This is a genomic window from Streptomyces sp. NPDC000345 (genome assembly GCF_042898825.1).
Taxonomy (GTDB): domain Bacteria; phylum Actinomycetota; class Actinomycetes; order Streptomycetales; family Streptomycetaceae; genus Streptomyces.
This window is the reverse complement of record NZ_JBIAZE010000003.1, coordinates 562,986-619,530: the sequence shown is the minus strand read 5'-3', so window position 1 is coordinate 619,530 and position 56,545 is coordinate 562,986. Positions and strand designations below refer to the sequence as shown.

Sequence of the window (56,545 nt, the reverse complement as noted above, 5' to 3'; positions counted from 1 at the left end):
GGCTGGAATGGTCATCCTGCGACATGGGGGGCGGGGCGGCCGGGATGCCGCGTGGGGTCGGACGGCCGGTCGCGGCGGGGTCTACGCTTCGGTGGTGATGGACAGCCCCGTACCGCCCCGTGCCGCAGGCCCCGGGCCCCGCCGCCGCGACCGCCACGGCCGGGGCATGCGGGGACCGATCGCGCCTCCGCAGGTGCCGTTGGCCGCGAGCCGCGCCGAGGTGTTCGCCGATCTGGTGCAGGACTCCGTGGAACGGCTGGAGCGGCGCTGGCCGCAGCTCGCCGAGATCGACTTCATGGTGCTCGAGGTGCCGCGCCCGGCCGCGGCCGGTGAGCCGTGGAACGACGAGGCGGTGCCCCTCGGCGGGACGGTTCCCGCGCGCGAGGGACGGCGGGCGCGGGTGGTCGTCTACCGGCGGCCGGTGGAGATCCGCACCAAGGGGCGCGACGAACGGGCCGCGCTGGTGCACGAGGTCGTCGTGGAACAGGTGGCGGAGCTGCTGGGTCTGACCCCGGAGACGGTGGATCCGCGCTACGGCGAGGACTGACACCGTCTCCCCGGGGTGACCCTCGCGGGGCTACTTCTGCAGGACCGCCACGTCCTCGTCCGCCTCCGGGACCTCGACCGTGCCCCGGTCGTCCGGCAGGGTCTGGACGGTGAAGCCCGGGACGTCCTCCTTGCTCGCCGTCAGGGTGCGGGCGGCGTACACCGGGGTGTCCGTGAGGGGTTCCACCGTCAGGGCGAAGGTGCCCTTCAGGCCTGCCGGGACGGGGAGTTCGACCTCCTGCGTCGTACCGGATTTGATCGTGTACGTCCTGGACGCGGGCGTTCCTCCCTCGCTGCCCGCGGACGCGGTGACCTTCACCTTGGCGGTGCCCTTCGGCGCGGTCAGGGAGAGGGTGGAGCCCTTGGCGGTGTTGTCGGCGGCGGACGCGCGCGTGCCGACCGGCGCGGACGCCGGGATGAACGCCGACTCCTGGTCGTCGCCCTTGCCGCGCAGGACCCGTACGGCCGCGACGACCGGCACCGACTGGTCCGTCGGCGTCAGGACCAGCGAGCCCGCCTCGCCGCGGGTGACGTCGCCGAGGTCGACGGCGGTCGTCATGCCGCCCTTGACGTGCAGCGTCTCGTGTCCGGCCGGGGTGATCAGGCCGGTCGGGGAGGCGAGTTGGACCTTCAGGTCGGCGTCGGCGTCGCCGGGGGCGTAGGCGATCAGGCGGACGGCCGTGGCGTCCTTGGGGATGCCGGGGACGACCAGGCTGGGCGCCGGGTCGGTGGAGGCGGGCAGCCAGTCACCGCCGAGCTTGTCGTCCAGGGCCTGTACCGAGGCGCCGGCCCGGCCGCTGCGGATGTTGACGTGGACGGTGAGGTCCTCCTGCTTCTCGTCGGTGAGCGTGGACAGCAGGATCGGCTCGCTGGAGTGCGGCGCGACCGTGATGCCCTCCCCCACCGTGGTCCGCAGGGCGCCGTCCTTGCCGTAGAGCTCGATGTCGGCGACGGCGGCGGAGTCGTCCGGGTTGGTGAGATGGACGTAGTCGGTGCGGTCGGCGGCGGTGCTGACGCCCGGGAACCAGAACTCCGTGTCCGCCGGGGTGCAGGTGACGCCCTGCAGGCCGCGGCCGCTGCCCGCGGCGACCTTGGTGGTCTCCTGGACCGTCCAGCCGGGCGCGAACTTCCCCTCGGCGGTGCCCACGAGCGCGGGCGACTCGCCGCCGGAGGCGTCCCCGGTGACGGGGGTGCCGGGCGTCTTCGGGCTCACGACGGGCTTCTCCGTCTTCCCGGTCTTCCCGGTCTTCTTCTTGTCCCCGGCGCTCGCGTCGGCGTCCGCCGACTCCTCGGTCGCGGCGACGAGTTCGGCCGTGCCGTCGCTGCCCGTGCCCTTGGTGACGGGCGTGAAGGACGTGTACGTCGTCTCGGCGATGTCGGAGGTGCTGGGCGGCGGGCAGAGCAGGCTCGCGCGCTCCACGGGCAGCACGGCGGCCGCCTTGGCCGGGTCGTCGGAGCCGGAGGCCGCGGGCTCGGTGAGCGTGGCGAACCCGGTGACGGCGGCGAGCGCGGCCGTGCCGGCGATCAGGGACAGGGTGGTGCGGTTCACTGCTGGCTCCCGTCGGGACGCTCGCTGCCGGTGCCGTGGGGGTTCTGCCGCGCCGGGTCGTAGGCGGGGTCGTAGCCCTGGTCGCCGTAGCCCTGGTCGCCGTAGCCCTGGTCATAGCCGTACGTCTGCTCGTACGGCGTCTGCCCGCCCTGGCCGTCGTAGGTGTAGGGGTCGTACTGGCCGGCCTGGTAGGGGTCGTAGGACTGCTGGTCGTAGCTGCCGGCGGGGTACTGCTGGGCGCCCTGGTACTGCTCGCCGGGGTAACCGCCGTACTCGGCGCCCTGGTAGCCGGACTGGTCCCATTCGCCGTAGGGCTGCTGCTGCGGGACCGCGACCGGGGTCTGCGCCGCGGTCTCCTCCTGCGGAGGAGAGGGGAGGGCGTCGTCCTGGGGCGCGGATTCCTCCGCCTCCTCGGCCTGGGCGCGCAGACGGCGGGCGCGGCGGCCCTCGCCGTCGACGGCCTGGGCGGGGACGGGCTGCTCCTCGGGGAGGTCGTCGTCGACGTCCCGGCGGCGGCCGGGCAGGGCGAGGACGACGAGGACGAGAGCGAGGAAGCCCTGCGTCCACAGCCAGACGGTGTGGGTGAAGGGGTCGTCGTAGGTGACGTCCAGCTTCCCGCCGGAGGCGGGCAGTTCGAAGCCCTGGGCCCAGCCGTCGACGGTGGTGCGGGTGAGCGGCCTGCCGTCCAGGGTGGCGGTCCAGCCGTCGGCGGCGCTGTCGGCCAGGCGCAGGACGCGGCCGCCGGAGCCGGCCGGGATCGTGGTGTGGATGTCGACCGGACCCGCGGCGACCGGGGTGGTGGTGCCCTTGCCGGACTCGGTGACGATCGCCGCGCGGGAGACCTCCTGGTCGACCCGCCACAGGGCGCCGCCGTTCTGCTGGCTGAGCCGCTTCAGGCCGGGTGTGGCGTCCAGGACGCGGGTGACCTCGCGGGGCGCGCCCTTGTGGACGAGGACGTAGCCCACGGCGAACTTGCCGAGCTGGTCGGCCTGGTCGGCGCCGGAGCCGGCGACGAGGTTGGCGACGACCTTGCCGAGCTGCTTGTCCTCGCCGTCGGCCGTGGCGAGTTCGGCGTCGCCGAGGCGGGCGCCGGAGCCGCGGACCAGCATGTAGCCGACGTGGGCGGCGGAGTCGCTGTCGAGGACGAGGGTGCGGGCCTGGTCGCGGTTGCCGGCCTCCTCGGCGACGAACGCGGGCACCTGGACGGGGTCGCGGCGCTCCAGGGGGCCGTCGGCGCCGCCGATCATCCAGCCGGCGGCGAGCAGCAGGGGGCCCGCGGCGGAGGCGAAGGCGATGAGGGCGGCGACCGGCTGGCGCCAGCCGAAGTTCTGCTCGGCGACACGCGTGCGTGCGCCGTCGGCGCCCATGACGGCGGCGGCCAGGAGCGCGAGGCCGTAGACGAGGGTGGCGGGTCCGGCCCAGGTGGAGCTGTTGGACAGGACCGCGAGGACGAGGGCCACCAGGGCGACCGCCCAGGCCGTCCAGATGCCGAACTGACGCTCGCCGCGCAGCAGGGCGGCGAGCGCGGCCAGGACGATGCCGATGAGCATCAGCCCGTCGACGGTGCCGGGGCCGCCGGGGCTGGCGGCGAGCAGGTCGAGGGCGGAGGCGGTGGACGGGCCGAAGTCCAGTCCGGCCTGGGTGAAGAAGCCGAACGGGAGCAGGGACAGCGACCAGGGCGCGAGGACCAGCAGGGGTGTGCCGAGCTGGGCCAGGAAGCGCAGGCCGTAGGCGGTGATGTCGGCGCGGCGCACGGCCAGGACGGCGAGGCCGAGGACGAGCGCGAGGGGCCAGACGATCGGCGTGAACGCCGTGGTGATCGTCAGCAGCAGGGCGTACGCCCAGGTGGCACGCCAGCTGCCGCGGGCGCCCGAGGTGTGGGTCAGGCCGCTCGCGGCGGCGCCCGCGCGGGCCATGAGCGGCAGCAGGACGGCCAGGACGGCGGTGCCGACGCGGCCGCCGGCGAGGGCGCCGGTGGCGGCGGGCAGGAAGGCGTAGACGACGGCGGCCCACGCGCGCAGGAGGCGGGACTCGACGAGGGGGCGGGAGGCGAAGTAGGCGGTGAGCCCGGCCAGGGGCACCGAGCAGACGAGCAGCACGGTCAGGGCGAGGCCGGTCGAGCCGAACAGCAGGGTGGCGAAGGCCGCGATGATCGCGAGGTAGGGCGGGGCGGACGGGGTGCCGCCCGCGCCGACCGGATGCCAGGCGTCGAGGTAGCGCGACCACAGCTCGGAGGCGTCGGCCGGGGCGGGCAGCAGGGCGCCGCCCGCGAGCGCGCCGCCGCCGAGGAGGTTGCGGCAGGCGACGAGGGAGACGAGCAGCAGGATGAGGAAGAGCACCGGGCCGGGCTTGCGGGCGACGCGCTTGAGCCGGGCGAACTGCTCGATCTCCAGGAAGTCGGCGTCGTCGCCGCCGGGCCCGGACTCCAGACCGCCGCCGTGCCGTCCGGCGCCGCCGGGGGTCTCGGTGTCGGAGGCGCCGAAGAGGTTGCCGGCGACCTGTTCGACGGTGGCCCGTACGGTCGCGCCGGGCGGCGGGAACAGCGGCCTGAGCTCGCCCCTGTCGACCTGCGGCTTGCCGCGCCTGCGCCGTCCGGCGACGATCCGCTCGGGCCGCAGCAGGGTGCCCAGCAGGCCGCGGATCTCGTCGACGGCCTGGCCGGGTACCTTGCCGACGAGGTAGGCGAGCGTGCGCAGCAGGGTGCCGAGGACCAGGCGCAGCAGGACCCAGGGCAGCAGGGCCGTAGGGCTGTTGACGAGGAGGGTGTAGACGGCACCGGCCTTGTCGACCTTGTGCGGGGAGGCCGTGGTGCGGCCCGCGCAGTCGACGGTGCGGCGCTCGCGGGAGGCGGCCTCGGCGTGCCGTACGACGGCGTCGGGGGCGATGAGGACGCGGTGGCCGGCGGCGGTGGCGCGCCAGCACAGGTCGACGTCGTCGCGCATGAGGGGGAGCCGGCGGTCGAAGCCGCCGAGTTCCTCGAAGACGTCGCGGCGGACGAGCATGCCGGCGCTGGACACGGACAGCACGGGCCGGACGTGGTCGTGCTGTCCCTGGTCCTGCTCGCGGCGGTCCAGGCCGGTCCAGCGGCGGCCGGAGGGGGCGATGGTGACGCCGACCTCGAGGAGCTGGCGGCGGTCGTACCAGCCGCGCAGCTTGGGACCGACGACGGCGACGTCGTCGCGGCCCAGTTCGAGTTCGTTGTCCACGACGCGCAGCAGTTCGGCCAGGGCGTCGGGTTCGGGGGCGCAGTCGTCGTGCAGCAGCCACAGCCACTGGACGGGCTCTCCGTGCGGCAGCTCCGGCATGTCGTAGGTGTCGTCGCGCCACGTGCGCGTGACGGGGTCCCAGCCGCTCGGCCGCTTCAGGTAGGGCAGTTCCTCGGGGGTGAGGACGGGGGCGGTGCGGTTGGCCTCCTCGACGGCCTGGCCGAAACCGGTGCGCCGGGCGAGGTGCAGCACGCGGTCGTCGCCGAGGGCCTCGGTGACCAGGTGCGCGGAGTCGTCCGAGCTGCCGGTGTCGGCGGCCATGACGAACTGGACGGGGCGCTCCTGGCCGAGCAGCCCGGCGAGCGCGTCGGGCAGCCAGCGGGCACCGTCGTGGGAGACGAGGACCGCGGTGACGACATGACGCGGGAACTCGGGCGGGCGGGACGGGTCAAACCCGGCAGTGGCAGCGTCGTGGTGGGCTGCCGTGTGGCTGTGCACGGACATCGAGGTACGGGCCCCGGTTCGATGGACTGTGGTGGACGCCTGCGCCGCGTGGGGGCGGCGGGGTGTCTCGGACGAGCGACCACACTATCGGCTGGGCACGACGGCGGCCCGCCGCCTGTGGACAACCCACCTGCGACGGGCCGTTGGGAGCCTCGTCCGCCCGTGACGGGCGATCTTCAGACGGCGGCCTTCTTCAGCCTGCGGCGCTCCCGCTCGGACAGGCCGCCCCAGATGCCGAAGCGCTCGTCGTTGGCGAGGGCGTACTCGAGGCATTCGGAGCGGACCTCGCAGGCGAGACAGACCTTCTTGGCCTCGCGGGTCGAGCCGCCCTTCTCGGGGAAGAAGGACTCGGGGTCGGTCTGGGCGCACAGTGCGCGCTCCTGCCAGCCGAGTTCCTCGCCCGCGTCGTCGACCAGCAGTTGCTGCACCAGCTCGGTCATGTGCGCCCCTCGCTCTGTCTTTTCGCGTCCCCGTGTACGTGGCCGTAAACCGATGTCGGCGGCATGGCCCCTTACCGATGTCGGCTGAACGACACGAGTGAAATTACAAGTGTGCTGCTCCGGGCGAGTCAAGCCGAGATCTGCTATTGGGCCCCTTATTCACTCTGCGGAACCAAGGCCGTGCGGTAAGTGTTCAAATCGCCATAAACCTTGACAGGCAGATGAAGCCCCGGAGGGCTTCGGGCCCCGCACAGCGCTTGTACGGAGAAGGACGCCCAGACGTTCGATCCCGTTGCGACACGTGCGCGGAAGCGAACTGGATCACAGTCGGATCACGGGATCACAACGGCTTACGCGCCCGGCTTGTGCGCCTTGTGTCCCGGAGTCGGCCTGCACAAACCTTTCACCTCGCAGATGCACCGGTTGAGGTGAACCACGTCCCACATATCGGGCGTCGAGTTGACACTGACAGGTGTGGACCGGTGTCCTAGTGGGCATGCTCGCGAACTCGGCACTCACCTCGACCCGCTCGGCCGGGTCCCACGGTGCTGCCCGCGCTCGCTGTAGCTGTTGTCGCTGTTCCAGCTGTTGAGCCCAACGCGCTCCGGCTGCCCCTCCTGAGTCCACCGCGACTCGGCTGCCGTTTCCCTCCGCCCGTACCAGGGCGCCCCTGTCCCGTCCGTGATCCGGGCGGACGGTCCGTGACACCCAGCCACCCCCACCCCTTCCGCGAGGAACACCCCATCCCATGAACAGCGACAGCGACCTGCAGATCGCGGGCGACATCCTCGAAGTCCCCCACCTCCTCCAGGCCCCCCGGGAGCACCCGGCCACCGTGGCCGAGTTCGTCGGCCTGGCCCGCTCCGTCGCCGCCGACCGCGCCCAGTGGGAGCACCTGGTCCGCTACGACGCGACGACCCGCTGGTACCACCGGCTGCGCACCGGCCCGGGCTACGAGGTGTGGCTGCTGTCCTGGGTGCCCGGACAGGGCAGCGGACTCCACGACCACGGCCCCTCCAGCGGTGTGCTGACCGTTCTGGACGGCGAGCTGACCGAGCGCACGGAGCGGGGCAACCGAGTGCTGGGGGCGGGCGCGCAGCGGGTGTTCGCCCCGGGGTACGTGCACGAGGTGGTCAACGACGCGCTGGAACCGGCGGTGAGCCTGCACGTCTACTTCCCCGGCCTGACCGAGATGCCGATGCGCTCCCCGTCCCGGCTCCTCCCGGCCGGGGAACCCGTCCTCGCCTGCACGGCCCGCGACACGTACGACGAGGTGGACGCCGTCACCGCCTAGAGGGTGCGGGGCCTGCCTCGTACCGGGTGGCCGGGTTGTCCACGGGCGGGCGGTTGTCCACAACCGCCCGGCGGGTTGTCAGGGCAGCCTGCGAGACTGGCTCCCATGCGCATTGTGGTTCTGGCAGGCGGCATCGGCGGTGCCCGGTTCCTGCGTGGTCTGAAGCGGGCCGTGCCGGACGCGGACATCACGGTCATCGGCAACACCGGCGACGACATCCATCTCTTCGGGCTGAAGGTCTGCCCGGACCTCGACACCGTGATGTACACGCTGGGCGGCGGCATCAACGAGGAGCAGGGCTGGGGGCGGGCCGACGAGACCTTCCACCTGAAGGAGGAGCTCGCCGCGTACGGCGTGGGGCCCGAGTGGTTCGGGCTGGGTGACCGTGACTTCGCCACACACATCGTGCGGACGCAGATGATCGCCGCCGGGTATCCGCTGAGCGCGGTCACCGAGGCGCTGTGCGACCGGTGGAAGCCCGGCGTGCGGCTGATCCCGATGACGGACGACCGGGTCGAGACCCATGTGGCCGTCACACTGCCCGACAGCGGCTCGGCCGCCGGCTCCGGGGAGCGCAAGGTGATCCACTTCCAGGAGTACTGGGTGCGGCTGCGGGCATCGGTACCGGCGGAGGCCGTCGTGCCGGTCGGGGCCGAGCAGGCGAAGCCGGCGCCCGGCGTGCTCGAGGCGATCGCCGCGGCGGACGTGGTGCTGTTCCCGCCTTCGAACCCGGTCGTCTCCATCGGCACGATCCTCGCGGTGCCCGGCATCCGCGAGGCGATCGCCGAGGCCGGGGTGCCGGTGGTGGGCCTGTCCCCCATCGTCGGGGACGCGCCCGTGCGGGGCATGGCCGACAAGGTGCTCGCGGCGGTCGGCGTGGAGTCGACGGCCGCGGCGGTCGCCGAGCACTACGGCTCCGGGCTGCTCGACGGCTGGCTCGTGGACAGCGTGGACGCGGCGTCCGTGGAGCGGATCGAGGCGGCCGGCATCCGCTGCCGGGCCGTCCCCCTGATCATGAGCGATCCCGACGCGACCGCGCGGATGGCCCGGGAGGCGCTGACCCTGGCGGAGGAGGTGCGGACGGCGTGAGCGGGTCGGCCGGGAGGGGGTACCGGGTCTGGGCCGTGGCCGGGCTGCCCGAGGTGCAGGCCGGGGACGACCTCGCCAAGCTGATAGCCGCCGCCGAGCCGGGGCTGGCCGACGGGGACGTGCTGCTGGTGACGTCGAAGATCGTGTCCAAGGCCGAGGGGCGCGTCGTACGGGCGGACGACCGGGAGGCCGCGATCGACGCCGAGACCGTACGGGTCGTGGCGCGGCGCGGGGCGCTGCGGATCGTCGAGAACCGGCAGGGGCTGATCATGGCCGCGGCGGGCGTCGACGCCTCCAACACCCCCGCGGGGACGGTGCTGTTGCTGCCCGAGGATCCGGACGCGTCCGCGCGGGCGATCCGGGACGGGCTGCGGGACGCGCTCGGTGTCGACGTCGGTGTCGTGGTCACCGACACCTTCGGGCGGCCCTGGCGCGCGGGCCTCACGGACGTGGCGATCGGCGCCGCCGGGGTGCGGGTGCTGGACGATCTGCGCGGGGGCACGGACGCGCACGGCAATCCGCTGAGCGCGACGGTCGTCGCGACGGCGGACGAGCTGGCGGCGGCCGGCGATCTGGTCAAGGGCAAGGCGGCCGGGCTGCCCGTGGCCGTGGTGCGGGGGCTGCCCCATGTCGTGGCCGACGAGGCCGGCGACGGGGCGCGGGCGCTGGTGCGGGGGGCGCGGGACGACATGTTCCGGCTCGGGACGTCGGAGGCGGTGCGGCTGGCGGTGACACAGCGGCGGACCGTGCGGTCCTTCACCGACGAGCCGGTGGACCCCGGGGCGGTACGGCGGGCGGTAGCCGCGGCGGTGACGGCGCCGGCGCCGCATCACACGACGCCGTGGCGGTTCGTGCTGCTGGAGTCGGCGCGGGCGCGCACGCGGTTGCTGGACGCGATGCGGGACGCGTGGGTCGCGGATCTGCGGCGGGACGGGAAGTCCGAGGAGTCGATCGCCAAGCGGACACGGCGGGGCGACGTGCTGCGGCACGCGCCGTACCTGGTGGTTCCGTGCCTGGTGATGGACGGGTCGCACACGTACGGGGACCCGCGGCGGGACGGGGCCGAGCGGGAGATGTTCGTCGTCGCGGCCGGGGCCGGGGTGCAGAACTTCCTGGTCGCGCTGGCCGGGGAGCGGCTGGGGTCGGCGTGGGTGTCGTCGACGATGTTCTGCCGGGACGTGGTGCGGGAGGTGCTGGGGCTGCCGAGGGAGTGGGATCCCATGGGGGCGGTGGCGGTCGGGCATGCGGCGGAAGAGCCCCGGGCCCGGGCGGCGCGGGAGGTGGAGGCGTTCATCGAGGTGCGGTGAACGGCACCGCGCCCGGTACGCCCGCTCGCGTGGGGACCCTCGTACTCTCGTAGGGTCCCTCTCGATTCCCCAGGACCTCAGCCGTGTCGGCGACAGCCGTGTCAGGACGACAGCCGTGTCAGGACGATTCGCTCCCCGGCCCCCGCGCACGACCGTGCGCGGGGGGCATGTCGGTGTGCCCGGCGGGACGCATGGCGGTGTTTCCGGCGGGGCGCGTGGCGGTGTCGCGGGCGGGGTTGCCGGCGGAGTGCCTCGGCCTGCGCAAGGGGGTGCGGCTGCGGCTGTGCGCAGGCTCGTGCGGGAGTGGGTGCCGACGGGGCCGGTCGATCTGGGGCTGGTGCTGGGGCCCCTGCGGCGGGGGGCCGGGGATCCGACGTTCCGGGCGATGCCCGACGGGTCGGTGTGGCGGGCCTGTCTGACGCCCGTCGGGCCCGGGACCCTGCGGGTTTCGGTGCTGCCCGGTGAGGGTGCCGTGCGCGGGGAGGCATGGGGGCCCGGGGCGGAGTGGCTGCTGGCGCAGTTGCCCGAGTTGCTCGGGGCGGCCGACGAGCCGGAGGCGTTCGTGCCGCGGCACCGGGTGGTGGCGGTGGCGCGGCACCGGCGGCCGGGGTTGCGGCTGACGCGGACCGGGCTGGTGCTGGAGTCGCTGATTCCGTCGATCCTGGAGCAGAAGGTCACGACCGACGAGGCCTACCGGGCGTGGCGGTCGCTGGTGCGGAAGTTCGGGGAGCCGGCGCCGGGGCCTGCGGCGGGTGGGCGGCTGTGGGTGATGCCCGCGGCCCGGACGTGGGCGTTGATTCCGTCGTGGGAGTGGCATCGGGCGGGCGTCGACAACAAGCGGGCGTCGACGATTCTGCGGGCTGTGCGGGTGGCGGGGCGGATGGAGGAGGCGGTGGGGATGCCGGCGGAGGAGGCGCGGGCCCGGTTGGAGGTCGTGCCGGGGATCGGACCGTGGACGTCGGCGGAGACGGTGCAGCGCAGTCATGGGGCGGCGGATGCGGTGACCGTGGGGGATCTTCATCTGCCGGGGATCGTGGGGTGGGCGTTGGCCGGGGACCGGGACGCGGATGACGCGGTGATGTTGGAGTTGCTGGAGCCGTATGCGGGGCAGCGGCATCGGGCCGCTCGGTTGATCCTGTTGAGCGGCCGGGTGCCGGAGCGGAGGGCTCCGCGGATGCGGCGTGGGGACATCGGGGCGTTGTGAAGGGTGGGGCGGGCCTTGGGGTTTCGCCCCCGCCCTTGCCCTGGCCCTTGCCCTCCCCGGGGCCCGCCCCGTGCCCCGCTGAGGGCTGCGCCTCCGGGCCCGCTTCGGCCCTGGACGGGACTCGTCCTCAAACGCCGGACGGGCTCTGGGGCACCGGACGAGCCAGGACTACTGGTCCGAGGAGAAGCGGACTGCTCCTGCTGGGATCTGGGCGTCGCACCAGATTCTCGCGCCCTCGCGGAGTTCGTTGTCGGGGCCGACCACGGCGCCGTCGCCGATGACCGTGCCGGTGAGGACGGAGCGTTCGCCCACGCGGGCGCGGGTGCCGATGAGGGAGTCGGTGATGACGGCGCCCGGTTCGATGACGGCGCCGGGGAGGATCGTGGAGCCGAAGACCCTCGCGCCCTCCGCCACGAACGCGCCCTCGCCGACCACCGTGCCGCCCGTCAGCTTGGCGTCCGCCGCGACCCTCGCGGTCGGGAGGATCAGACGGTCGCCGCAGCGGCCGGGGACCGCCGGCGACGGGGCGCGGCCGAGGACGAGGTCCGCCGAGCCGCGTACGAAGGCCGCGGGGGTGCCGAGGTCCAGCCAGTAGGTGGAGTCGACCATGCCCTGGAGGTGGGCCCCGGCGCAGAGGAGGTCGGGGAACGTCTCGCGTTCCACCGAGACGGGGCGCCCCAGCGGGATCGTGTCGATGACCGAGCGCCGGAAGACGTACGCGCCCGCGTTGATCTGGTCGGTGACGATCTCCTCGGGGGTCGGCGGCTTTTCCAGGAACGCCAGGACCTTGCCCGTCCCGTCCGTGGGGACCAGGCCGTAGGCCCGGGGGTCCGTCACCTTCGTGAGGTGCAGCGACACGTCCGCCGACGTCGCCTCGTGGGTGGCCACCAGCCGTCTGATGTCCAGGCCCGTGAGGATGTCGCCGTTGAAGACCAGCACCGGGTCGTCGGGGGCCGAGTGCAGCCGGGACGCCACGTTGCGGATCGCGCCGCCCGTGCCGAGGGGTTCCTCCTCCGTCACGTACTCGATGTGGAGGCCCAGGGACGAGCCGTCGCCGAAGTACGGTTCGAAGACCTCCGCCAGATAACTCGTCGCGAGGACGATGTGGTCCACGCCCGCCGCCTTCGCCCGCGCCAGTTGGTGCGTGAGGAACGGCACCCCCGCCGCCCTGACCATGGGCTTGGGCGTGTGCACCGTGAGCGGGCGCAGCCGGGTGCCCTTGCCGCCGACCAGGAGGATCGCTTCTGTCACCTTCGTCTCTGCTTCCTGCCGGGACCGGCCGAACTGTCATTCGACCGGCCAGTGTATGCAGACCGTCGTGTGGCGCTTTCCAGGCCGTGCGGTGTTCCGTCCCAGTCCCGAACGGACTGTCCCCCCGACGGCTGATGAAATGTGCCCCCACCTGGATGTGTCTCCGGCCGTTCGGGTGCGTCCGGCCCGTGCCGGACCGGTGCGGTCGCTCCGGGGGCCTCCCCCGGCCCCCGGAACTCCCGGTCCTCTCCCCTGCTCAGCGGCCCTGGTAGGACGCCGCTGTCGAGCGGGCCGAGCCGAGCTTGCCGTAGAGCTGCTTGCCGGGGCATTCCGTGGCGAAGCCGTCCCGATGGCCGGAGATCACATTCAGTCGTACGTTCTTTCCCTTTGCGTAGAGATTGCCACCCCCGGACTTCAGGTATGTCTTTCCTTTCGGATTCGCCCCGAAGAGACCGAGCTTCCACGCCGTCAGACGGGCGATCGCCTTGACCGTGGCCGAGTTGGGCTTGGCGGAGGTGTACGTGCCGAGGACGGCGATCCCCATGCTGTTGGTGTTGAAACCGAGGGTGTGGGCACCCATGACGGCCTTCGTCACCCCACCGGCGCGGCCCTCGTAGATGGTTCCGCACTTGTCGATGAGGAAGTTGTAGCCGATGTCGCGCCAGCCCAGGCTCTTGACGTGGTAGCGGTAGATACCGCGGATGACGGACGGGGCCTGGGAGCACTTGTAGTTGTTGCCCGTCGCCGTGTGGTGCACGAAGGCCGCCTTGACCGTCGTCGTGTAGCGGAAGCCCGTCTCCCGCACCGTCTCGTCCGCACCCCAGCCTCGGCGCGTGACGATGGCCGGGCGCGGGCCGATGTAGGGGTTCGCCCGTTTTTTCTTCTTCTTCGTCAAGTCGCCGCCACGCGGGGAGACAAGCTCCCGCCGGGTCTGCTCGCGGTTCAGGGCGGGGATCTCCGCGGCACCGAGGGGGGCGAGGTCCGCGTTGGCGGCGGAGGCGGCCACCGCCTCGCGGGTGGTCAGGGCCGCGGTTTCGGCGACCGGCAGGGCCCGGCTGCGCGGCGGTCCCACCGGGACGTGCGCGGGGGCGGCGGCACCGGGGTCGACCAGTTCCAGACGCAGGCCGGCCGGCAGCGGGGCGGGGGCGGAGAGCGTACGGACTCCCCGGCCCGTCTCCTCCGTACGGCTGCGGGTGTCGGGGTGGACGCGGACCTCGACGCCGTCGGAGTCGCCGACCCACAAGGGGGCGGTGGCGCCCCGGACATGACCCGAGGCGCGTTCGGCGGTGCCGGGGTCGGCGCCGTGGTCGGCGTTGTGGGTCTCCACGTCCTGCCAGCCGGACCAGGCGTTGCCGCCCGCCGCTCGGGTGCGGACCTGGACGCGGCCGTGCAGCTCGTCGTCCGGGTCGTCCCAGACGACGCCGAGGAGGGAGAAGCGCCGCACGTCACGGCGGGGCAGGCCCTGGTCGGCGTTGCCGAGCGTGCGGTCGCGGGCGAGGGGGGTGAGGGGCAGCGACTGGGTGCTGCCGGGGAGGGAAGAGGCTCTGGTGTCGGCGGTGCCGGCCTCCGCGGTCGGCGCCGGTCGCACTGCCGCCGCCGTGGCGGGCGACGTCAGTGGCAGGGCGAGGGCGGCCGCGCAGGTGACACCGATCGAAGTAGCAAGCAATCCACGCATGTGAACGATCCTGGACATGGTCATACATATCTGTCCATCGGTGATGTGACGGGCCGTCGGACGTGTTCCGCCGAACCGGTGGCCGCGCGAGCGCCCGTCGTTCGGCCGAACCGGTGGCCCGGTGGTGGGTGCGGCGGCGGCCCGGCGCGTACGCTTGCGCGGGTGAACGCCACCGATCGCACCCCTGCCGACCTGCTGCGATCCGCGCTCGCCGCGGATCCCGCGCGCCCCCTGGTGACTTTTTACGACGACGCCACGGGCGAGCGGGTCGAATTGTCCGTGGCCACCTTCGCCAACTGGGTGGCCAAGACCTCGAACCTCCTCCAGGACGGGATGTCCGCCGAACCCGGTGACCGGGTCGCGCTGCTGCTGCCCGCGCACTGGCAGACCGCGGTGTGGCTGCTGGCGTGCGCGTCGGTGGGGGTGGTCGCGGACGTGGACGGGGACCCGGCGCGGGCGGACTTCGTCGTGGCCGGGCCGGGGCGGTTCGAGGCGGGGCTCGCGTGCGGCGGGGACCGGTACGCGCTCTCGCTCGCCCCGCTGGGGCGGCGGTTCGTGCCGGCGCCGCCGGACGGGTACGCCGACTACGCCGTGGAGGTCCCGACGTACGGCGACCGCTTCGTGCCGTACGCCCCCGTCGACCCCGAGGCGCCCGCGCTCGTCGTGGCCGGGGCGGAGTACACCGGGGCGGAGATCGTGGAGCGGGCGCGGGCCGAGGCGGGCGGGCTGGGGCTTACGGGGCCCGGGGCGCGGCTGCTGTCCGGGCTGCCGTACGACACCTGGGACGGTCTGAGCGCCGGGCTCTACGCGCCTCTGGCGAGCGGTGGGTCCGTGGTGCTGTGCCGGAATCTGGGGGAGGCGGGGGAGGAGGCCGTGGCCAAGCGGATCGAGAGTGAGCGGGTCACGGCTACCGCGAGGTAGGGGTGCGGGATGCGGGGCGCGGGGGGTGCCGGAGGGGCTCGCCCCCGCCGCCCCTTCCCGTCCCGTCCCCAGGGGCTCCGCCTCTTCGTCCCGCTGGGGGCTGCCGCCCCCAGGCCCCCGCTTCGGCCCTGAACGGGCCTCGTCCTCAAACGCCGGACGGGCTGGGTTGCCGTGACCGGTGCTCTCTTGGGCACGCCGGCCCGCCTGAGGCGCCGTGCCCGGTGCTTTCCCGTGCGTGCCGGTGTGGGGGTTCACCCGGTCGGGTCAGTACCGGCCGCGAGGCGGGCCGGGGCGCGGGATCGTCGTAGGAGCAGCGCGACACGCTCGTACGACCGACCGGACGCGGGAGGGGGTGAGCCGGACGTGAGCGGCTCCTCGGACATACGCCGGCCTCTGGGGCCGGGGGTCGGGGCCTCCGCCGACGGGCGGGGGCTGGTACGGCGGCGTCGGCGGTGGGTGGCGTACGGGGCGGGTGCCGTGGCGCTGCTGCTCGCGGGGAGCGGGGTGGCCGGGTGGGTGCTGTACGCGAAGCTCGACGGGAACATCACGCCCGACGAGGCGGCCGCGGCGGAGCTCGCGCGGTACGCGAAGGAGCGGCCGACCGCGCTGGTGAAGGACGCGCAGAACGTGCTGCTGATCGGGTCGGACTCGCGGGCCGGGGCCGACAACGGCCAGTACGGGACGGACTCGGGCACCGAGCGGTCGGACACCACGATCCTGCTGCATCTGTCCGGCGGTCGGCACAGCGCGACCGCCGTGTCCCTTCCGCGCGATCTGATGGTGGACGTGCCGGCCTGCCGGCGGCGGGACGGGACACGCGGCGCGCCCATGTTCGCGATGTTGAACTACGCCTTCGAGACGGGGGGTTCGGCCTGCACCATCCGGACGGTGGAGAAGCTGACCGGGGTGCGGATCGACCATCACGTCGTCGTCGACTTCAGCGGGTTCAAGGACCTGGTCGACTCCGTCGACGGGGTCCAGGTGTGCCTGCCGGAGCCCATCGTGGACCGGGCCGCCAAGCTGCGGCTGCCCGCGGGGAGGGTGACGCTGAACGGGGAGCAGGCGCTCGGGTACGTCCGCGCCCGCAAGTCCCTCGGGAACGGCAGCGACACCGAGCGGATGGACCGGCAGCAGCGGTTTCTCGCGGCGCTCGTCGACAAGGTGCAGAGCAACGACATCCTGCTGAATCCGGTGAAGCTGTATCCGGTGCTGGACGCGGCCACGTCCTCTCTCACCACCGACCCGGATCTGGCGAGTCTGCGCGGACTCTACGAACTCGTGCGCGGCCTGCGCGACATTCCCACCGAACAGGTGCAATTCCTGACCGTTCCGCGGGAGTCGTACGTCTACAACGCCAATCGCGACCAACTCCTGGAGCCGGAGGCGGAAAAACTCTTCGAACAGCTGCGCACCGACGGCCCGGTGCGGGTTTCTCACCGACTTCCCATGAAATCGGGCTCTGCGGAGTCGGGCGATCACGGACCGTACGGACTGCGGGCCGCCTCCCCCACGCCACCGGCGCCGACGTTCCGCGGGAACACCGCCGCCGACGACGGCTGCGGGTAAAGCGCTTGCCAAGTCGCAGGCCGCGACCGACCCGGGTCCAAAGAAATGGGGCGGATTGCCCGGTTGTAGGGACGTGGAATTTGTCACGGCCGTCGCTCCACGTTGAACTGGGCGGATAGTGTGAGCGATCCGGTGCACCCGGCCGCGAGGTCCGTCCTGGGGTCGTGCACTGAATGACCGAGTGAGACTGAGTGACCTTGACGACCCGAGCGCCTTTTGAGGGGGAAAGGCGCCGCGTGGCCCCGACGGAGGATTCGGAAACCGTGGACGCGCAAGGCCGTGGGCGGGCGGACGACATCGATCCCGCAGACCAGTGGGTGCTCAATCCGGACACCGGCGAATACGAACTGCGACTGACCCCTTCCGCACCGCAGTCGGCGGTTCCCGGACCCCGCAGAGCCGCCTCCCGTACGAAGTCGCCGGCCGGTGCCCCGGGCACGGCGCGCGGCCGCACGCCGGCACCGCCGGACCGGGAGTCGCCGGCGGAGGCGGCGGACCGGGTGCCGGGGCCGCGGCGCCGGCGGGGCGTGCCGGAGGAGCCGTTGCCGAACCGGCGCGGACGCCGGCCGGTGAAGAAGAAGTCGAAGGCGAGGAAGATCCTGCTGTGGACCGGCGGGACGATGGCCTTCGTGCTCGTCGGTACGGCCGCCGCGGCCTACCTCTACCTCGAGCACCTCAACGACAACATCACGGCCGTCTCCGACGACGGCGCGAGCACCGGTGGGTTCAGCAAGGACAAGGCGATCAACATCCTGCTGATCGGCACCGACAAGCGCACCGGCTCCGGCAACAAGGGCTACGGCGACACCGACAGCGTCGGCCACGCGGACACCACGATCCTGCTGCACGTCTCCAAGGACCGTACGAACGCGACCGCGTTGAGCATCCCGCGCGACCTGATCGTGGACGTACCGGACTGCCCGACCACGATGGAGGACGGCAGCACCAAGGTCATCAAGGGCGAGGAGGGCGTCCGCTTCAACACGAGCCTCGGCCAGGAGGAGCGCACGCCGAGCTGCACCGTGCGCACGGTCACCGAGCTGACCGGTATCCAGGCGGACAACTTCATGGTGGCCGACTTCAACGCGGTCAAGACGCTGACCTCGGCCGTCGGCGGTGTCGAGGTGTGCCTGGCCAAGGACATCGACGACCCGGACTCGCATCTGAAGCTGTCGAAGGGCACGCACACCATCGAGGGCGAGCAGGCGCTGGCCTTCCTGCGCACCCGGCACTCGGTGGGCTTCGGCGGCGACCTGAGCCGGATTCAGCTGCAGCAGCAGTTCCTCAGCTCGCTGATGCGCAAGCTGAAGTCGAACGACACGCTGAGCAGCCCCACCAAGATGATCGATCTGGCGGAGGCGGGCACCAAGGCGCTGACCGTCGACTCCCAGCTGGACAGCATCGGCAAGCTCAAGGACCTGGGTCTGGAGCTGGGCAAGCTCAACGTGAAGAACCTGACCTTCACCACCGTCCCGGTGGTCGACAATCCGGCGGAGAAGGTCAAGGCGACGGTCGTCCTCAACGACAGCACCGCGCCCACCGTCTTCCAGATGATCAAGGACGATGTCTCCTTCACCGAGGTGAAGAAGAAGGCGAAGGCGTCCAAGGACGCGGCCGCCGCCGAGGCCGAGGCCCGGCTCAAGGGCACCAAGTCCGCCGCCTCCGAGGTCCGCGTGCGGATCATGAACGGCGGAGCCGTGGCCGGCAGCGCACAGGAGACTCTTAACTGGCTGCAGAATGATGAGGGCGTGACGAAGTCCGAGAACGCGGGCAACGCGCCGAAGGAACTGAGCAGGACGACACTCGAGTACGACCCGGACCAGGCGGACCAGGCTCGCAGGCTCGCCGCCATCATGGGGCTGCCCGGGACGGCGCTGAAGCCGGGTGAGAGCGTCGAGAACGCCCAGGGTCTGCCGACGATGACGCTGACGCTGGGCAAGGACTTCAAGGGCGCGGGCGTCTCGCTCACGGCGGCGACGGAGGTGCCGGACTCGGTCCAGAAGTCCACCGCGGACAAGGTCGAGTGCGCCAAGTAGGTAACCCTACGGGCCCGTCGTGCGTCTGACTTGACGCGGGACGGGCCCGTGTCAGGCGCACGGCGGGGAGGGGCAGGGGAATTGGCGACGACAAGCGGGGTACGGGGCGAGGTTCCGCCGGTCGAGGACACGATGTCCCTGACACCGGTGGACAAGGACGCGGCGGACGACGGCGGCGTCAGAGGTGACCGCGGCGGGGACCGCAAGCGGCGCAGACGGCGTGTCCTGCGCTGGTCGGCGACCGTGCTGGCGGTGGTCATACTCGGCGGCGCGGGGGCCGGATACCTCTACTACGAGCACCTCAACGCCAACATCAAGAGCGACGACCTGAACCTCGGCGACGCGAAGGACCGCGCGGCCAAGACGCAGGCCAACGCGGCCGGGCAGACCGCGCTGAACATCCTGCTGATCGGCTCGGACGCGCGTGACACCGCGGAGAACCAGAAGCTGGGCGGCGCGAGGGACACCTACGGCGGCCCCCCGCTCGCGGACGTCCAGATGCTGCTGCACGTCTCGGCGGACCGCAGCAACATGTCCGTGGTGAGCATGCCCCGCGACACGCTCGTCGACATCCCCAAGTGCACGGACCCGGACACGAAGAAGACGTACGCGGCGAGCACCCGGACGATGACCAACGAGTCGCTGGGCCGCGGCGGCCCGGGCTGCACGGTGGCCACCTGGGAGAAGCTCACCGACATCCACATCGACCACTTCATGATGATCGACTTCTCGGGTGTGGTGTCGATGGCGGACGCGATCGGCGGTGTCCCGGTGTGCGTGGACGCCAACGTCTACTCGCACACCAGCACCGGCAAGGGCTCCGGTCTGAAGCTGGAGGAGGGCACCCACTCCATCAAGGGCAAGCAGGCCCTGCAGTGGCTGCGCACCCGCTACGGCTTCGAGGACGACACCGACCTCGCCCGCGCCAAGGCGCAGCACATGTACATGAACTCGATGGTCCGCGAGCTGCGCGCCAACGCCAAGCTGACCAACCCCAACAAGCTGCGCAAGCTCGCCGAGGCGGCGACGAAGGCGATCACCGTCGACGACGGCCTGGACACCATCACCAAGATGTACGACCTGGCGGGCGAGTTGCAGAAGGTGCCCACCGAGCGCATCACGATGACGACGATGCCGAACGCGTACGACACCGTGCAGACCGGGCGGGTGGTGCCCACCGAGGACGCCACGAAGCTGTTCCGGCTGGTGCGCGAGGACATAGCGCTCGACGGCAAGGACGAGAAGAAGACCACCGCCAGCCCCTCGCCGACGGTCACGGACACGGCCGCCGCGGACGGGGAGATCGCGGTGCAGGTGCACAACAGCACCCGTACGGGCACCTACGCCCCCGTCTCCGGGCGGGCGACCGCGGTGACCGAGCTGCTGCAGGACAAGGGCTTCACCGATGCCGTCGCGGACACCTCCGCGGCCTCTTCCGAGGAGACCACGGTGATCCGCTACCCGAGCGCCGACCTCCAGGCCGACGCGCAGCGGGTCGCCAAGGCCCTCGGCATTCCGGCGAGCCAGGTGAAGAAGTCCACCGACGTCTCCGGCATCACGCTCTACGTGGGCGGCGACTGGCGGTCCGGCACCAAGTACGAGGCGCCGGAGAAGGAGGAGGACGACAACACGACGCCCAAGTCGGCGCAGGCGATGAACGGCGCCGACGACTCGCAGTGCATGCACGTGGACCCGAACTACACCTGGTAGTCCGGGCCCTGGTGCCGTCCGGCGGTGGTCAGCTCGACGAGCTGCTGAGAACCGCCGGGCGGCGCGACGCGATGACCTTCTTCGCCAGCGACCTCGGGCTGGTCAGGAAGCCGAACCCCCACGACATGTGCATGGTGGCCAGGGCGACGGGTATCCGGAGCCGTGCCTTCAGCGGCAGCCCCCTGCCGGCCGGCACCGACCCGGCGACGATCGCCGCGAGGTAACCGCCGGGGACCAGGAACCCGAGCGGGGTGACGGCGGCGCCCACGACCAGGCCGGCGGCCATCGCGCAGACCGCGGTGGGCGGGGCGAGGTAGCGCAGGTTGATGGAGCCCTCGTGGTAGCGGGCGACGACGTGCCGCCAGCGGCCGTAGTCCTTGTACTGCTTGGCGAGCGCCTTCACGCTGGGCCGCGGCCGGTACGACACCCTCAGCTCCGGCGAGAACCAGATCAGCCCGCCGGCCTCCCGGATGCGGAAGTTCAGCTCCCAGTCCTGGGCGCGGATGAACTCCTCGTTGTACCCGCCCTGCTGTTCCAGGGCCTCCCGCCGGAACACGCCCAGGTACACGGTCTCGGCGGGGCCGGCCTGTCCGCCCGTGTGGAAGGCGGCGTTGCCCACGCCGATCTTCGAGGTCATGGCGGCGGCGACCGCGTGCTCCCAGTCGTTCTCGCCCTCGGCGTGCATGATCCCGCCGACGTTCTGCGCGCCGGTCTCCTCCAGGAGCCGTACGGCGGTGGCGATGTAGTCCGGGGAGAGCATGCCGTGCCCGTCGACGCGGACGACGACCGGATGCCGTGAGGCCTTGATCGCGGCGTTGAGGGCGGCGGGCGTGCGGCCGGTGGGATTGGGCACGGTGTGGACGCGCGCGTCTTCCGCGACGAGCTCGGCGGCGATCTCGTCCGTGCGGTCCGTGGACGGACCGAGGGCGATCACGACCTCCATCTCGCCGGCGTACTCCTGCGCGAGGATCGCTTGGACGGCTCCGCGCAGATGCCGCTCCTCGTTGAGGACGGGCATGATGACGGACACGGCGGGGAGCTGCACGTCGGGCTTGGCGTTCATAGGGGGCTCACGTTACCGCGAACGGGGGACACGGGTGCGCCCCGCCGGGTGCGCTGCCCCGGGCGACAGATCGTACGGGCCTACGGTACTCACGGCTCCCCCGCCCGGGCCCGCACGGCCCAGGCCGTCGCCCGGAGGTGTCCCGTCATGCCCACCCCACCGCACCGGCCCCGGCGCCGACCGCCGCGCCCCCCGGTACGCCCCGTTCGCAGGAGAGGTCCCCGCTGGGTCATGCGGGCGGCGACCACACTCTCCGTCGTCGTCCTGGCCTCCGCCGGGATCGGGCACTCCGTGGTCACCAGCCTCGACGCGGACATCGCCCGCGTCGACCCCTTCAAGGACATGAAGAACCGGCCGCGGGCCGGTCACGGCATGAACGTCCTGCTGGTCGGCACCGACGGGCGGGACAAGATCACGGAGGCCGAGCGGCGGCGGTTCCGTCTCGGCGGCGCGCCCTGCCACTGCACCGACACGATCATGATCGTGCACATCTCGGAGGACCGGGAGCGGGCCAGCGTGGTCAGTCTGCCGCGCGACTCGTACGCCGAGACGCCCCCGCACACCGACCAGAACAGCGGCGACGAGCACCGCGGCCACCCGATCAAGCTCAACGCGGCGTACGCGGAGGGGGGTCCGCAGCTGACCGTGCGCACGGTCGAGAGCATGACGCGCGTGAAGATCGACCACTATCTGGAGGTGGACTTCACCAGCTTCATGAAGACGGTGGACGTGCTGGGCGGGGTGAAGATCTGCACCGCGCAGCCCCTGAGGGACACGTACACGGGTCTGGACCTGCCGCCGGGCGAGCACACCCTGCGGGGCGGCGCCGCCCTGCAGTACGTCCGTTCCCGGCACGCGGACGCCTCCTCCGACCTGGGCCGGATGAAGCGTCAGCAGCGCTTCCTGGCCTCGTTGGTGGACCAGGCGACGTCGTCCGGGATCCTGCTGAACCCGCTGAAGTTCCGGGACGTGACGCGGGCCGTGCTGGGTTCGGTCCGCGCGGACCGCGGCTTCGGCACGGACGAACTCCTCGACCTGGGCCGGGCGATGCGCACCTTCTCCCCCGCCTCCTCCGAGTTCACGACGGTGCCGATCGGCCGGATGGGCCTTGCCGTCCCGGGCATCGGCTCGACCCTGAAATGGGACCCGGTGAAGGCCGAACGCCTCTTCCGGTCCCTGCGCGAGGACAAGCCCCTCGCGACGAGCCCGCCGCGGCCCGAGCCGAGCCCGCGCGAGGAGGCCGTGCCGGTGGAGGTGGCGCCGCGGCAGATCCGGGTCCAGGTCGAGAACGGCACGACGACGAGGGGCCTGGGCAGGCGCGTGGACGAGGCCCTCGCGGCCACGGGCTTCCGTACGACCCACCGCCCGGTCGACACCCCCGGCCGGGCCCTCCGGCGCACGGTCGTCCTCCACGACCCCCGCTGGGACCGCTCGGCCAGGTCCCTGGCCGCCGCACTGCCGGGCAGCGAACTCCGCGCGGCCCCGGGACTCGGCCCGGTCCTGAAGGTCCTCGCGGGCACGGACTTCCGCGCGGTGCGGAAGGTGCGGGGACAGGAGCCGGTGGGACGGGAGTCGGAAGTGGTGCGGGGGAACGAGGTGGGGTGCGCCTAGGCCGTGCGGACACGACCTGGGGCCGAAGGAGCGCACCCCGATGGCGGACGGGGCCGTGGGGGCGTAGGACGGAAGTGCACGGGGCCCGCCCCGGGCCCCTCACCCCCCCAGGAGGAGCCATGACCATGCACCAGTCCGGAGCCATGACGGCCATGAGCAAGGAGATGCAGGACTGCGTCCAGGCGTGCATGTCCTGCCACAGCGTCTGCGAGGAGACCATGAGCTCCTGCATGCAGATGGGCGGCCAGGCCCAGATGCAGATCATGCGCGCGCTGATGGACTGCTCCGAGATGACCCGCATGTGCGCCGACATGATGATGCGGCGCTCGCCCATGTCGGCCGAGATGTGCGCGATGTGCGCCAAGGCCTGCGACATGTGCGCCGAGGCGTGTATGTCCATGCCGGACGATCCGCAGATGATGCGCTGCGCGGAGGCGTGTCGCCGCTGTGCCGAGATGTGCCGCACGATGGCGGGCGCCCGGATGTGATCCGCGCCTGAACACAGCTCAGGGGCACCCGCCCGGGTGCCCCTGAGCCATGGCCGCGCTCTCACCCGAACAGCGGCTCCAGCTCCCGCTCCAGGTCGGCCGGCGCACGGAAGTGGACGGCCCGCATGCCCAGTGCGGCCGCCGCCGCCACGTTCTCCGGGCTGTCGTCCACGAACAGGCACCGCTCCGGCCGTACGCCCGCCCGGGCCGCCCCGAGTTCCAGGATGCGCGGGTCGGGCTTGGCGAGGCCGACGCGGGCGCTGCTGACGACGTCGTCGGCGAGGTCGGTGAGGCCCATCGCGGCCAGGTCGGCCTCCAGACCGGTCGTCGCGTTGCTGACGAGGACGAGCGGCACCCGGGTGCGGGCCCGGCGCAGCAGCGCGACCACGTCGTCGTCGGCGTGGAAGGGCGACTCCAGCAGCGCGGTGCCGAGCGACCAGGCCGTCTCCTCGTCCTCCACCAGCCCGGCGAGCCCCTGGGCGATGGCGGCCACCCACTCCTGCTCGGTGATCTGCCCGAGCAGCAGCGGTCCGTCGACCTCGGGGGAGAACGCCACCTTCTTGGTGGTGCCCTCGGCCAGCCCGCAGGCGCGTTCCAGCGCCTCCAGGTGGGCGGAGTCGAAGTGACGGATCACGTTGTCGATGTCGCAGAGCACCGCGTCGAAGGGGCGGCCGGACGGATGTCCGGCACCGGGCCGCCCGGCGGCCCGGTCGATGATCCCGTCAGTCACTCGTCACCGTGACCTTCTCGTCGTTGTTCAGCTCCTCCACCAGCTTCTTCACCTTCGTCTTGTCCCAGACGAGGTTGCCGCCGGAGGAGCCCGAGATCGGCATGTTCATCGACACGCCGTCGCCGCCGTTGACGCCCTTCATGGCGAAGAACATGGACCCGAGGTCGTACAGCCCCATGTCCTTGTCGACGATCAGGGAGTCCAGGCCGGCGCCCATCGTCGGGTACAGCTTGAAGGGGTTCAGGACCGTCGACGGGGTCGCCACCTGGTGGGCGAGGGCGGCGAGGAACTTCTGCTGGTTCTTGGTGCGCTCGAGGTCGGACGCGGCGAAGGCGTGCCGGGTCCGCACGAAGGCGAGCGCCTCCTCGCCGTTCAGCGTCTGCTTGCCCGCCTTGAAGTCGGCGCCCGAGTACTTGTCCTTGAACGCCTTGTCGATGGTGATCTCGACACCGCCGACCGCGTCCACGATGTTCGCGAACCCGGCGAAGCCGATCTCGACGTAGTGGTCGATGTGCAGGCCGGTGTTGTACTCGACCGTGCGGACGAGCAGCTCGGGGCCGTCCTCCGCGTAGGCCGCGTTCAGCTTCACGTGCCGGCCGGTGCCCTTGTAGGTCTTGCCGGACTCCGAGCCCACGTACGTCGGGATCTCCACGTCCGAGTCGCGGGGCAGCGAGATCAGCGTGTCGCCGTTGGACCCGACGTGCAGGATCATCATCGAGTCGGTGCGCTTGCCCTCGGCGGAGCCGGTGTGCAGCTCCTTCTTGTCCGCGGCGGACAGGCCCTCACGGCTGTCGGAGCCGACGATCAGGTAGTTGGTGCCCTCGCCGGTCTCGGGCCGGTCGATGACCTTCGACAGGTCGACCTCGCGGCGCAGCTTGCCGTCGGCCCAGAAGTAGGTGCTCACCGTGGTGACGAGCAGCACGGCCGTGACCGTGATCGCGGTCCACTTGATGCGGCGGCGCCAGTCCGGCGCGGGGCGGGCGCCCTGCGGGTACGCGCCGCCCGGTCCGCCCGGCTCACCCGGGCCGCCGGGCGCGCCGTAGACGTGGCCCGTGCTGTAGCCGCTGTCGTACCCGGTCTGCTGGGCGTTGGTGTAGTCGCCGTATCCCTGGCCGTTGACGTACGACGGCTGCTGCGGGACGCCGGGGCTGTGCGGCGGGGCGGCCGGGCCACGGCGGACCTGGCGCATGACGCGCGCGCTCTCCGGCTGGGCACCGGCGCTGCCGCTTCCGTAGCGGGGGCCGCCGTTGTTGTCGGACCATCCCTCGGGCCAATCGTTCATGCGCCCCAGTGTGCCGGTCCGGGCTGTGTCCCTTACAAGGGGTGTCGGAAAATCAGCGCTCCGCTGTTGCCAAGCTGACACAAAGTTCCGGCTTGTCCCCCTCGGCATAAGGTGGAGGTCATGACAGACCAGGTCACCGCAGTGGACTCGGACCTCCCGGACATCCCGGGCAAGCCCACCTCCGCCTCCCGCACCACCCTCAGCCACATCATGACCCACAACGACACCAACCTCCTGGGGACGGTGCACGGCGGTGTGATCATGAAGCTCGTCGACGACGCGGCGGGCGCCGTGGCCGGCCGGCACTCCGGCGGCCCCGCCGTCACCGCGTCCATGGACGAGATGGTGTTCCTGGAGCCGGTCCGCGTCGGCGACCTCGTCCATGTCAAGGCCCAGGTCAACTGGACCGGCCGCACCTCGATGGAGGTCGGTGTCCGGGTGCTGGCCGAACGCTGGAACGAGTCCACCCCGCCCACCCAGGTCGGCTCGGCCTACCTGGTCTTCGCCGCCGTGGACGCCGACGGCAAGCCCCGTACGGTCCCGCCGGTCGTCCCCGAGACGGAGCGCGACAAGCGCCGCTACCAGGAGGCCCAGATCCGCCGTACACACCGGCTGGCGCGCCGGCGGGCGATCAGGGAGCTGCGGGAACGGCGGATCGCCGAGGGCTACGGGGACTGACGTCCGCCGCCGCGCTCAGGACGGGGCGAGCAGCCGCTCCAGCTTGCCGAACCCCTGGGTCCAGCCCTCCTCGTGCAGGGCCCGGCGCCGTTCGGTGGCGAAGTGCCCCTGCGTGAGCACCAGCTCGGCCGCGCCGGTGCCCAGGTCGCGCAGTTCCAGCGTCACCACCGTCTCCCTGTCCTCGGGGTCGGGCTCCTCCCAGCGGAAGGTGTAGCGCAGCAGCCGCGGGGGGTCGACGTCGAGGAACTCGCCCGCCAGACGGAACAGGGCGCCCTCGGGCGGCTGCATGTCGATCCGGTAGGCCCCTCCCGGCCGGAGGTCGCTCTCCACGGCCGGGATGGTGAACCCGTCGGGCCCCCACCACCGGGCGAGCTCTGGCGGTTCGGTCAGGGCGCGGAACACGTCCGGGGACGCGGCGGGCAGCTCGCACCGCAGAATCAGCACCAGTCCGGCATCGCTCGTCATGACTCCATCGTGACCGCGGGTCCCCCCGCACGCACGTCGCCCTCCGGCCGGTGACCCGGCGGAGGGCGACGGACGGCGGGCGGGGGCGGGCCCTACGGCAGGTTGCGCGCCATGACGATGCGCTGGACCTGGTTCGTGCCCTCGTAGATCTGCGTGATCTTGGCGTCGCGCATCATGCGCTCGACCGGGTAGTCGCGGGTGTAGCCGTACCCGCCGAGGAGCTGGACGGCGTCCGTGGTGACCTCCATCGCCACGTCCGAGGCGAAGCACTTGGCGGCCGCGCCCTGGAAGGTGAGGTCGGCGTCGCCGCGCTCGGACTTGGCGGCCGCCGCGTACGTCAGCTGACGGGCGGCCTCGATCTTCATGGCCATGTCGGCGAGCATGAACTGGATGCCCTGGAAGTCGGCGATCGGCTTGCCGAACTGCTTGCGCTCCTGGACGTAGCCCTTGGCGTAGTCGAAGGCGCCCTGGGCGACGCCGAGGGCCTGGGCGGCGATGGTGATGCGGGTGTGGTCGAGGGTCGCCATCGCCGTCGCGAACCCGGTGCCCTCCTCGCCGATCATGCGGTCGGCGGGGATGCGGACGTTGTCGAAGTAGACCTCGCGGGTCGGGGAGCCCTTGATGCCCAGCTTCTTCTCCGGGGCGCCGAAGGAGACGCCCTCGTCGGACTTCTCGACGACGAACGCCGAGATGCCCTTGGAGCGCTTGGTGGGGTCGGTGACGGCCATCACCGTGTAGTACTCGGAGACGCCGGCGTTGGTGATCCAGCGCTTCACGCCGTTGAGTATCCAGTGGTCGCCGTCGCGGACCGCCTTGGTCTTCATGCCGGCCGCGTCCGAGCCGGCGTCGGGCTCGGAGAGGCAGTACGAGAACATCGCGTCGCCCTTGGCCAGCGGCGTCAGGTACTTCTTCTTCAGGTCCTCGGAGCCGGAGAGGATCACCGGGAGCGAGCCCAGCTTGTTCACCGCGGGGATCAGGGAGGAGGAGACGCAGGCGCGGGCCACCTCCTCGATGACGATCACCGTCGCCAGGGCGTCCGCGCCCGCGCCGCCGTACGACTCGGGTACGTGCACCGCGTGCAGGTCGCTCGCGACCAGCGCGTCCAGCGCCTCCTGCGGGAACCGGGCCTCCTCGTCCACCGCGGCGGCGTAGGGCGCGATCTTCGCCTCGGCCAGGGAGCGGATGGCGTCGCGGAGCATGTCGTGCTCCTCGGACGGGCGGTACAGGTCGAAGTCAGCCGATCCGGCCAAGATTGCTCACGCTCCAAAGACGCTGCGATTACCGACGCTAATTACCGTTAAGTAACTCAAATTTTAGAGCCCCCACCGCGCGTCTGACACGTGAGGTGGACAACAAGGGGAAGCCTTGGGGGGAAAGCGCCCGGTGAGGGGCTCCGGCCCGCCCCGATATGCTCGGGCGCGCACCCCCGGCTTATCTTTCCTGGAGCGTCCATGAGCCTCAAGATCACCGTGATCGGCACCGGCTATCTCGGGGCCACGCATGCCGCGGCCATGGCCGAGCTGGGCTTCGAGGTGCTCGCCCTGGACGTCGTCAAGGAGAAGATCGAGAAGCTGGAGCGCGGCGAGACGCCCATGTACGAGCCGGGGCTGGAGGAGCTGCTGCGGCGGCACGTCGCCGGGTTCGAGGGCTCCACCGGGCGGCTGCGCTTCACCCTGGACTGGGCCGAGGTGGGCGCCTTCGGCGATATCCACTTCGTGTGCGTGAACACCCCGCAGAAGCACGGCGAGTACGCCTGCGACATGTCGTACGTCGAGTCGGCGATCGGCTCGCTCGCGCCGCATCTGACCCGGCCCGCGCTCGTCGTCGGCAAGTCGACCGTGCCCGTGGGCTCCGCCGAGCGCCTCGCCCGGACGATCGCCGAGCTGGCGCCCGCGGGGGCCGATGCCGAGCTGGCCTGGAACCCTGAGTTCCTGCGGGAGGGGTTCGCCGTCGACGACACCCTGCACCCGGACCGGATCGTCGTCGGCGTGCGCAGCGAGCGGGCCGAGAAGCTGCTGCGGAAGGTGTACGCCACCCCGATCAAGGAGGGTTCGCCGTTCGTCGTCACCGACTTCCCGACGGCCGAGCTGGTGAAGACCTCCGCGAACTCCTTCCTCGCCACGAAGATCTCCTTCATCAACGCGATGGCGGAGGTGTGCGAGGCCGCCGGCGGTGACGTCGCCAAGCTGGCCGAGGCCATCGGTCACGACGACCGCATCGGCAAGAAGTTCCTGCGGGCGGGCATCGGCTTCGGGGGCGGCTGCCTCCCCAAGGACATCCGGGCCTTCATGGCCCGCGCCGGTGAGCTCGGCGCCGACCAGGCGCTGACCTTCCTGCGCGAGATCGACTCCATCAACATGCGCCAGCGCGGCCAGATGGTGGAGCTGGCGCGGGAGGCCCTCGGCGGCGGCCCCTTCCTGGGCCGGCGGGTCGCCGTGCTGGGCGCCACCTTCAAGCCGGACTCCGACGACGTACGGGACTCGCCCGCGCTGAACGTCGCCGGGCAGATCCACCTCCAGGGCGGCCAGGTGACCGTCTACGACCCCAAGGGGATGGAGAACGCCCGCCGGGTGTTCCCGACGCTCGGGTACGCCTCCTCGGCCCTGGAGGCCGTACGGGGCGCCGACGTCGTCCTGCACCTGACCGAGTGGCGGGAGTTCCGTGAGCTGGACCCGGCGGCGCTCGGGGAGGTGGCGGCGGCCCGGCTGATCCTCGACGGGCGCAACGCGCTCGACCCGGCGCTGTGGCGCAAGGCGGGCTGGACGTACCGGGCGATGGGCCGGCCCACGGCCTGAGGGCAGGGTGACGCCGGTTCGGCCGAGGCTCAGTCGGCCGAACCGGCGTCTGCCTGCATTCTGCCGTACCCGGGTGCCGTATGCCGTGTGAACTTCCTGTGGGTTACGCGGAACCCCCGGCAGGGCACCCGTCCCGCATGGCTTCCGAGGTGCGTCTCCGTTCCGTCGTGCTCGACTGTCCCGACCCGCGTGCGCTCGCGGACTTCTACGCGGCTCTCCTGGGCGGCACCCCCTGGGCCGAGGAGGGCGAGGAGGACTGGTACGTCCTCCAGGTCCCCGGCGGCCCCCGGCTGGCCTTCCAGCAGGTCGAGGGGTACACCCCGCCCGAGTGGCCGCGCGCCGACCGCAACCCGCAGCAGTTCCACCTCGACCTCGACGCCGGGGCCACCTGGGCGGAGATGGACGCGGCCCACGAGCGGGTGCTGGCGCTCGGGGCACGGCCGCTGGACCTGGAGGACCGGGAGAAGAAGGACTTCCAGGTCTACGCGGATCCGGCGGGGCATCCGTTCTGCCTGTGCCGGATCGAACACCCCTAGGGGGTGTCCGCTCAGCCGTCGAGCGACTCGATCGTGGCGTGGGACGGTGCGCGGGTGCTCTGCAGGTCCCGGGCGACGTCCTCCGCGGCGCCCAGCACCCGGACCGCGTTCCGCCAGGTCAGCTTGGCGAGGTCGGGCCGGGACCAGCCGCGGTCGAGGAGCTCCGCGATCAGGTTGGGGTAGCCGGAGACGTCGTCCAGGCCGGCGGGGGTGAAGGCCGTGCCATCGTAGTCGCCGCCGATGCCGAGGTGGTCGATGCCCGCCACCTCACGCATGTGGTCGAGGTGGTCGGCGACGGTCGCGACCGTGGCGACCGGACGGGGGTTCGCCTCCTCGAAGGCGCGGTGGACCTTCATCGCCTCGGGGGTCGTGTCCAGGTCGAAGAAGCCGTGGGCGCGCAGGTTCTCACCGGCCGCCGCCGTCCACTCGACCGCCGCCTGCAGGACGAACTTCGGCACGAACGTGACCATCGCGACGCCGCCGTTGGCGGGCAGCCGCTCCAGGATGTCGTCCGGGATGTTGCGGGGGTGGTCGCAGACCGCGCGGGCGGAGGAGTGGGAGAAGACCACCGGCGCCGAACTGGTGTCCAGGGCGTCGCGCATGGTCGTCGCCGCGACGTGCGAGAGGTCGACCAGCATGCCCAGCCGGTTCATCTCGCGCACGACCTCGCGGCCGAAGGCCGTCAGGCCGCCCGCTCTCGGCTCGTCGGTCGCGGAGTCCGCCCAGTCCACGTTGTCGTTGTGGGTGAGCGTCAGGTACCGCACCCCGAGCGCGTACAGGCCGCGCAGGGTGCCCAGCGAGTTGGCGATGGAGTGGCCGCCCTCGGCGCCCATGAGGGAGGCGATACGGCCCTGTGCGCGCGCCGCCTCCATGTCCGCGGCGGTCAGGGCGGCCCTGAGGTGCCCGGGGTGGCGGTCGACGAGCCGGCGGACGCAGTCGATCTGCTCCAGCGTCGCGGGGACCGGGTCGGGCCGGTCCGCGCGGACGTACACCGACCAGAACTGCGCGCCGACGCCGCCCTGCCGCAGGCGCGGGAGGTCGGTGTGCAGGTGGGCGGCCTGGGAGGTGGCGATGTCGCGGGCGTCGAGGTCGTAGCGGACCTGTTCGCGCAGCGCCCAGGGCAGGTCGTTGTGGCCGTCGACGACCGGGAACTCGGCGAGGAGTTCCCGGGCTGCCTCCAGAGAGCTCAAGGCCGTCACTTCCCGAAGCCGAAACCGTTGCCGGAGCCCTCGGCCCTGGCACGCAGCCGCTTGCCCTTCTCGGTGGCCTGGTCGTTCAGCTCCTGCTGGAACTCGCGCATCCGGGCCAGGAGGTCCTCGTCGTGGGCGGCGAGGATCCGGGCGGCGAGCAGGCCCGCGTTGCGGGCGCCGCCGACGGAGACCGTGGCGACGGGCACACCGGCCGGCATCTGCACGATGGACAGGAGGCTGTCCATGCCGTCGAGGTACTTCAGCGGGACGGGCACGCCGATGACCGGCAGCGGGGTGACGGAGGCGAGCATGCCGGGGAGGTGGGCGGCGCCGCCGGCGCCCGCGATGATCACCTTCAGGCCGCGGCCGTCCGCCTGCTCGCCGTAGGCGATCATCTCGCGGGGCATGCGGTGCGCGGAGACGACGTCGACCTCGTAGTCGATCTCGAACTCGTCGAGGGCCTGGGCGGCGGCCTCCATGACGGGCCAGTCGCTGTCCGAACCCATGACGATGCCAACAACGGGGCTCATTCGGTGATCGTGCCTCTCAGGTAGCCGGCTGCGTGACGGGCGCGCTCCAGCACGTCGCCGAGGTCGTCGCCGTAGGTGTTGACGTGGCCCACCTTGCGGCCGGGTTTCACGTCCTTGCCGTACATGTGGATCTTGAGCTGTGGGTCGCGGGCCATGCAGTGCAGGTAGGCGGAGTACATGTCCGGGAAGTCGCCGCCGAGCACGTTCACCATGACCGTCCAGGGCGCGCGCGGGCGCGGGTCGCCGAGGGGGAGGTCGAGGACGGCGCGGACGTGGTTGGCGAACTGGGAGGTGATCGCGCCGTCCTGGGTCCAGTGGCCGGAGTTGTGCGGGCGCATCGCCAGTTCGTTGACGAGGATGCGGCCGTCGCTGGTCTGGAACAGTTCGACGGCGAGGTGGCCGACGACGTCCAGTTCCTTGGCGATGCGCAGGGCCATCTCCTCGGCCCTCAGGGCGAGGGAGCGGTCCAGGCCGGGGGCGGGGGCGATCACCGTGTCGCAGACGCCGTCGACCTGCTGGGACTCGACCACCGGGTAGGCGACCGCCTGGCCGTGCGGGGAGCGCACGACGTTGGCGGCGAGCTCGCGGACGTAGTCGACCTTCTCCTCGGCGAGGACGGGGACGCCCGCGCGGAACGGGTCCTCGGCCTCCTCGGCCGAGTCGACGACCCAGACGCCCTTGCCGTCGTAGCCGCCGCGGACGGTCTTGAGGACGACCGGGAAGCCGTCGCCCTCCGCCGCGAAGGCGACCACGTCCTGCGGGTCCGTCACGATGCGGTGCCTCGGGCACGGCACGCCGATCGCGTCGAGCTTCGCGCGCATCACGCCCTTGTCCTGGGCGTGCACGAGCGCGTCCGGGCCGGGCCGGACGGGGATGCCGTCCGCCTCCAGGGCCCTGAGGTGCTCGGTGGGTACATGTTCGTGATCGAAGGTGATCACATCGCACCCGCGCGCGAAGTCACGCAGCGTGTCGAGGTCGCGGTAGTCGCCGATGACGACATCGCTCACGACCTGCGCCGCGGAATCCTGGGGGGTGTCACTGAGGAGCTTGAACCTGATGCCGAGCGGGATGCCTGCCTCGTGTGTCATACGAGCGAGCTGGCCTCCGCCGACCATGCCGACTACCGGGAACGTCACGCCCCCAGGGTATCGGCCACGCGGGCGTGGCCGGATCCCGCGCCCGCCGGGAGCGGGCCCACGCTTCTCACCGGGCTTTCGACCGGCTCATACCGGCCGTTTGCCGCCTTCTTCCCGACCCGTCGCCGACCTGTGAGGGGCGAGCACAGGAAACCGACAAGAGTGGTGGTTAGCATGGCTGGGTTGACGAAATCGAGACCCGGACGGGGGCCTGTACGACCATGGCACATGGTTCCTCGGGGCAAGGACGGCTGCGGCGGGTAGCCCGTGAGCTGGTCAAGTTCGGGGCGGTCGGCGGTGCCGGGGTGCTGGTCAACCTCGGCGTGTTCAACCTCGTCCGGCACCTGACCGATCTCCAGGTGGTGCGGGCCAGCGTCATCGCGACCGTCGTGTCGATCGTCTTCAACTATCTCGGGTTCCGGTACTTCACCTACCGTGACCGCGACAAGAGCGGGCGGACGAAGGAACTGACGCTGTTCCTGCTGTTCAGCGCGGTCGGGCTGGTCATCGAGAACGGACTGCTGTTCGCGGCGACGTACGGCTTCGGCTGGGACAGCCCGCTGCAGAGCAACGTCTTCAAGTTCCTCGGCATCGGGGTCGCGACCCTGTTCCGCTTCTGGTCCTACCGGACGTGGGTGTTCCGTGCGCTGCCGGCGAAGGAGGCCGTGGCCAGCGCGGAGTCCTTTCTGACGGAGGAGTCGCTCATCGGCGGACAGGCCCGCAAGGCCGAGCCCCGCCAGCGCGTCGGCTGACCCGCGGGACGGAACGGGCTACGGAGCGGGGGGCAGGACCCCTACCGCACCATCGGCTCATCGTCCTGCGACGTCCTCTTCTGGGGCGCCGTGCGGGAGAGGAACAGGCCGAAGACCGGCGGCTGGGCCTGGAGCATTTCGAGGCGGCCGCCGTCGGCCTCGGCGAGGTCGCGGGCGACGGCCAGGCCGATGCCCGTGGAGTTGCGGCCGCTGATCGTGCGCTCGAAGATCCGGGCGCCCAGGTCGGCGGGGACGCCGGGACCCTCGTCGGTGACCTCGATGACCGCCTGGTTGCCGGTGACGCGGGTGCGCAGGGCGACCGTGCCGCCGCCGTGCATGAGGGAGTTCTCGATCAGGGCGGCGAGGACCTGGGCGACCGCGCCCGGGGTGCCCACCGCCCGCAGGTGCCGCTTGCCGGAGCTGACGATGGCGCGGCCCGCGCTGCGGTAGGCGGGACGCCATTCGGCGAGCTGCTGCTGGATGACCTCGTCCAGGTCGAAGGAGACGGCGGAGCCGGTGCGCGGGTCCCGGGCGTTGGTCAGGAGGCGCTCCACCACGTCCGTCAGGCGTTCCACCTGCGTCAGCGCGATCGTCGCCTCGTCCTTCACCGTGTCCGGGTCGTCGGTGAGGGTGATCTCCTCCAGGCGCATCGACAGCGCCGTCAGGGGGGTGCGGAGCTGGTGGGAGGCGTCGGCCGCCAGACGGCGCTCGGCGGTGAGCATGCGGGCGATGCGTTCCGCCGAGGAGTCCAGCACGTCGGCGACCCGGTCCAGCTCGGGGACGCCGTAGCGCTTGTGCCGGGGCCGGGGGTCGCCCGAGCCGAGGCGTTCGGCGGTCTCGGCCAGGTCGGTGAGGGGGGAGGCCAGCTTGTTCGCCTGGCGGATGGCGAGGAGGACCGCCGCGACCACCGCCAGGAGGGCCACCAGACCGATGATGAGGAGGGTGCGGCCGACCTCGCGGGTGATCGTGGAGCGCGGCTCCTCGACCCGGACCGTCTCGCCGCCCTCGCCCCGCTCCTCGGCGTGGATGACCTCACCGGTGGGCCTGGAGCCGACCTCGATCGGCTCGCGGCCCGGTATGCGGATCACGGCGTAACGGTCCTGTGTGACCTGGTCGCGCAGGATCTCGGCGGTGACCTCCTCGGAGCCGAGCAGCCGGCTGTCCACGATGCCGACCAGCCGCACCGCCTCGGAGTCCACCCGCTCCTGGGCGCTGTTGCTGATGGTGCGGCTCTCGACGATGACCAGGGAGACGCCGAAGACGGCGATCACCACCAGCACCACGGCGAGCGTGGACTGGATCAGTCGGCGGCGCATGTGCTCGTGACTCTCAGCTGTCTCAGCTCTTCTCGAAGCGGAAGCCCACGCCGCGCACCGTGGCGATGTAGCGGGGGTTCGCCGCGTCGTCGCCCAGCTTCTTGCGCAGCCAGGAGATGTGCATGTCGAGGGTCTTGGTGGACGACCACCACGTGGTGTCCCAGACCTCGCGCATCAGCTGGTCGCGGGTGACGACCCGGCCCGCGTCCCGGACGAGGACCCGCAGCAGGTCGAACTCCTTCGCCGTGAGCTGCAGTTCCTCGTCGCCCATCCAGGCCCGGTGCGACTCGACGTCGATGCGCACGCCGTGGGTGGCGGGCGGCTGCGCGGGCTCCGCGGCGCCGCGCCGCAGCAGCGCCCGTACGCGGGCGAGCAGCTCGGCGAGCCGGAAGGGCTTGGTGACGTAGTCGTCCGCGCCCGCGTCGAGGCCGACGACGGTGTCCACCTCGTCGGCGCGCGCGGTCAGGATGAGGATCGGCACGGCGTGGCCCTCGGAGCGCAGCCGGCGGGCCACCTCCAGACCGTCCATGCCGGGCAGCCCGAGGTCCAGCACGACCAGGTCGATGCCGCCCTGCATCCCGGCGTCGAGCGCGGTCGGTCCGTCCTCACGCACCTCGACCTCGTACCCTTCCCGGCGCAGTGCGCGGGCCAGCGGCTCCGAGATGGACGCATCGTCCTCGGCGAGCAGTACACGGGTCATGCGCTGATGGTAGTCCGCACGGGGCACGGCCCGAAGTGTGATCGGCGGCCCTGTTTCTTACCCAGGGACATGCCGGACAAGCGGGGCGCCACGCCGTCGGCGCCGTTGGTACGGACCTACAGTCGGGTGATGGCAGGATGGTACGGACCTTCGAAACCCTCCCACGGTTCCTTGATCACCTGTGATCCGTGTCTCAAACCCTTCCATATCCGGCACTCTCCTGACGTATGGTGAGACAACGCCTGTAGCACCACGGGGACCTTTGGCGCACTTGACGCTGAGGGTCTCTTTTGTGTGCGGGCCGGTGCGGGATCCTTCCCCGTCGGCCTCGAAAGGAATGACCTCCGGCCGGGCCCTGCTCGCGCGACGCGCGTAGAGGCGTGGATCCCGGTGGTCGCCGTCCACCGCTCCGCGATCCGGGGCGGACTCCCCAGGGCGTGGGGCGGACGGAACGACCCGCCGGTGCCGGCCGCCCCCCACCGGGCGCGCATCCGCTCACGAACGCGTCCCGACCAGCAAGGAACGACCATGGCGTCCAGCCTGACGAAGGACTCGGTCCGTCCGGGCACCCCCGGCTCCGGGAAGACCTTCTTCGGCCACCCCCGCGGACTGGCCACTCTCTTCATGACCGAGATGTGGGAGCGCTTCTCCTACTACGGCATGAAGGCCCTGCTCCCGCTGTACCTGGTGGCACCGGGCGGCCTGCACCTGAGCGCGGCCACCGCGACCGCGATCTACTCGGTGTACCTGTCCCTCGTGTACCTGCTCGCCCTGCCCGGCGGCTGGTTCGCGGACCGTGTCCTCGGCCCCCGCAAGACCGTCGCCGTCGCCGGCGCGGTCATCATGCTCGGCCACCTCACCCTGGCCCTGCCCAGCGCCGGCACCTTCTACGCGGGCCTCGGCCTCGTCGCGATCGGTTCCGGTCTGCTGAAGGCCAACATCTCCACGATGGTCGGCCACCTCTACGAGGGCCCGGACGACCCGCGCCGTGACGGCGGCTTCACCGTCTTCTACATCGGCATCAACCTCGGCGCCTTCGCCGCCCCGCTGGTCATCGGCACCGTCGGCGAGAACGTCAACTGGCACCTGGGCTTCGCCCTGGCCGCCCTCGGTATGGCGCTGGGTCTGGCCCAGTTCCTGCTCGGCAGCCGTCACCTGAGCGCGCGCTCGAGCGTCGTGCCCACCCCGATGACCCCGGCCGAGAAGACCGCCACCCTGCAGAAGGCGGGCCTGTGGGCCGCCATCGCCGCCGTCTTCTACGGGATCGTCGGCTTCACCGGCCACTACACGCTGAACTGGCTGCTGGTCCCGATCACCGTCGCCGGTCTCGTCATCCCGGTCATGGTCATCGCCCGTATCAAGCGGGACCGGGACCTGGACCGTGCCGAGCAGTCGAAGATGTCGGCGTACATCTGGTTCTTCGTCGCCGCGGCCGTGTTCTGGATGATCTACGACCAGGGCGGCTCGACCGTGTCCCTGTTCGCCGACTCCTCCGCCGACAACACCGTCTTCGGCTGGGAGTTCCCGGTCTCCTGGTACCAGTCGGTCAACCCGGTCATGATCATGGCGCTGGCGCCGGTCTTCGCCTGGGCCTGGCTGGCGCTGGCCCGGCGCGGCAAGGAGCCGAGCACCGCGACCAAGTTCGCGATGGGCCTGGTCATGATCGGCGCGTCCTTCTTCCTGTTCCTCGCCCCGCTGGCAATCGCCGACGGCGGTCACAAGGCGGCCGCGATGTGGCTGGTCGCGATCTACTTCGTCCAGACGATCGGTGAGCTGACCCTCTCCCCGGTCGGTCTGTCGGTCACCACGAAGATGGCGCCCGCGAAGTACGCCTCGCAGATGATGGGTGTCTGGTTCCTGGCGGTCACCGCCGGTGACGCGACCACCGGTCTGCTGTCCATCGCCGGTGTGGACCTCAACAAGACGGGCATCGTGGCCTTCCAGGCGGTGCTCGCCGTGATCGCCGGTGCGGCGGTGTGGATGTACCGGAAGAAGGTCAAGCAGCTCATGGGCGACGTTCACTGATCGTCCGCCGACAGAGGGCCACTCCGTTCCCGGGAACGGAGTGGCCCTCCTGTGTTTCCGGCTTTCCCCGCGGGGGACCACTCGCGCGGTCCCCCGCGTGCCCGGTCCCGCCCTCAGGTGGGCCGCCTCACCTGAGACCCCTTCTTCCCGGCATGAAGGTGAACACCGCCGCGCCCAGCAGGACCGCCGTGCCGGCCACCAGGCCCAGTGCCTTCAGGGTGCCGTGGTCGCCGGCGCCCGTTTCGGCGAGGCCGCCGCTCGTCGTCGTGCTGCCGCCCGACGAGGAGCCGCTGCCGCCGGACGCGCCGCTCGCCTGTTCCTCGGTGGTCAGGGTCAGGGAGACGGCCGTGCTGTCCGGGGTGCAGGTGGTGGTCGTGCCCATGGCCTCGATCACGAGGACACCCGGGGAGAGCGTGGACTCGCCGCTCGCGCCGGGCTTGTAGGTGCCGGTGAGGTCCGGGATCTCGATCGGCCGGCCCTGGGGGATCGCCTCGGAGTTCAGCGGGCCCTCCACCTTCACCGTGCCCTCGTCGGCGCCGCCCAGCACGACCTGCATGGTCGGCTTGACCTTCTCGGCCGGGATGTCGATCGGGCTGTCCATCACCGACTTCTTGAACTGCACGGTGAGGTCGTAGCTCCCGCCGTCCTTCTTGGCGTTGATCTGGATCGGCGAGGTCGCCTTCTTCTCCCCCAGGGGCGACTGGCAGGTGTACGGGATGTCCACGACCTTGCCGGTGAAGTCGGTCTGGCCGTCGTCACCGCTCGCGCTCGTGGACGCGCTGGGTGTCGTGGACGTGCCGGGCGACGCGCTGCCGGACGGGGACTGGCTCTGGCTCGCGCTCTGGGAGGGGTCGGAGGACGCAGTCGAACTCCCCTCCCCCGCCGTCACCGTGATCGTCGCGGCCGGCTGGACGCCCTCCGTCGGCGTGCAGGTGGTGTTCGTCCCCAGCGCGTTGACGACGTACGCGTCCGGCGTCAGCGTCACCTGCCCCGCCGCCGTCAGCTTCAGCGTGCCCTTCATGTCGGACAGCACCATGTCGCCGCCCTTGGGGATCGCCGGGTTCTCGCGCGGGCCGGTCATCTCGACGCTCGTGGTCTGCGCGCCGGCCGCCTTGAGGGTGCCGGACGGCTGGACGGAGTTCGCCGGCAGGTCGATGATGTCGGGGTTCTTCGACGCGGCCTGGGTGAACCTCCAGACGATGTCGACGGTGTCGCCGACCTTCGCCGTGGCCGGCGCGGTGACGTCGACCTTGGTGGTGCCGTCGATCTCGGGCAGGCCCACGCCCGAGGGCGGCACGCAGTGGGTGGCGTAGGACACCTCGGCGGCCTGGGCCTGCCCCGCGGTCACGCCGAGCAGCGCGGCGGCCCCGGCGAACAGGACGGCGGCGCCCGCCGCTGCCGCGCTTCTCCGCCCGGCCCCTCGCGGGGGTGGTACGGCTCTCTCACTCACTGGGGTCCCTTCCTGCCGGGAGTCGTGGACTCGTCGGGTGGTCGTCGTGCGGTGCGGAGAGCCGGCCCGCCGCGGCCGGACCGGCGTCCGGCGTGAACCACGGCAGGGTCGTCGAGGTGGTGGGGGCCGGGGCGGGGCCGTCCTCCCGCTGCCCGCGAGAGGTCCGGCGGCTGCCCCCAGAGGTACGGCGGGGCCGGCGCGTCCGTGGCCGGACCCGGTCCACGACGGCCATCCCGATCCGGAACACCGCCGCCGGCACGACCAGACAGAGCAGGATCCAGAACAGGGTCACGCCCCAGGGGCGGCCCACGCCCCAGGGCTGCTCCGCGAGGACCTTGCCGCCGTACTCCAGGGAGACGGTGTAGTCGCCGTGGGCGCCGGCGGACAGCTCGACGGGCAGCTTCACGCGCGCCTTCCCGCCGGGCGCGATCGTGCCGCGCCACGGGCGCTCGTCCCATTGCGGGGCGAACACCCCGTGTGCGGTGCCGACCCGGAAGACCGGGTCCTTCACGGTCGTGGTGCCGAGGTTGCCGACGGTGAAGACGAGCGTGCGGGTGGGCGGCGCCCCGAACCAGGTGAGCAGCCCGCCGGAGCCGTCCAGCCGGGTGTCGGTGAGGACGGCGAGCCGTCCGTCCCCGTCCGCCTCCGCGGGCAGGGGTTCCACGGCGTGCCCGGCCACCTGGAACACCGCGTCGGCCTGCGCCTTCGCGCCGGTCGCGGTGGCCACGTGCACCACGCAGGGGCACGGCACCGGCGGCTCTGCCACCGGCAGCCGGCGGCTGAACCGTCCGTCGGCGTCGGTGGTGACGGCGCGGCCGTCGGCGTTGGCGCAGGAGTTGGTGCCGCCGATCACCCCGCGCGCCGGGGTCGCCTGTCCGCAGACGAGCAGCATCAGCAGGGTGCGCGGGCGCCACCCGCTGCCGCTGACGGCGATTGAATCGCCGGTGCCGGCCTGGGCATCGGAGAGGGTGACCGTGGGTTCGCCGGCCGCCGATGCCGGGGCCGTGCTCGTCAGCGCGAGCAGCGGCAGCAGGACGAGAAGCGGGAGAAGCAGGAGAAGAGGATGGACCGCCACCGCGGTCCGCGGTCTGCCGTTCACGTGCCCGCTCCCCTCGAATCGGCCTCGCGCCCGGGACCGGCCGCACCGGTCGGGTCGCAGACAGGCGCCGGCACCGGGCAGGGCCGGGGAAACGGGTCCGGCCCGTGCGGGTGGGGGGCGGAGGGCGTCGACGCGTCGGAGGTGTCTCCGCGCGAACCGGCCCGCGCATACGGGAGCCGGGCCCCGCCGGCGCTGCCCCCGCTGGAGGAGGACGCGCCCGACGCCCCGGCCGCGGCGCGACCGACCGGCCGCGTCCTGTGCCGCCGTACGACCACCGCGGCCCCCGCCACGACCGACAACGCACCCCCGGCCGCGCCCGCCGCGACCGACAGCAGGCTCCCGGCCCCCGCCGCACCCCACGGCACGAAGCGGGCCGACGCGTGTCCGGCCATGCCCTCACTGGATGTGCGTGTGCCCGGCCCAGCGGCCTCGGCGCGATCGCCCCGACGGCTCCCGCGACGCCGTACGACCACCACGGCCCCCGTCGCGAGCGACAGCACGCCCCCGGCGGCCCCCGCCGCGCCCCACGGCACGAAACGGGCCGACGCGTGACCCGTGGCCTGCGCGGCGCCGGGCGCGGTGACCGTCAGACGTACGGTGACCGCGTCCAGGGCGGGGCGGTCGGGCCACGGCTCGTCGAGCTTCAGCCGGCGGCCGGGCGGCAGCCGGACGGGCAGGGTGCGCGGGGCGCGGTCCAGTACGGTGCCGAGGACCCCGTCCGCGCGCACGGCGAGCCGGGGCACGAGATTCGTCGTACCCCGGTTGACCAGCTCGTACGTGATCCGGTCGCCGTGCACGGCCACATGCTCGACGGTCAGCGCGGTCAGCCGGGGGCCGCCGACCCGCACCAGCAGCCGGACGGTGACCCGGCGGCCCGTGGCCTCCCGTACGACGACCGCGCCGGTGCGGGCGCCGGGGGCCGCGTCCGCCGGAACCGTCACCGTGAACGGCACCTCGGCGCGGGTGCGGGCGGGGACCCGGACGGCGCTGTCGGCGAAGGCGACCGGGAGCCCTCCGAGGCCGGTGCCGCGCAGGCGTACGGTGAGCGGCCGGGTGCCCCGGTTGGTCACGGCGACGGTGTCCTGGAGCACCGACCCGGGCGCTCCCTCCGCGTAGAAGGACGGCCGTCCGCCGCCGGAGGGCGCGGCCGACCAGCCGGCGGCGGTGGCGGGGCCGGCGGCCACGAGCAGGGGCAGGGTCAGCAGCAGGGCACGGGCGGCGCGGGCGTACGGCATCGGCGGCTCCAGTGGCTCTTCTTGCCGGCTCTCTCGTGAGGGCGGGGGCGGACGAGGGCGGCGTCAGCGGGGCTGGTTCCGCCGGGTCAGCCACAGGACGCCCGCCGCCCCCGCGAGCAGCACGGTGCCGCCGAGGGTGCCGAGGGCGATCGCCGAGTCCTCGGGGCCGGTCTGCGGGAGTGCGCCGCCGCTGCCGCCGCTGTCACTGCTGCCCCCGCCGCCGCTGCTCCCGCCGCTCGACGCGGTCACGTCGAGGGTGAGGGAGGGGCCGGGGCTGTTGGTGGGCGTGCAGGTGGTGGTCGTACCGAGGGCCTTGATGGTGAGGATCCCGGCCGTGAAGGTGACCTTGCCGGTCTTCTTCGGGGTGTACGTGCCGCTCAGGTCGTTGATCTTGATGGGGGTGTTCTCGGGGATCGCCGCCTGGTTGGCGGGGCCGGTGACGGCCAGGGTGCCGCTGTCGGCGCCGCCCAGCTTGATGGTGGCGCTCGGTTTCATCGAGCCGGCGCCGAGTTCCACGGGGCTGGAGGAGACGCCCTTCTGCCAGGACATGGTGATCTCGTAGCCGCTGCCGCTCTTGACGCCCTTGATGTCGATCGGCGAGACGGCGCTCTTGTCGCCGATGGGCGTCTTGCAGGAGTAGTTGACGTCGACGACCTCGGCCATGGCCGCGGGGGCGGCCGTCCAGACCGCCGCCCCGGCCAGGGCCGCGGCAGTCGCGAGCGCGGCGGTTCGCTTCCGGTTCGGCACGGTCCCCTCATTTCCTGACGAGGCATCAGATCGAGCCGTCAAGGTACGCCCGGGGGGATGAGGAGGGAAGAGAAGAGGAGCGCCGGAGTTGTGACGATCCGGCGTGCGGGTTCCGGGGGTTCTGAGGACGCGCGGGGTCGGGGGGCGCAGGGTGGGGCTGTGACGGAGGGGGGCCGGGGGGGTGCCGGGGCGGGCGCCGTGTGGTCCGTGCCGGTCCGGCCGCGGGTGCCGGAGGTGCCCCCTGCCGCGATGAGTTCCGGCCGGTTCGCGGGTCTGATCCGGTGAGCACCGCAGGACGCCGTACGACGCCGATCCGCGCCGCGGCCCTGGAGTGCGGCGCCGGCCAGGGCGCAGCGCCGCCCCGGCTGCGGCACCGGGGTATGTGCGGCGCCGACCGAGCAGCGCACCCCCCGCACATGGCGGCCTCAGCCGGGAGCGGGTGCGGGCACGCCGGGGCGAGCCAGCGGCAGTGGCCGGGCCCGGACGGTCAGGCGGTCAGGTGGCCGGGCCCGGACGGCCGGGCCGGGGGCGGCCGGGCCGGGGGCGGCCAGGCGGCCGAGCCCAGGGCGGCCAGGTGGCCGGGTGCCGGCCGGGGTCAGGCCGGGGTCAGGCCGGGGCGCCCAGTTCCGCCCAGACCGTCTTGCCGGCGAGGCCGGGGCTGCGGACGACGCCCCAGTCCAGGCAGAGCCGCTGGACGATGAACATGCCGTGGCCGCCGGGACGTCCCGCCCGATGGGGGGTGCGGGGGGCCGGCTGGCCGGTGCCGCGGTCGGAGACCTCGACGCGGATCACCTTCTTGTCGCAGCCGAGGACCATCCGCTCCGGCCCCTCGGCGTGCAGGCACGCGTTGGTGACCAGCTCGGAGACGACGAGCAGCACGTCCTCCGCGGCGGCCCGCTGGTCGGCGGTGGCCGCGGGCAGCCAGCCCCACGCGTACAGCGCCTGACGCGCGAAGTCGCGGGCCGCCGGAACGACCCCGCTCACGCCGTCGAAGCTCAGTCTGCGGACCTGACGACCCGCCGGCTCCCCGGAAGCGCCGCCGGCCTCCGGCTCCTGCTCCGGACCGCGGTCGCCCGGCGAGTAGGACCGGGTGGTGCTCATCAGCGCTTCACCTCACCGATTCACCGGTTCACAATTCAACATTCACTCCAGCACAGAGTGCGGTACAGAGCAGTACGTGGCCCGTCGGCGTTTCCGTCGATGTTCCGTCGATGTGTCCGCCGGGAGTGCCGCCGACATGTTCGCGTTCAGGATGTCTCCTGCCCGACGGAACCGGTGGAACACCCCCGTTCACATCACAACGGACAGAGCGGCGATCCCGCCCGTCCGCCGCCGTCCCGGTCTCCCTCAGCCGTCCTCGTCGGCGAGCGCCGCGGCGAGAGTGTCATGGACGACGAAGACGGCGTCCGCTCCGGTGATCTCGAAGACCCGGGCCACGACGGGCTGCATCCCCGCCAGATGGACTCCGCCACCGGCCGCCTCCGCCTTCAGGCGCGCTCCGAGCAGGACGTTCAGCCCGGTGGAGTCGCAGAACTCCAGCCGCGAACAGTCCACCACCAGCCTGCTGAGTCCTCTGGAGAGGCACTCCTCAAGTGGTTCGCGCAACAGATCGGCGGTGTGGTGATCCAACTCACCCGCCGGAGTCACGACGGCACTGGAGCCCTCGTCCCGCACCTCGACCAGAAGCCGGCCCGACTGTGCGCTGCCGACCGTCCCGCCACCCATGCGTCTCTCTCCCGGGTTGCTCACTGCTTGGTGATTACCTGCCGACAGCCTGCTGAACCACCTGCCGGACGCCCTCGAACACTACGCCTTCGTCACGTGCTCCAACAGCCGAACAATCACGCACAAACGGACATAAGCCAACAAAACGCACTTGCGGAGGCCTCGGTAAAGCCGGTAGGCCTAGTAGGAACACGTAACCGACACGGCCGGCTTTGGAGGCGCCGCACACCGTAGTGCGCTCACTGGCTTCGGCAGCCATATGCCGAGAACGATGGAGGACATCATGTCACCCCGGCTCGACGCATCGCATACCCCGACAGCGACGTCGACACCCCCACCGGTTCAGGAACATCTGGATCCCATCGCGGAGCTCCCCGAGATTCCTCCGTACGAGGAGATCGGACAGATCGGCGCCGTCGACGCGCGCGCCCTGTCCAAGACGCTGTTCGAGCGGCTGGAGTCGCTCGAGGAAGGCACGTACGCATACTCGTACGTCCGCAACACCCTCGTCGAACTGAACCTCGCCCTGGTCAAGTTCGCCGCCTCCCGCTTCCGCTCGCGCAGCGAGCCCATGGAGGACATCATCCAGGTCGGCACGATCGGCCTGATCAAGGCGATCGACCGCTTCGAACTGTCCCGGGGCGTCGAGTTCCCCACTTTCGCGATGCCGACCATCGTCGGTGAGATCAAGCGTTTCTTCCGCGACACGTCGTGGTCCGTACGCGTCCCGCGCCGGCTCCAGGAGCTGCGGCTCGACCTGGCCAAGGCGGGCGACGAGCTCGCCCAGAAGCTGGACCGCTCCCCCACCGTGGCGGAACTGGCGGAGCGCCTCGGCCTCACGAACGAGGAGGTCGTGGAGGGCATGGCGGCGTCCAACGCCTACACGGCGTCCTCCCTGGACGCCCAGCCCGAGGAGGACGACGCGGAGGGCGCCCTCGCCGACCGCATCGGCTACGAGGACCACGGGCTCGAAGGCATCGAGTACGTCGAGTCGCTGAAGCCCCTCATCGCCGGACTCCCGCCCCGCGACCGCCAGATCCTCTCCCTCCGCTTCGTCGCGGGCATGACCCAGTCGGAGATCGGCGAGGAGCTGGGCATCTCGCAGATGCACGTCTCGCGGCTGCTGTCGCGGACCTTGGTGCGGCTGCGGAAGGGACTGACGGTCGAGGAGTAGGCCCGGCCGGCGGCAGCGGCCCGGCCGAGAGCGGCCCGCCGTGCCCGACCCGGAGGCCGAAGCCCCGCCGCCGGGGCCGTGCACAGCCCTGCGCACGGCCCCGGCGGCGGAGGCTTACCCCCGGAAACCTCCCCACGGCACCCCTCTCGCCACTAGGGTCACCTCCACTTCAGACTGACCGGTACGTCAGCGATGGTGAGGAGGCGGCTCGTGGTCCGTGCCGACGGAGACGGCGGACACGCCGATGACTCCACTGATTCCCCCGGCTCCCCCGGTTCGCCCGGTTCGCCCGAGCTGCCCGACTCCGGGGATTCGGACGCGCGGCTGACGGACCTGCTGCGGGGCGCGCCCGCCCGGGCGTACCCGGCGCTGCGCTCCCTGCGCACCCGCCACGAGCCCGCCGTCCTGGCGTACGCCAGGCTGTGCACGACGAGCGAACCGGCCGCACGCCGCCTGGCGGCGGAGGCGTTCACCCGCACGGCCCGCGAGACCGCGGGCGGCAGCGAACCGGGCGGCGCCTGGCGGCACCGGCTCCTGCTGCAGGCGGGGCGGGCGGCGGCGGACTGGGCCACGGACGACCGGGCGGGCGGCCTGGACCCGGGCCTGCTCCTCGTGCTCAACACGACCGCGGCACGCGGCGGCCCGCTCCCGCCCCTGCTGCCCGCCTTCCACTCGCTGCCCGCCCGCGCCCAGGGCCTGCTCTGGTACGGCGTGGTGGACCGGGAGGAGGCGCACCGGACCGCCGTACTGCTCGGTCTGACCCCCGAGGACGTGACGTACGGGATCGCTCCCGCCCTGCACGCCCTCGCCCGGGCCTGCCTGCGGCTGCGCCTCGCCGCCTCCGACGACCCCCGCTGCGGGGACTTCCGGCGGCTGATCGAGGAGGCCGTACGCCCGGAGGGCGCGAGGCGGAGCCCCGATCTGGAGACACACCGGGCGCACTGCCCGCACTGCGCGACGGCGTACGAGGAGCTGCGCACCCTCCGGAACACGCCGCGCACGGCGCTCGCGGAGGGATTGCTGCCGTGGGGCGGGACGGCGTACGTGCGGGAGGAGCGCGAGCCGGCGGCCGGGGTGCCCGCGGCGGCCCGGAAGCCGGTACGGCGGCCTCCGCGCCGGGTCGCGCTGGTGTCGGCGGTGGCGGGGGTGGCGCTGGTGCCGCTGCTGCTGTTCCTGCTGCCGTCGCACGACGCGGGGGAGGAGACGAGCGCGGTCGCGGCCCGCCCGTCGACCGCCCCTCCGGTGACGGTGACGGCGACGGTCTCGGCGTCCGCGCCCGCACCCGCCCCCACCAGCAAGTCGCCTTCCCCCCGGCCGAGTTCCTCACCGCCGCGCACCACCCCGCCCCCGAAGCCGGCGCCGGCCCCCACCCCGTCCCCGACCCGCGCGCCCGGCGGGACCTACGCCCAGGTCGTGAACGTCGCCACGGGCCGCTGCCTTGAGGTGGCCGGCGACTTCGCCAACGGCACGGACGTGATGACGGTCCCCTGCTCCTCCTCGCCAAGTCAGCGGTGGCGGGTGGACGCGGGGCGGGGCGTGGTCCAGTCGTACGCCGACCCCGACTTCTGTCTGGACAGCCGGGGCTCCGTGGACAAGGGGGTGGGGGTCTGGCAGTGCGCGTCGGTGGACGGACGCAACGGCGACAACCTGAGATTCACGGTGGACGCCGACGGGACGATACGACCGGCGATCGCCATCCTGACGGGTGTGACGGCGGCCGGGGACGGCGGGGTGTCGCTGGAGCCGCTGGACGGGGGCGGGGAGCAGCGGTGGCGGGCGGGGGCCGGCTGAGCCGCCCGCCAGGGGCCCGGACCGGCCCGGCACAGCGGGTGGCCTCTATTCGGAGTCGGGGTGCGTCTGTACCCGTCGGCCGTCGAAGAACTTCAGCTTGGGGCGGCCGGCCGGCGGCGGCGCCCGGGCGAGACGGGGCGCGGCCGCTGAACGGGCCGACGAGCGGTCCGGGGCCGACCGACAGGCGCGGTGCACCGGCTGCCCTCCCGTGGTGAGGACGAGCAACGCCTTGACGCTCTAGGACAGCCGACCTACGTTGTGGCTCTAGGTCGACTGTCCTACGACGGAAAGGGGATCACCGTGACAGCTGTGGCGACCCGTGAACAGATCGTGGCGGCAGCGGACAGGCTCTTCTACCAGCACGGCTACGAGCACACCTCGTTCGCGGACATCGCCGGAGCCGTCGGACTGTCGCGGGGCAACTTCTATTACCACTTCAAGTCCAAGGACGCGATCCTGGACGCGGTGATCGACGCCCGCCTCGCAGACACCCGGCGGATGCTGGAGCAGTGGGAGGCCGAGGCACCCACCCCGGCGGGCCGCATCATGCGGTACATCGAGATCGTGCTCACGAACCGCGCGGACATCCAGGACTACGGCTGCCCCGTGGGCACCCTGACCACGGAACTGGCCAAGCTGGAGCACGCCATGCTCGGCCGGGCCGGCCGTCTGTTCGCCCTGTTCCGCGCGTGGCTCCGCGAGCAGTTCGTGCTGCTCGGGCAGGCCGGGCAGGCCGACGAGCTGGCGATGCACGTGCTCGCCTTCAGCCAGGGCGCCGCCGTCATGCTCAACGCCTTCCGGGACGAGGCGTTCATCCAGCGGGAGGTCGACCGGATGCGCGACTGGCTGAGCACCTACGAGAAATGAGAAAGCACATGTTCGTGATCCTGCTTCGGTTCTCCGACAACTCCGGTTCAGCCGGCCGGTACATGGCCGGCCACCAGGAGTGGATCGAACGCGGCCTGGACGACGGGGTCTTCCTGCTGGTCGGCAGCATCCAGCCGGGCCTCGGCGGCGCGGTCCTCGCCCACAGCACCTCGCGCGAGGCGCTGCGGAAGCGCGTCGACGAGGACCCGTTCGTCGCCCAGGACGTCGTCACGGCGGAGATCATCGAGATCGCGCCGGCCATGGCGGACGAGCGGCTGAGCTTCCTGCTGTGACAGCGTCCGTTGATCCCCGGGGCCGGTCTCAGACCACCCGTGCGCCTCGCCTCCACACGCCCGACACGAGGGGCACGCCCGGGCGGTAGGCGAGGTGGACGTGGCTCGGGGCGTCCAGGAGGGTCAGGTCGGCGTGGGCGCCGGGGGTGAGGCGGCCGATGTCCGTGCGGCGCAGGGCCGCCGCCCCGCCCGCCGTCGCCGACCAGACCGCCTCGTCCGGGGTCATGCCCATGTCCCGTACGGCGAGGGCGATGCAGAAGGGGACCGAGGAGGTGAAGGAGGAGCCCGGGTTGCAGTCCGTGGAGAGGGCGACCGTGACGCCCGCGTCGAGGAGGCGGCGGGCGTTCGGCCACTCGGCCCGGGTCGAGAACTCCGCGCCGGGCAGGAGGGTGGCGACGGTGCTGCTGTTCGCCAGCGCGTCCACGTCGGCGTCGGTCAGGTGGGTGCAGTGGTCGGCGCTCGCCGCGTCCAGCTCGACCGCCAGTTGCACGCCGGGACCGTACGAGAGCTGGTTGGCGTGGATGCGGGGGCGCAGGCCCTTCTCCTTGCCGGCGGTGAGGATGGCACGGGCCTGGTCGCCGTCGAAGGCGCCCTTCTCGCAGAAGACGTCGATCCAGCGGGCGTACGGCGCGCAGGCGTCGAGCATCTCGCCGGTGACCAGGGCCACGTACGCGGCCGGGTCGTCGGCGTAGTCGGGGGGGACGATGTGGGCGCCGAGGTAGGTGACCTCCTCGGTGTGGGCGGCGGCGAGGCGCAGGGCGCGGGCCTCGTCGGCGACGGTCAGGCCGTATCCGGACTTGGTCTCGAAGGTGGTCGTGCCCTGGTGGAGGGCCTCGGAGAGGTAGCGGGTGAGGTTCGCCTCGAGTTCGTCGTCGCTCGCGGCGCGGGTGGCGGCGACCGTGGTGCGGATGCCGCCCGCCGTGTAGCCGCGGCCGGACATCCGGGCGTTGAACTCCTCCGTGCGGTCGCCCGCGAAGACCAGGTGGGAGTGGGAGTCGACGAAGCCGGGGAGGGCCGCGCGGCCGTCGGCGTCGACCCGGTTGTCAGTGGCGGGTGCTTTGCTTGAATCACCGGTCCACACGACGCGGTCGCCCTCGATGACGACGGCCGCGTCCCGGACCAGGCCGAGAGGGGAGCCGTCACCGAGGGAGGGGTCGTTGGTGACCAGCGTGGCGATGTTGGTGATGACGGTGCTGCTGCTCATCGTGTCCTCGGACGTGTCCTCGTGGGGGCGGGGGGCCTCGGTGGTCGCTGCCGTGGCTATGCGCGCAGGGCTTCGACAGCCCGCGCCAGGGCCTGCGGCACATCCGGTACGAGCGTGTGCGCCCCGTCGCGTACGACGTGCCGGCCCGCGACGACCGTGTGCCGTACGTCCGCCGCGGTCGCCGCGAATACGGCGGTCTCGGCGCCGAGCCGGGGCAGCGGGCCCGCTGTCCTGACGGAGTCGAGGGCGATCGTCGTGAAGTCGGCGGGGGCGCCGGTCTCCAGGGTGCCCGCGTCGGGGCGGCCGAGGGCCGCGTGGCCGTCGGCGGAGGCCGCCCGCAGGAGCGCCGCCGCCGTCCAGTGACCGCGGGTGCGGGTGCGCAGGCGCTCGTCCAGCTCCATCGCGCGGGCCTCTTCGAGCAGGTCGATGACGGCGTGGCTGTCGGAGCCGAGGGACAGCGGGGAGCCCTCGTTCTGGAGGGCGACGGCCGGCCCGATGCCGTCCGCGAGGTCCCGCTCGGTCGTCGGGCACATACAGGTGCCCGTGCCGCTGCCGCCGATGAGGGAGACGTCCTCGGCGGTGAGGTGGGTGTTGTGGACGCCGGTGGTGCGCGGTCCGAGGACGCCGTGCAGGGCGAGGAGCTGCGTCGGGGTGCAGCCGTGGACCTCCAGGCACGCCTCGTTCTCGGCGGTCTGCTCGGACAGGTGCACGTGCAGGGGCGCCCGGCGGTCCTCGGCCCACCGCGCCACGGTCGCCAGCTGGTCGGCGGGCACCGCCCGTACGGAGTGGACGGCCGCCCCGATCCTCGCGTGATCCCGTTCCTTGAGAAGTGAACAGCGTTCGGCCCAGGCGTCCGCGCTGCCGTCGGAGAAGCGGAGCTGGTGGGCGTTGGGGGGCTGTCCGAAGCCGGAGGACAGGTAGGCGGTGTCGAGGAGGGTGATACGGATACCGGCTTCGGCGGCGGCCTCGATCAGGGCCTCCCCCATCGCGTTGGGGTCGGCGTACGGGGTGCCGCCGGGGGCGTGGTGCACGTAGTGGAACTCGCCGACGGCCGTGATGCCGGCGAGCGCCATCTCGGCGTACACCGCCCGCGCGAGGGCGTGGTAGGCGTCGGGGGTCAGCCGGTCCGCGACGGAGTACATGACCTCGCGCCAGGTCCAGAAGGTGCCGGAGCCGACCTGGACGGTGCCGCGCAGGGCGCGGTGGAAGGCGTGGGAGTGGGCGTTGGCGAGGCCGGGGAGGGTGAGGCCGCGCAGGATCTCGGCGCCCGCGGGCGGGGAGCCGGCGCCCGTCCGGACGGCGGTGATGCGGCCGTCCGCCACCTCGAGGGCGACGCCCGGCTCGACGTGGGTGCCGAGCCAGGCGTGTTCCAGCCAGTAGGTCCGGGTCCGCTGCGTGGAGGTCACCTGCAGGCCAGTCCTTCCAGTACGTCGGCGAGGGCGTGCACCCCGGCCACGCAGTCGTCCTCGGCGGCGAACTCGGCCGGGGAGTGCGAGACGCCCGTGGGGTTGCGCACGAACAGCATGGCGGTCGGGATGCGTCCGGAGAGGATCCCGGCGTCGTGTCCGGCGCCGGTGCCCAGGACGGGGACCTTGAGGTCGGTGTCCCGGCCGAGGATGCGGGCGAGTTCGTCGCGCAGGGCGTGGTCGAACTCGACGACCGGTGTGAAGGACTCCCGCACGACGTCGAGGTCGACGCCGTGCGCCTCGGCGTACGCGCGGGCCTCCTTCTCCACCCCGGCGACCACGGTGTCGAGGGTGGCCTGGTCGGCGGCGCGGGAGTCGAGCCAGCCGCGCACCAGGGAGGGGATGGCGTTGACGCCGTTCGGTTCGACGGAGATCTTGCCGAAGGTGGCGACGGCTCCGGCGAGTTCGGCCTCGCGGCGGGCGGCGATGACCGTCTCGGCGTACGACAGCATGGGATCGCGGCGGTCGGCGAGACGGGTGGTGCCGGCGTGGTTGGCCTCGCCGCGGAAGTCGAACCGCCAGCGGCCGTGCGGCCAGATGGCGCTGGCGATGCCGACCCGGTCGCCGGAGAGGTCCAGGGCGCGGCCCTGCTCCACGTGGAGTTCGACGAAGGCGCCGATGCGGGCGAGCCGCTCCGGGTCGGGGCCGAGGGCGTCGGGGTCGTGGCCGGCGGCCTCCATGGCCTGCGGGAGGGTGATCCCGTCGCCGTCGGTGAGCCGGTGCGCCTGCTCGACGGTGAGCTGTCCGGCGGTGAGCCGGGAGCCGACGCAGGCGAGGCCGAAGCGGGCGCCTTCCTCGTCACCGAAGTTGACGATGGCGAGCGGCTTGTCGAACTGTGCGTTCCTGGCGCGCAGTTCGTCGAGCGCGGCGAAGGCGGACACCACCCCGAGGGGCCCGTCGAAGGCGCCGCCGTCCGGCACGGAGTCCAGGTGCGAGCCGGTGACGACGGCGTCCCCGGCGGCCGGGTCCCCGAGCCAGGCCCACTGGTTCCCGTTGCGGTCCACCTCGTGGGCCAGCCCCCGCGCCGCGGCCTGCGCCTCGAACCAGGCCCGGCACTCGGCGTCGGCGGGCGTCCAGGCGAACCGGCGGTAGCCGCGGGAGACGGAGTCGCGGCCGACGGGCAGCAACTCCGTCCACATGCTGTGGAACGTCACGCGTCGTCACCCTCACGCATCGGCACCCGCACGCCCCGCTCCTCGGCGACCGACTCCGCGATGTCGTATCCGGCGTCCACGTGCCGGATGACGCCCATGCCGGGGTCGTTGGTCAGGACGCGGCGGATCTTCTCGCCGCCGAGCTTGGTGCCGTCGGCGACCGTGACCTGGCCGGCGTGGATGGAGCGCCCCATGCCGACGCCGCCGCCGTGGTGGAGGGAGACCCAGGAGGCACCGGAGGCCACGTTCACCATGGCGTTGAGCAGCGGCCAGTCCGCGATCGCGTCGGAGCCGTCGAGCATGGCCTCGGTCTCGCGGTAGGGGGAGGCGACGGAGCCGCAGTCGAGGTGGTCGCGGCCGATGGCCAGCGGGGCGGCCAGTTCGCCGCTCGCCACCATGTCGTTGAAGCGCTCGCCGGCCTTGTCGCGTTCGCCGTAGCCGAGCCAGCAGATGCGGGCGGGCAGGCCCTGGAAGTGGACGCGCTCGCCGGCCATCTTGATCCAGCGGGCCAGGGACTCGTTCTCGGGGAAGAGGTCGAGGATCGCCTTGTCGGTCTTGGCGATGTCGGTGGGGTCGCCGGACAGGGCCGCCCAGCGGAAGGGGCCCTTGCCCTCGCAGAACAGCGGGCGGATGTAGGCGGGCACGAAGCCCGGGAAGGCGAACGCGCGCTCGTACCCGGCGAGTCGGGCCTCGCCCCGGATGGAGTTGCCGTAGTCGAAGACCTCGGCGCCGGCGTCCAGGAATCCGACCATCGCCTCGACGTGCCGGGCCATGGACTCGCGGGCGCGGGTGGTGAAGCCGGCCGGGTCCTTGGCCGCGTAGGAGGCCATGTCCTCGAAGGCGACGCCCGTCGGCAGATAGGCGAGCGGGTCGTGGGCGGAGGTCTGGTCGGTGACGATGTCGACGGGGGCGCCCATGGCCAGCAGCTGCGGCACGAGCTCCGCCGCGTTGCCGAGGACGCCGACGGAGAGCGGGCGGCGGGCGTCGCGGGCCTCGACCGCCAGCTGGAGGGCGTGGTCCAGGCTGTCGGCCTTCACGTCCAGGTACCGGTGCTCGATACGGCGCTCGATTGCTCGCGGGTCGCAGTCGATGCAGATCGCCACGCCGTCGTTCATCGTCACGGCGAGCGGCTGGGCGCCGCCCATGCCGCCGAGTCCGGCGGTCAGGGTGATGGTGCCGGCGAGGGTGCCGCCGAACTTCTTCGCGGCGACGGCGGCGAAGGTCTCGTAGGTGCCCTGGAGGATGCCCTGGGTGCCGATGTAGATCCATGAGCCGGCCGTCATCTGGCCGTACATGGTCAGACCGAGGGCCTCCAGGCGGCGGAACTCCTCCCAGGTGGCCCAGTCACCGACGAGGTTGGAGTTGGCGATGAGGACGCGCGGGGCCCACTCGTGGGTCTGCATGACGCCCACGGGGCGGCCGGACTGGACGAGCATCGTCTCGTCCTGCTTGAGGGTCCGCAGCGTGCGGACCATGGCGTCGAAGGAGCGCCAGTCGCGGGCCGCCTTGCCGGTGCCGCCGTAGACGACGAGCTTGTCGGGGTGTTCGGCGACCTCGGGGTCGAGGTTGTTCTGCAGCATCCGCAGGGCGGCCTCCTGCTGCCATCCCAGGGCGCTCAGTTCCGTACCGCGCGGCGCTCGTACGGGGCGGGGTCCTGACATGGTCTGCCTCCTTGCGGATGGTTCATCCCGGCGGATTGTTGCTCTCGCTATTCACATCCTGACTCGATGAATAGAGCTAGTCAATACGTCACGGCGACGCCCTGCCGGGAGGGAGGCCGGGGCGTGCGAAGCGAAGGAGGGGCGCACGACGCCGCGTTCACCACCCCGGACGGACGCGCGCGCCGTTGACGTATGCGGTGGTCACGGTGTTGATGGGACGCATGGGGCGTCGCGCCCCGAAACGGGGCCAGCCGACCGACCCTAGTCGCTCGGCCGCATGTTCCGCTGGAAAATGCCAGATCCCTCACCCCTCGCGCATACGTTGCGTAGCGTCGTCATCACTCAGCCGAACCGCAGGCGGGAGGGGAGCCGAACGGTGCCCGGAATCGACGAGTGCCTACTGGAGGCCATGCGGCTGCCCGGGGCCCGGGGAGCAGCACTGGTCGACTGGACCAGCGGGCTGGCGCTGGGCGCCGTCGGGGAGTTCCCGGGCGGCGACCACGAGGCGGCTGCGGCCGAGGCCGCGGAGGTCGCGCGGCTCACGGCCGAGCAGCGGGCGTTCACGCCCGTCGGCTCCGACGGCCTCGGCGACGACGGGGCGGGGGCGGATCCCCCGGTGGAGGACCTGATCATCAGCAACCGGGACAGCTACCACCTGCTGCGGTTCGTGCCGACCTCCTTCGACAGCAGTGTCTTCCTGCACGTGTGGCTGAACCGGTCGGACGGCAATCTCGCGCTGGCCCGGATCCGGCTGGGCGAGATGGCCGGACGGCTGGTGCTGGGATGAGGCTCGTGGGGACGACACCGCAGGGGACGACCCCGCCGCCCCGGCTGCCGGTACGGGAGCGATCGACGGCCCGGGAGCGGGCGGGCAGCGGGCTGTCGCCGATGCTGACCCGGCTCGCGGCCGAGCGGGCCACCGGTGTCCTGGAGCGCGAGCGCGGCTCGCTCTACCTCGCCGAGGGCCGTGTGGTGCACGCCGAGAGTCCGCTCGCGCCGGGCCTCGACGTGCTCCTCCTGACCCACGGCACGCTCGACGGAGGCACCTGGCAGGAGGCGCTGGACCGGGCCGACGAGCAGCACGGCGCGCTGCGGCTGCTGCTCGACGCCGACCGGATCCCGCGCGGCGCGCTGGAACTGTGCCATCTGGGCGCGCTGTACGACGCGGCGTACTTCGCGCTCACCCCCAGCAGCACTCCGGGCCGCTTCCGCTACGGCGCCGGGCACCCGCTCGGCGGGCTGCGGCCGGTCCCGGTGGGCGCGCTGGAGCGCGAGACGCTGCGCCGCCGCGAGCTGCTGGACCGGCTCTGGCCGGACCCGCTGACGGACGGGGCGCCGCTGCTGCGCGCCGAGGCGGTCGCCGCGCCGGCGCCGACCGCGCGCCAGAGTGCCGTGCTGGCGCTGGTGAACGGGGTGCGCACGGCCTCGGACATCGCCCGGGAGCTGGGCCGGCAGGCGTTCCACACCCTGGTGGACGTCCGCCGGCTGGCCGCCGCGGGAGTGCTGACCGCCCTGTTCCCGCCGCCCCCGCCGCACCTCCCGCAGGGGGCACCGGACACCCCGGGCGCACCGCACCCCGGAGGAGCGCCGGCCGGGCCCGCGGGCCCGGCGGGTGCCCCGGGCGGCGCACCGGGCACGCCCCCCGCCGCCAACCCCCCGCGGGGCATCTCCCTGCCCCGTGTCAACGACCCCGACATCACCTTGCTGAAGAGGCTCAGAGATGCGCTGGAGGCCCTTTGAGCGGCAGCGATCACGCGACGGGAGGAGCGAGCTGATGGCCGCCGGCCCCGAGATCCTCGACGAGCTCCGCCGGCTGCGGGCCCGGGTGCCCCAGCTGACCGGCGCGCTCGCGGCCGGCGTGGACGGGCTCGTCCTCGCTCACGACACGCCCGGCGTGGAGCCGGAGGGGGTGGCCGCGCTCACCGCAGCCGCCCTCGGCGTCGCCGTACGGCTGGCGGACACCACCGGCCAGGGCGACTTCCGCGAACTGCTCGTGCGCGGGGTCTACGGCTATGTCGCCACCTACGCGGCGGGCGGCAGCGCCGTGCTGACGGTGCTGGCGCAGGACCGCGTCAACGTCGGCCGGCTGCACCTGGAGAGCCGCCGGGCCGGTGCCCGCATCGGGGAGCTCGTCGACGCCTACGAGGCGAGGGAGCGGGAGGTCCGGGCGCGCGAGCCGAAGGCCGTGCCCGCCAAGCCTCCGGCCCAGCCGCCCGTGCGCACACCCGCGAGACCCACCGCCGCACCCCTATGGACCAGATCGGCGCGCGACACATCCACTCCCGCGCGCACCACCACGGAAAGTCGAGAGGAACCGAGGAACACGTCATGGCCAACACCGAAACCGCACTGAAAGAGGCGCTCGCCTCCATCGAGGGCGCGACGGCCGCCGCGCTCGTCGACTACACCAGCGGCATGGCGCTGGGCACGCTCGGCGGCAGCAAGGGCTTCGACCTGAACGTCGCCGCCGCCGGCAACACGGACGTGGTGCGCGCCAAGATGCGCACCATGGAGCACCTCGGGCTCAAGGCGCAGATCGAGGACATCCTCATCACGCTGTCCGACCAGTACCACCTGATCCGTCTGATCAGCGGGCGCGGCGGCAACGGGCTCTTCCTGTACCTCGTCCTGGACGCCAAGCGGGCGAACCTCGCGATGGCCCGCCACCAGCTGAGGAGGATCGAGGAGGACCTGGAGGTCTGACTACGCGTACATCTCGGTACGGCGGCGGGCCCCTCCCGGGGCCGCGTCGCCCGCCGCGACGCCGGTGCTCCGGTACGCCTTGACGGCCTTGCCGGCCGGGCGGCCGCCGTACCGGCCCAGCCAGTCGACGCGCACCCACAGCAACGCGTTCGCGGCCCGCTCGCGCCGGCCGAGCCAGGCGGCCTTCAGCCGCAGGCCGGTCCCGCAGCCGGCGAGCAGCATGCCGGCGGTGGCGGGCACCGCGAAGGAGCTGCCCAGCGCGGCCACGAAGGCGAGCAGCAGCCACCAGCGGTGGCCGCGCCGCCAGATACGGACGGTGACCGCCCGGTCCTGGAGCACATCGTGCTTGCCGGCCCGGGCGGCGCCGCCGGCGAGCGCGGT

At 72.5% G+C, this 56,545-nt stretch carries 50 protein-coding genes (1 of these 50 running past the window's edge); 24 read left to right on the top strand and 26 right to left on the bottom strand.

Annotated elements, in window-relative coordinates:
• Positions 1-97 precede the first annotated feature (97 nt).
• Complete coding sequence (locus ACFY30_RS10310; RefSeq protein ID WP_390844744.1) at positions 98-547, top strand: metallopeptidase family protein; 450 nt, start codon at positions 98-100, stop codon at positions 545-547.
• Between the two features lie 30 nt (positions 548-577).
• On the opposite strand, the gene ACFY30_RS10305 is transcribed toward ACFY30_RS10310, so the two are convergent.
• The 3 genes from ACFY30_RS10305 to ACFY30_RS10295 form a co-directional block, all read right to left on the bottom strand.
• Positions 578-2,095: a DUF5719 family protein gene (locus tag ACFY30_RS10305; protein WP_390844703.1), complete on the bottom strand. Its 1,518-nt coding sequence runs from the start codon at positions 2,093-2,095 to the stop codon at positions 578-580.
• Positions 2,092-5,805, bottom strand: coding sequence for a glycosyltransferase (locus tag ACFY30_RS10300; RefSeq protein WP_390844702.1), 3,714 nt, complete (start codon positions 5,803-5,805; stop codon positions 2,092-2,094). The genes ACFY30_RS10305 and ACFY30_RS10300 overlap by 4 nt, the downstream gene beginning before the upstream one ends.
• Positions 5,806-5,981: 176 nt before the next feature.
• The gene (locus ACFY30_RS10295; RefSeq protein WP_030792866.1) at positions 5,982-6,245 is read right to left on the bottom strand and encodes a WhiB family transcriptional regulator; all 264 of its coding nucleotides are present in this window, start codon (positions 6,243-6,245) and stop codon (positions 5,982-5,984) included.
• Between the two features lie 748 nt (positions 6,246-6,993).
• On the opposite strand from ACFY30_RS10295, the gene ACFY30_RS10290 reads away from it, so the two are divergent.
• From ACFY30_RS10290 to ACFY30_RS10275, 4 genes are all read left to right on the top strand, one after another.
• Entirely contained in the window at positions 6,994-7,539 is a 546-nt protein-coding gene (locus tag ACFY30_RS10290) for a cysteine dioxygenase (protein ID WP_390844701.1), read from the top strand.
• A 105-nt stretch (positions 7,540-7,644) separates the two neighbouring features.
• Positions 7,645-8,628: a 2-phospho-L-lactate transferase gene (cofD, locus tag ACFY30_RS10285; RefSeq protein ID WP_390844700.1), complete on the top strand. Its 984-nt coding sequence runs from the start codon at positions 7,645-7,647 to the stop codon at positions 8,626-8,628.
• Entirely contained in the window at positions 8,625-9,935 is a 1,311-nt protein-coding gene (locus tag ACFY30_RS10280; protein WP_390844699.1) for a coenzyme F420-0:L-glutamate ligase, read from the top strand. The genes cofD and ACFY30_RS10280 overlap by 4 nt, the downstream gene beginning before the upstream one ends.
• A gap of 115 nt (positions 9,936-10,050) precedes the next feature.
• On the top strand, positions 10,051-11,139 hold the full coding sequence (locus ACFY30_RS10275) for a DNA-3-methyladenine glycosylase family protein (RefSeq protein WP_390844698.1): 1,089 nt from the start codon (positions 10,051-10,053) through the stop codon (positions 11,137-11,139).
• A 168-nt stretch (positions 11,140-11,307) separates the two neighbouring features.
• On the opposite strand, the gene ACFY30_RS10270 is transcribed toward ACFY30_RS10275, so the two are convergent.
• The gene (locus ACFY30_RS10270; protein ID WP_390844696.1) at positions 11,308-12,390 is read right to left on the bottom strand and encodes a sugar phosphate nucleotidyltransferase; all 1,083 of its coding nucleotides are present in this window, start codon (positions 12,388-12,390) and stop codon (positions 11,308-11,310) included.
• Positions 12,391-12,646: 256 nt separating this feature from the next.
• Positions 12,647-14,065: a peptidoglycan recognition protein gene (locus ACFY30_RS10265; RefSeq protein WP_390844695.1), complete on the bottom strand. Its 1,419-nt coding sequence runs from the start codon at positions 14,063-14,065 to the stop codon at positions 12,647-12,649.
• Positions 14,066-14,227: 162 nt separating this feature from the next.
• Between ACFY30_RS10265 and ACFY30_RS10260 the strand changes: the two genes are divergently transcribed.
• From ACFY30_RS10260 to ACFY30_RS10245, 4 genes are all read left to right on the top strand, one after another.
• On the top strand, positions 14,228-14,986 hold the full coding sequence (locus ACFY30_RS10260) for a TIGR03089 family protein (RefSeq protein WP_390844694.1): 759 nt from the start codon (positions 14,228-14,230) through the stop codon (positions 14,984-14,986).
• Between the two features lie 363 nt (positions 14,987-15,349).
• Entirely contained in the window at positions 15,350-16,552 is a 1,203-nt protein-coding gene (locus ACFY30_RS10255) for an LCP family protein (RefSeq protein ID WP_390844693.1), read from the top strand.
• Positions 16,553-16,815: 263 nt separating this feature from the next.
• Complete coding sequence (locus ACFY30_RS10250) at positions 16,816-18,588, top strand: LCP family protein (protein WP_390844692.1); 1,773 nt, start codon at positions 16,816-16,818, stop codon at positions 18,586-18,588.
• A gap of 132 nt (positions 18,589-18,720) precedes the next feature.
• The gene (locus tag ACFY30_RS10245; RefSeq protein WP_390844743.1) at positions 18,721-20,298 is read left to right on the top strand and encodes an LCP family protein; all 1,578 of its coding nucleotides are present in this window, start codon (positions 18,721-18,723) and stop codon (positions 20,296-20,298) included.
• A 28-nt stretch (positions 20,299-20,326) separates the two neighbouring features.
• On the opposite strand, the gene ACFY30_RS10240 is transcribed toward ACFY30_RS10245, so the two are convergent.
• Positions 20,327-21,361: a glycosyltransferase family 2 protein gene (locus ACFY30_RS10240; protein WP_390844691.1), complete on the bottom strand. Its 1,035-nt coding sequence runs from the start codon at positions 21,359-21,361 to the stop codon at positions 20,327-20,329.
• 231 nt (positions 21,362-21,592) lie between these two features.
• Between ACFY30_RS10240 and ACFY30_RS10235 the strand changes: the two genes are divergently transcribed.
• Positions 21,593-22,972, top strand: a complete 1,380-nt coding sequence (locus tag ACFY30_RS10235) for an LCP family protein (RefSeq protein WP_390844690.1) — start codon at positions 21,593-21,595, stop codon at positions 22,970-22,972.
• A 119-nt stretch (positions 22,973-23,091) separates the two neighbouring features.
• Positions 23,092-23,460: a four-helix bundle copper-binding protein gene (locus ACFY30_RS10230; protein ID WP_390659020.1), complete on the top strand. Its 369-nt coding sequence runs from the start codon at positions 23,092-23,094 to the stop codon at positions 23,458-23,460.
• Positions 23,461-23,521: 61 nt separating this feature from the next.
• Here the strand turns inward: ACFY30_RS10230 and ACFY30_RS10225 are convergent, their stop codons facing one another.
• Both ACFY30_RS10225 and ACFY30_RS10220 read right to left on the bottom strand, forming a co-directional pair.
• Positions 23,522-24,190 carry an HAD family hydrolase gene (locus ACFY30_RS10225; protein WP_390844689.1) on the bottom strand — a complete coding sequence of 223 codons (669 nt, stop codon included), beginning with the start codon at positions 24,188-24,190 and terminating at the stop codon, positions 23,522-23,524.
• Complete coding sequence (locus ACFY30_RS10220) at positions 24,183-25,472, bottom strand: LCP family protein (protein WP_390844688.1); 1,290 nt, start codon at positions 25,470-25,472, stop codon at positions 24,183-24,185. Before ACFY30_RS10220 ends, ACFY30_RS10225 begins: the two co-directional genes overlap by 8 nt.
• Before the next feature lie 120 nt (positions 25,473-25,592).
• Here ACFY30_RS10220 and ACFY30_RS10215 point away from each other — a divergent pair, with 120 nt between their 5' ends.
• Positions 25,593-26,150, top strand: a complete 558-nt coding sequence (locus ACFY30_RS10215) for an acyl-CoA thioesterase (RefSeq protein ID WP_390844687.1) — start codon at positions 25,593-25,595, stop codon at positions 26,148-26,150.
• Between the two features lie 15 nt (positions 26,151-26,165).
• Here ACFY30_RS10215 and ACFY30_RS10210 read toward each other — a convergent pair whose 3' ends face one another.
• Both ACFY30_RS10210 and ACFY30_RS10205 read right to left on the bottom strand, forming a co-directional pair.
• On the bottom strand, positions 26,166-26,615 hold the full coding sequence (locus ACFY30_RS10210) for an SRPBCC domain-containing protein (RefSeq protein WP_390844685.1): 450 nt from the start codon (positions 26,613-26,615) through the stop codon (positions 26,166-26,168).
• Positions 26,616-26,707: 92 nt separating this feature from the next.
• On the bottom strand, positions 26,708-27,865 hold the full coding sequence (locus ACFY30_RS10205; protein WP_390659025.1) for an acyl-CoA dehydrogenase: 1,158 nt from the start codon (positions 27,863-27,865) through the stop codon (positions 26,708-26,710).
• A 201-nt stretch (positions 27,866-28,066) separates the two neighbouring features.
• Here ACFY30_RS10205 and ACFY30_RS10200 point away from each other — a divergent pair, with 201 nt between their 5' ends.
• Positions 28,067-29,410 carry a UDP-glucose dehydrogenase family protein gene (locus ACFY30_RS10200; protein ID WP_390844683.1) on the top strand — a complete coding sequence of 448 codons (1,344 nt, stop codon included), beginning with the start codon at positions 28,067-28,069 and terminating at the stop codon, positions 29,408-29,410.
• A 137-nt stretch (positions 29,411-29,547) separates the two neighbouring features.
• Positions 29,548-29,946: a VOC family protein gene (locus ACFY30_RS10195; protein WP_390844682.1), complete on the top strand. Its 399-nt coding sequence runs from the start codon at positions 29,548-29,550 to the stop codon at positions 29,944-29,946.
• Between the two features lie 11 nt (positions 29,947-29,957).
• Here ACFY30_RS10195 and ACFY30_RS10190 read toward each other — a convergent pair whose 3' ends face one another.
• Genes ACFY30_RS10190 through ACFY30_RS10180 form a run of 3 tightly spaced genes read right to left on the bottom strand, consistent with a single transcriptional unit; the run spans position 29,958 to position 32,802 of the window.
• Entirely contained in the window at positions 29,958-31,145 is a 1,188-nt protein-coding gene (locus ACFY30_RS10190) for a dipeptidase (protein WP_390844681.1), read from the bottom strand.
• A complete protein-coding gene (gene purE / locus ACFY30_RS10185) occupies positions 31,142-31,666 on the bottom strand; it encodes a 5-(carboxyamino)imidazole ribonucleotide mutase (RefSeq protein WP_390844680.1) in 525 nt (174 codons plus the stop codon). Before purE ends, ACFY30_RS10190 begins: the two co-directional genes overlap by 4 nt.
• Entirely contained in the window at positions 31,663-32,802 is a 1,140-nt protein-coding gene (locus ACFY30_RS10180) for a 5-(carboxyamino)imidazole ribonucleotide synthase (RefSeq protein ID WP_390844679.1), read from the bottom strand. Before ACFY30_RS10180 ends, purE begins: the two co-directional genes overlap by 4 nt.
• A gap of 221 nt (positions 32,803-33,023) precedes the next feature.
• Between ACFY30_RS10180 and ACFY30_RS10175 the strand changes: the two genes are divergently transcribed.
• On the top strand, positions 33,024-33,554 hold the full coding sequence (locus ACFY30_RS10175) for a GtrA family protein (protein WP_390844678.1): 531 nt from the start codon (positions 33,024-33,026) through the stop codon (positions 33,552-33,554).
• A gap of 41 nt (positions 33,555-33,595) precedes the next feature.
• Here the strand turns inward: ACFY30_RS10175 and ACFY30_RS10170 are convergent, their stop codons facing one another.
• Positions 33,596-34,870, bottom strand: coding sequence for an ATP-binding protein (locus tag ACFY30_RS10170; RefSeq protein ID WP_390844677.1), 1,275 nt, complete (start codon positions 34,868-34,870; stop codon positions 33,596-33,598).
• 22 nt (positions 34,871-34,892) lie between these two features.
• Positions 34,893-35,570 carry a response regulator transcription factor gene (locus tag ACFY30_RS10165; RefSeq protein WP_055720913.1) on the bottom strand — a complete coding sequence of 226 codons (678 nt, stop codon included), beginning with the start codon at positions 35,568-35,570 and terminating at the stop codon, positions 34,893-34,895.
• Between the two features lie 528 nt (positions 35,571-36,098).
• Between ACFY30_RS10165 and ACFY30_RS10160 the strand changes: the two genes are divergently transcribed.
• Positions 36,099-37,595, top strand: a complete 1,497-nt coding sequence (locus ACFY30_RS10160; protein ID WP_390844676.1) for an oligopeptide:H+ symporter — start codon at positions 36,099-36,101, stop codon at positions 37,593-37,595.
• 127 nt (positions 37,596-37,722) lie between these two features.
• Here ACFY30_RS10160 and ACFY30_RS10155 read toward each other — a convergent pair whose 3' ends face one another.
• The 6 genes from ACFY30_RS10155 to ACFY30_RS10130 all read right to left on the bottom strand — a co-directional run bounded on the left by ACFY30_RS10155 (position 37,723) and on the right by ACFY30_RS10130 (position 43,851).
• On the bottom strand, positions 37,723-38,973 hold the full coding sequence (locus tag ACFY30_RS10155; protein ID WP_390844742.1) for a hypothetical protein: 1,251 nt from the start codon (positions 38,971-38,973) through the stop codon (positions 37,723-37,725).
• 64 nt (positions 38,974-39,037) lie between these two features.
• A complete protein-coding gene (locus tag ACFY30_RS10150) occupies positions 39,038-40,099 on the bottom strand; it encodes a hypothetical protein (protein ID WP_390844741.1) in 1,062 nt (353 codons plus the stop codon).
• A 41-nt stretch (positions 40,100-40,140) separates the two neighbouring features.
• Entirely contained in the window at positions 40,141-41,379 is a 1,239-nt protein-coding gene (locus ACFY30_RS10145) for a hypothetical protein (RefSeq protein WP_390844675.1), read from the bottom strand.
• Positions 41,380-41,442: 63 nt separating this feature from the next.
• Complete coding sequence (locus ACFY30_RS10140; protein ID WP_390844674.1) at positions 41,443-42,126, bottom strand: LPXTG cell wall anchor domain-containing protein; 684 nt, start codon at positions 42,124-42,126, stop codon at positions 41,443-41,445.
• A gap of 606 nt (positions 42,127-42,732) precedes the next feature.
• Positions 42,733-43,227, bottom strand: coding sequence for an ATP-binding protein (locus ACFY30_RS10135; protein ID WP_390844673.1), 495 nt, complete (start codon positions 43,225-43,227; stop codon positions 42,733-42,735).
• Positions 43,228-43,473: 246 nt separating this feature from the next.
• A complete protein-coding gene (locus ACFY30_RS10130) occupies positions 43,474-43,851 on the bottom strand; it encodes an STAS domain-containing protein (RefSeq protein WP_390844672.1) in 378 nt (125 codons plus the stop codon).
• A gap of 283 nt (positions 43,852-44,134) precedes the next feature.
• Between ACFY30_RS10130 and ACFY30_RS10125 the strand changes: the two genes are divergently transcribed.
• From ACFY30_RS10125 to ACFY30_RS10110, 4 genes are all read left to right on the top strand, one after another.
• Positions 44,135-45,025: an RNA polymerase sigma factor SigF gene (locus ACFY30_RS10125; RefSeq protein ID WP_390844671.1), complete on the top strand. Its 891-nt coding sequence runs from the start codon at positions 44,135-44,137 to the stop codon at positions 45,023-45,025.
• A 210-nt stretch (positions 45,026-45,235) separates the two neighbouring features.
• Positions 45,236-46,816: a ricin-type beta-trefoil lectin domain protein gene (locus ACFY30_RS10120; RefSeq protein ID WP_390844670.1), complete on the top strand. Its 1,581-nt coding sequence runs from the start codon at positions 45,236-45,238 to the stop codon at positions 46,814-46,816.
• A gap of 300 nt (positions 46,817-47,116) precedes the next feature.
• A complete protein-coding gene (locus tag ACFY30_RS10115) occupies positions 47,117-47,683 on the top strand; it encodes a TetR/AcrR family transcriptional regulator (protein ID WP_390844669.1) in 567 nt (188 codons plus the stop codon).
• On the top strand, positions 47,680-47,976 hold the full coding sequence (locus ACFY30_RS10110; RefSeq protein WP_390844668.1) for a YciI family protein: 297 nt from the start codon (positions 47,680-47,682) through the stop codon (positions 47,974-47,976). The genes ACFY30_RS10115 and ACFY30_RS10110 overlap by 4 nt, the downstream gene beginning before the upstream one ends.
• A 28-nt stretch (positions 47,977-48,004) precedes the next feature.
• Here ACFY30_RS10110 and hutI read toward each other — a convergent pair whose 3' ends face one another.
• Genes hutI through hutU form a run of 4 tightly spaced genes read right to left on the bottom strand, consistent with a single transcriptional unit; the run spans position 48,005 to position 53,461 of the window.
• Complete coding sequence (gene hutI / locus ACFY30_RS10105; RefSeq protein WP_390844667.1) at positions 48,005-49,180, bottom strand: imidazolonepropionase; 1,176 nt, start codon at positions 49,178-49,180, stop codon at positions 48,005-48,007.
• Between the two features lie 56 nt (positions 49,181-49,236).
• Positions 49,237-50,592, bottom strand: a complete 1,356-nt coding sequence (locus ACFY30_RS10100) for a formimidoylglutamate deiminase (protein ID WP_390844740.1) — start codon at positions 50,590-50,592, stop codon at positions 49,237-49,239.
• Entirely contained in the window at positions 50,583-51,800 is a 1,218-nt protein-coding gene (locus tag ACFY30_RS10095) for an allantoate amidohydrolase (RefSeq protein WP_390844666.1), read from the bottom strand. The genes ACFY30_RS10100 and ACFY30_RS10095 overlap by 10 nt, the downstream gene beginning before the upstream one ends.
• Positions 51,797-53,461, bottom strand: a complete 1,665-nt coding sequence (gene hutU, locus ACFY30_RS10090) for a urocanate hydratase (RefSeq protein WP_390844665.1) — start codon at positions 53,459-53,461, stop codon at positions 51,797-51,799. Before hutU ends, ACFY30_RS10095 begins: the two co-directional genes overlap by 4 nt.
• 376 nt (positions 53,462-53,837) lie before the next feature.
• Here hutU and ACFY30_RS10085 point away from each other — a divergent pair, with 376 nt between their 5' ends.
• Genes ACFY30_RS10085 through ACFY30_RS10070 form a run of 4 tightly spaced genes read left to right on the top strand, consistent with a single transcriptional unit; the run spans position 53,838 to position 56,164 of the window.
• Positions 53,838-54,248, top strand: a complete 411-nt coding sequence (locus ACFY30_RS10085) for a hypothetical protein (RefSeq protein WP_390844664.1) — start codon at positions 53,838-53,840, stop codon at positions 54,246-54,248.
• The gene (locus ACFY30_RS10080; RefSeq protein WP_390844663.1) at positions 54,245-55,201 is read left to right on the top strand and encodes a transcriptional regulator; all 957 of its coding nucleotides are present in this window, start codon (positions 54,245-54,247) and stop codon (positions 55,199-55,201) included. The genes ACFY30_RS10085 and ACFY30_RS10080 overlap by 4 nt, the downstream gene beginning before the upstream one ends.
• Positions 55,202-55,235: 34 nt before the next feature.
• On the top strand, positions 55,236-55,814 hold the full coding sequence (locus tag ACFY30_RS10075; protein WP_390844662.1) for a roadblock/LC7 domain-containing protein: 579 nt from the start codon (positions 55,236-55,238) through the stop codon (positions 55,812-55,814).
• Complete coding sequence (locus ACFY30_RS10070) at positions 55,790-56,164, top strand: hypothetical protein (RefSeq protein WP_390659046.1); 375 nt, start codon at positions 55,790-55,792, stop codon at positions 56,162-56,164. The genes ACFY30_RS10075 and ACFY30_RS10070 overlap by 25 nt, the downstream gene beginning before the upstream one ends.
• Here ACFY30_RS10070 and ACFY30_RS10065 read toward each other — a convergent pair whose 3' ends face one another.
• Positions 56,165-56,545 carry the 3' portion of a hypothetical protein gene (locus ACFY30_RS10065; RefSeq protein WP_390844661.1) on the bottom strand. Its footprint extends 204 nt past the window's final position, so 381 of the gene's 585 nt are visible here — the last part of the coding sequence; its start codon lies beyond the right edge, outside the window — the gene reads right to left on this strand; its stop codon occupies positions 56,165-56,167.

What these genes read in the sequence shown, in the direction of transcription:
- ACFY30_RS10075 (WP_390844662.1), top strand. Translation starts at nt 55,236, where the DNA reads ATGGCCGCCGGCCCCGAGATCCTCGACGAGCTCCGCCGGCTGCGGGCC.
- ACFY30_RS10125 (WP_390844671.1), top strand. Translation starts at nt 44,135, where the DNA reads ATGTCACCCCGGCTCGACGCATCGCATACCCCGACAGCGACGTCGACA.
- ACFY30_RS10245 (WP_390844743.1), top strand. Translation starts at nt 18,721, where the DNA reads ATGTCCCTGACACCGGTGGACAAGGACGCGGCGGACGACGGCGGCGTC.
- ACFY30_RS10240 (WP_390844691.1), bottom strand. Translation starts at nt 21,361, where the DNA reads ATGAACGCCAAGCCCGACGTGCAGCTCCCCGCCGTGTCCGTCATCATG.
- ACFY30_RS10200 (WP_390844683.1), top strand. Translation starts at nt 28,067, where the DNA reads ATGAGCCTCAAGATCACCGTGATCGGCACCGGCTATCTCGGGGCCACG.
- ACFY30_RS10145 (WP_390844675.1), bottom strand. Translation starts at nt 41,379, where the DNA reads ATGCCGTACGCCCGCGCCGCCCGTGCCCTGCTGCTGACCCTGCCCCTG.
- hutU (WP_390844665.1), bottom strand. Translation starts at nt 53,461, where the DNA reads ATGTCAGGACCCCGCCCCGTACGAGCGCCGCGCGGTACGGAACTGAGC.
- ACFY30_RS10220 (WP_390844688.1), bottom strand. Translation starts at nt 25,472, where the DNA reads ATGAACGATTGGCCCGAGGGATGGTCCGACAACAACGGCGGCCCCCGC.
- ACFY30_RS10130 (WP_390844672.1), bottom strand. Translation starts at nt 43,851, where the DNA reads ATGGGTGGCGGGACGGTCGGCAGCGCACAGTCGGGCCGGCTTCTGGTC.
- ACFY30_RS10170 (WP_390844677.1), bottom strand. Translation starts at nt 34,870, where the DNA reads ATGCGCCGCCGACTGATCCAGTCCACGCTCGCCGTGGTGCTGGTGGTG.
- cofD (WP_390844700.1), top strand. Translation starts at nt 7,645, where the DNA reads ATGCGCATTGTGGTTCTGGCAGGCGGCATCGGCGGTGCCCGGTTCCTG.
- ACFY30_RS10300 (WP_390844702.1), bottom strand. Translation starts at nt 5,805, where the DNA reads ATGTCCGTGCACAGCCACACGGCAGCCCACCACGACGCTGCCACTGCC.
- ACFY30_RS10165 (WP_055720913.1), bottom strand. Translation starts at nt 35,570, where the DNA reads ATGACCCGTGTACTGCTCGCCGAGGACGATGCGTCCATCTCGGAGCCG.
- ACFY30_RS10230 (WP_390659020.1), top strand. Translation starts at nt 23,092, where the DNA reads ATGACCATGCACCAGTCCGGAGCCATGACGGCCATGAGCAAGGAGATG.
- ACFY30_RS10080 (WP_390844663.1), top strand. Translation starts at nt 54,245, where the DNA reads ATGAGGCTCGTGGGGACGACACCGCAGGGGACGACCCCGCCGCCCCGG.
- ACFY30_RS10160 (WP_390844676.1), top strand. Translation starts at nt 36,099, where the DNA reads ATGGCGTCCAGCCTGACGAAGGACTCGGTCCGTCCGGGCACCCCCGGC.
- ACFY30_RS10215 (WP_390844687.1), top strand. Translation starts at nt 25,593, where the DNA reads ATGACAGACCAGGTCACCGCAGTGGACTCGGACCTCCCGGACATCCCG.
- ACFY30_RS10210 (WP_390844685.1), bottom strand. Translation starts at nt 26,615, where the DNA reads ATGACGAGCGATGCCGGACTGGTGCTGATTCTGCGGTGCGAGCTGCCC.
- ACFY30_RS10070 (WP_390659046.1), top strand. Translation starts at nt 55,790, where the DNA reads ATGGCCAACACCGAAACCGCACTGAAAGAGGCGCTCGCCTCCATCGAG.
- ACFY30_RS10310 (WP_390844744.1), top strand. Translation starts at nt 98, where the DNA reads ATGGACAGCCCCGTACCGCCCCGTGCCGCAGGCCCCGGGCCCCGCCGC.
- ACFY30_RS10295 (WP_030792866.1), bottom strand. Translation starts at nt 6,245, where the DNA reads ATGACCGAGCTGGTGCAGCAACTGCTGGTCGACGACGCGGGCGAGGAA.
- ACFY30_RS10290 (WP_390844701.1), top strand. Translation starts at nt 6,994, where the DNA reads ATGAACAGCGACAGCGACCTGCAGATCGCGGGCGACATCCTCGAAGTC.
- hutI (WP_390844667.1), bottom strand. Translation starts at nt 49,180, where the DNA reads ATGAGCAGCAGCACCGTCATCACCAACATCGCCACGCTGGTCACCAAC.
- ACFY30_RS10195 (WP_390844682.1), top strand. Translation starts at nt 29,548, where the DNA reads ATGGCTTCCGAGGTGCGTCTCCGTTCCGTCGTGCTCGACTGTCCCGAC.
- ACFY30_RS10110 (WP_390844668.1), top strand. Translation starts at nt 47,680, where the DNA reads ATGAGAAAGCACATGTTCGTGATCCTGCTTCGGTTCTCCGACAACTCC.
- ACFY30_RS10135 (WP_390844673.1), bottom strand. Translation starts at nt 43,227, where the DNA reads ATGAGCACCACCCGGTCCTACTCGCCGGGCGACCGCGGTCCGGAGCAG.
- purE (WP_390844680.1), bottom strand. Translation starts at nt 31,666, where the DNA reads ATGAGCCCCGTTGTTGGCATCGTCATGGGTTCGGACAGCGACTGGCCC.
- ACFY30_RS10175 (WP_390844678.1), top strand. Translation starts at nt 33,024, where the DNA reads ATGGCACATGGTTCCTCGGGGCAAGGACGGCTGCGGCGGGTAGCCCGT.
- ACFY30_RS10265 (WP_390844695.1), bottom strand. Translation starts at nt 14,065, where the DNA reads ATGCGTGGATTGCTTGCTACTTCGATCGGTGTCACCTGCGCGGCCGCC.
- ACFY30_RS10235 (WP_390844690.1), top strand. Translation starts at nt 21,593, where the DNA reads ATGCGGGCGGCGACCACACTCTCCGTCGTCGTCCTGGCCTCCGCCGGG.